Source organism: Pseudomonas sp. P5_152, from assembly GCF_033989915.1.
In the GTDB taxonomy this organism is placed as follows: domain Bacteria; phylum Pseudomonadota; class Gammaproteobacteria; order Pseudomonadales; family Pseudomonadaceae; genus Aquipseudomonas.
In genome coordinates this window covers 2,904,007-2,961,271 of record NZ_JASFAH010000002.1, presented here as the reverse complement: position 1 = coordinate 2,961,271, position 57,265 = coordinate 2,904,007, and the positions used below count along the sequence as shown (strand labels likewise).

Genomic DNA, 57,265 nt, shown 5'->3' with positions numbered 1-57,265 from the left:
TGCCGGCGAGTCGCGACCTGGCGGCAGCGTTGGCGATTTCGCGCAACAGCGTGGTGCGCGCCTACGACCAGTTGTACGCCGAAGGTTTCATCGAGGGTCGGGTCGGCGATGGCACTTACGTCGCACAATTGCCGCAAAACGGGTTGCCGGCAAAAAAACTATCCACAAATCCATCCACAGGGTTATCAACAGGCTTACCCACAGGTTTATCCACAAAACAGGCAGAAACACCTGGAGTTTTATCCAGTAAAGTTATCCACAATGCTGCCTTGGAACGGATGCAAAAGCATCATTTGCCCTCGCCACCGAGTGGCCCGCCGAGGGCTTTTCGGGTCGGCGTGCCAGCGTTCGACCTGTTCCCGTTCGAGGTATGGGCCAAGCTGAATGCGGCTTTCTGGCGCAAGCCGGACTTGCAGCAACTGTGTTACGGCGCCCCTGAGGGTGACGCGCGCTTGCGCGGATTGATCGCCGCCTATCTGCGCAGTTCGCGAGGTATGCAGTGCAGCGCTGAGCAAATTGTGATCACCAGTGGCGCGCAACAGGGGATTAGCCTTTGTGCACAGTTGCTGGTGGAGCCGGGCGATGGGGTCGCGGTCGAGAATCCGGGTTACCGCGCCGCGGGTCATGCGTTCGCGGTGGCAGGTGCGCGTTTGCATGGGGTGGCGGTAGATAGCGAGGGCATCGACTGCGCCGAGCTGGCCAGGGTTACCGATTGCCGTCTGGCCTACGTCACCCCATCACACCAGTACCCCACCGGTGTGGTGATGAGTCTCGCGCGGCGCCTGGAACTACTGGCCTGGGCTGAGCGTACGCAAGGCTGGATTGTCGAGGATGATTACGATGGCGAGTACCGGTATAGCGGAGCACCGCTGGCGCCATTGGCAGCACTCGATCGCGGTGGCCGGGTGTTGTACGTCGGGACTTTCGGCAAAGTGGCATTCCCGGCACTGCGCCTGGGATACCTGGTATTGCCATTGGGGCTGGTTGAAGCCTTTTCCCGGCGGCGTGCCGTGGACGTTCGCCATTCTGAGGTCAGTACCCAGGCAGTGATGGCCGAGTTCATGGCGGCCGGGCATTTCCAGCGGCATATCCGGCGCATGCGCCGTGCGGCGCTGAGCCGGCGCAATACTCTGCTTAGCGGTTGGCCGGCGGATATCCCGGGTGTTGGCGAGTTGCCTGCGATTGCCGCCGGACTGCACATGACCGTGCCTGTCGAGAGTGTGGCGCGTGAGCGTGAACTGATCGAGTTGGCGAGCAGTGTCGACGTCGAGATCAACGGCTTGAGCAGTTATTGGCTACCGACCTGCGCCACCCCGATAGATCAACGTGCGGGGTTGGTGCTGGGGTTTGCGGCAGTACCGGAGACCTCGATCAAGGCGGCGCTGGAACGATTGCGGCCGGTTTGGCGGGTTCGCTGAAGCGGGCGGATTACCCGCCCGCGATCGTGTATCAGGGTTGAGCTTCAAGACTGAAGAACAGCGACGGGTCACTGATGCGCCGCAGCACGTAGTCGATCGGCGCCAGGGTCGTCAGTGCTTTGCGACGTTCGGCAGTGAACTGCTTCAACTTCTCGTCGGAGATCTTCAGGTGCGCCGCGGTGTACTGCTCCAAAGGAGCGTCAGGCGAGTTGTAGTGAAAATGCACAAGCCATAACGGCTGGTCGTTGTCAGTCATGTCGAGCACCTGGTACTCCTGAAAGTAGTCCTGGCGTTTTTTGGTCCTGATTCGGCCTTGTTGGTTACGCACGACCCTTACCTGGTTGTTGTCCAGCAGCCACTGCAAATAGGCCTGCCGGGGCGGGCGCTCCTTGAGCAGGCTGGCGCGGATACTGATGCCTTGTGTGCGTAAACGAGCGGCGGACTCATTGAGCTCTGAGCTCAGGTTAGCCACAGGGAGTCGGGTTCCTCCTGCCTTGTTGATGCGTGCCAGGGCAAGGTCGACATTGATCGCGGCTTGTTCCAGGCGCCGGGCCTGGTGATCGAACAGATCCTCCATGTCTGCGGGAATACGGTTAGGTCTGAAGGCATCCTTGCGGGTTCGATCAATAAAACCCTGCACTTCTTCACTCAAGGTCAGGGCATTGGCAATGATGTCGATATCGTCCAGTTCCGACATCGGTGCAGGACTTTTGCTGGTGGGAACCATTTCCTCGAGCAGTGGCTCGCCGGATGGCGAGGGTCTGGCGGGCACGGGATCCCGTGGTCGGCTCTTGGTGACTTTGCCAGCAGGCCGGGACGGGCCTGCAACTGCGGGTGCCGGTGCGACCGGTACGACGCTCGTCCCGCTCTCGGGCAATAGCGCATTGAGTTGTTCCTGCGCCAGTTGCCTGAACTCGCCGATCAATGTGCTGACCCGTTCAAGCCCAGTCGGCTCGACTTTGTCAGGGTATTCTTCGGGGAAGTCTTTAAGACGCTGATCGGCATCGACGTAAATATCGATCAGCCTGCTCAGGGTGTCGATGCGCTGCGCGCTGGTCGCACCGCTATCCGGCGTTCTGATCAGAGCCGTATGCCGGTGGGTGGCGGTTGCGGCCTCGATAATCACCAGGCCCACCGCTTCACGAGCCGGTTCAGCGTTCTGGGTGGCAGTGTTGCGCATGCACAACTCATGCGACATGCCGACTTCGTTGGACTTCAAATCCCACGCGGTGAACACCGGCAGCAGTTTTCGCAGGCTTTGAGAGGCGATCATGCCGGCGCTACCAACCGCTGCGATTTTTTCCAGCGCCGTTTGGGCAGTTTGCAGACGGGCGATCATTTCCTGACTCAATGCCAACGCTTGTCTGACACTCTCAACGTGTAGCTGCAATGAGGCGTCTGAGTCGATGGCAGTGTCCTGGGCCAGCATGTGGGTGAGTGTTGCATAGTCGTTGCGCTTGATTACGAGCCAAAGGGAGAGGTTCTTTTGCAGCTCGACTGTCATGCGCTGTAAATCTTGGAAATAGCCTTCACTTCCGCCGTTGATGCGCCATTGCTCCAGGTTTTTCAAGGCCTGTTCGTAGTCACCAATCAGTTTTTCCAGGTGAGTGAGGTAGCGCGCTGTCGCCTGTTCGTACGCTTGCCCGGTGGCGCCGATCATCTCTGCCTGGGCCTTTTTTAAAGCGGCATTGTTGGACGCTTCCAGGCGTTTGAAATTCTCCAGCTCGACACCCAGTTGTTTTTTCTGTTGTTCCTTGGCCTTGCGTTGTGCCTTGAGCTGGCTGCGCAGGCTGGTACCACCAGCACCTGCGCGCAACCGCAAACGTGTGTCGACGAACCACTGGCCTTGTTGGGTATGGCTCAACAGAGGTCCGGTTTTCGAGGGTGTTTGTGGATCAACGATCTGGATCTGCTCGTCGTCATTTTCGATAACGCGGTACCAGCGCTCGCCGACCTTTGCATAGGTCTTTGCATCCAGGCGATACAGGCGCGCGGTATCGCGCAGAAGGGTTTCCACGGTTGGGGCGGTGAGATCGGGGGGCGGTACGCTCAAGGCGCTCAGAAAAACCGCCAGAGCCGAGGGCGACCGGTGGGGCACTGAGCCGCTGGCTTCAAGTGAGGAGTAATGGCTGGACGCAAGTTCACCGGTCATGGGAGTGGGAACCAAGGTCACAGTGGGGGCCGCCGGTTTGACCGTCGGCGTGACGCTGGTCTCGGGTAACCTGTCGTGGTCAACCTGCGGTGCCGATGCCGTTCGGGGGTTGGTCTTGCGACGTGTGGCGGCGTGATGTGCCAGGATCATGCCCAGGTTCAGCAGCATATCGGCAACCGCGCTCCATTGCGCATAGGCATCACCACGCTGATGGGCGTCCAGCACCTGTTCGATTTCACTGATGCTTTGCCAGACCCAGACCGCAGCCCCCGCCGGACCGCTGAGAAAATTCGCGGCAACATTGAACACCGCCCAGCCGCTGTCACGCAGCAAGGCCCAACGTCGTTGTGCATTGGATAACGACTGGCGGTCGGAGAGTTCGGCCATGGCCAGGGCATGGGTCTTGAACAGGACCTTGAAGATGTCGCCGCTCAATTGCACTGACCCGAGTTCGACCGGCCCGGTCCAGTCCACGGTTGTCCAGGGCTCGGAGAGCAACTGCGCCGCCAGCCATGGACTGGGCAAGCCGACGGGGAATGTGTACTGGGCGTATTTGAACGCGATATCCGAGTCGGGCAGCCACGCCAGCACCGAATCCCTCAACTCTCCCGGTTGATGCAGGGCATACAGCAGGTTTTGCGCTGAAGGGAACTGCAGCAACGGCTGTTCGAACAATGGGCGGTAGAGCAGGCAAGGCCCGGCTGCCGGCTCGCGCGGGGCGATGATGAACATGTTGGCAACGGTGTCGCCTGTGGTTTGCCCGGACTGGATGAACGTCAGTGGGCGAGTGACCACCGGTTGCGGGCGACCGGGGGTTGGCTTGAGCCATTCGCGCACGTAAAGGCAACCCAATTCATCGATACCACCGATGCGACGGATCTTGCACTCCAGCGCTATCAGCGGCAGCAGGGCACGCATCTGGTCGATGTAAAAATGCTGCTGCAAGGGCGCCTGCAGCGGATCGTCGATCAGCTTGTCCTTGATCAGTTTGGGGTATGCCCCACCGACGTCGACCTTGCTCGCCATTTTCGTCAGGTACGCAACGTTCAGCCAGTCAGGGAGCGGCTGTGTCGGTTTGAATCGCAGGGTGGCCTGATACGGTGCGCTGTTTTGCAAGGCGTACTCGCCGAGTGTTTCGGTGTGCACGTCGAGCGGATTGGGCAGTGTCAGTCCGCCGGATTCGAAACTGTTGGTGACGGTGATCTCGAGGCTGTCCAGCGGCAACCCGGCGGTGGGTTTCTTATCGGCAATGATTGCGTCGCGCAGGCGGTTCTGGGCGTAGGTCGTGAGGGGCAGAATCCGCACCAGTTTTTTGTCAGTCTGTTTGTACAATTTTCCCAGCGCATTGACGGATTGGCTGTACTGATCCAGATCGGCAGCCGAAGCACCAAACAGCCAATCGGGTATTGAGTTATCGAGGCCAATGAGTGCCGTTTTTTCCTGGGCGCTGGCGTGTTCCGCCAGAGCGTTTGAATCGAATTTCTGCTGCGTTTCGGCCGTGAGGCTTTCGTGGCTGATTGCGGCAATGGCATCGAGCTGGGTGGTGATCAGCGCCCAGGCCATATGATCGAAAAAATTACCCTCGGGCTCGAACAGCTGCCACTTCAGGTTGCGCCCGGTCGGTTGCGTCTCCACGCGTTCCGGTAACGAAGCTCCCAACTGTTCCAGGGAGTCGAACGTTTCATAACCATTTTCAACGGTGTACATCATCAGCAGGTCACGCTGTTTATAACGCCCAGTGATCACGCACGCACCGGCCAGTATCAAATGTCGGATATTGCCTTGGGCGTCGACCGAGTCAATGTCGATCAGGCATACCCGGATAGTCGAAAGCGCGGAGTCGTGGGCTTGACGCTGCTTTTTGTCTGGATGGAGCGAGATGGCCCGGGCCACCAGGCACTGCTCGTCATCCCAATCTTTGAGGTGTTGCACCTCGAGGGTCTTGCGCAAGGCATCGGACAGTTGCAGCCAGTGCGGCGCCCGTTGCCCGGCTTCGTTCCAATACGCCAGCTGGTGTTCGCCGAAGGCCACGAAGAGCAAGGGGGCGTAGTCGTTGAGCAACCTGGCAATGGCCTCGATGCCGAGGTCCAGATGCACCACGGGCGAGATTGGCGGGTTCAATGTCAGGAAGTGCTCGCCTTCGAGATAGTTGGCAGTGGCCGAGCTGAAAAATTGCCGGACCAGGGCCTGGGTCAGTGATTCGAACCGGGTAGGCATGGCCACGAGCGTACCGTCGACGGACTGCCATTGAGGCGTGCCGATCAGCGTTTGGTCGGGGTCGATATTGCGTTCCGGATACAGCTCTTCCAGCGCCCGGCGCAGCAGTCGGGCGGCAACCTCATCGACAGTGGGGCCCCGGCTGGTCTGATGAACGACCTGGCTTTTTTCCAGCAGGGCGTGGGTATCGGTGTTCTCAGTATGTTCAGTCATCGTCATTTTCCTTTTTGACGTGGGCTTACGAAAAGAACAGCGAGTGCGCCAGTTGCGGGCTGATTTCGCTGCGATAGATGGCGATCATCTGGGCGCTGGTGGCCGCGTGCGCGTCCAATGCACCGGTCAGGAATCGCTGATCGCGCAATTTCAGGTGGGCGGCGGTAAACGCATTGAGCGGCGCGTCCTGGCTGGGGTAGTGGAAGTGCGCGTACCACAGCGTTTGCCCGCTGTGGCGTTGGCGAATTTCATACTCCTGCAAGTAATCCCGGCGCGGGCCTTTGAGCCGGCGTCGATCACCACCCGAAACTATGTCGATTTCATTCTTGGCGAGTAGCCATTCGACACGGGCGGCTGTGGGCGGTTGTTGTTTGATCATCTCGACCCGTATCCGGTAGCCCTCGGCGTTCAGTCGATCGCGTGCCTGGTTGAGTTCGGCGATTTCGCGAGCAGGCTCGCCGGTGCTGTTGGCACTGACCCAGGCCTGCTCCAGGTTCCTCGCAGCTTCGTCGAGCAGGTCGGCTTTGTGCTGGAACAGTTCTTCGATTTCCACCGGGATACGTCCTGGTTTTTTCGCGCTCGCTTCGGTTTGTCGAATGAAGCTTTCCACGCCATCAAGCAGCGTCCGGCCTTGAGTGATCTGCGCCTGGAGATCGGCTAGTGGTACGGCCGGGCGAGGCCGCCTGGGTTGTAACCGCTCAACCCAGACCCCGGGGGCTTTTTCGTGGAAGGTGGCAATCACGTCGCCGGTCATGGGCGCCTTTACGTCCAGCAATATCGGTTGTCCCGGTGCCGAGGGGCGGACCTCGCCAACGACCGTGCCCCGAAAGCGGGTCTTGATTACCCGTTTGCGCGACACTGGCGCCGGTCTTGAAGGGCCGGGCTGGGGCTCCAGCGGGAGTTGCTCGCGCAGCAACTGCGCCAGGTGAGCCTCGGTGGTCTGCTGGAATTCGCTGATGCGCATCCGTAGATGTTTGAACGGTTGCTCCAGCACCGCGTCCTTGTGGTTGAGGGCGAAGTCTTCGAACCCCTGGTCGACGGCGGCAAACTGCTCCAGCGTCCCGTTGAGGCCCTCGATACGGTCGCCTGCAACCCAGGCAGTTCCTTCCCGCATCAATTCCTGCGAGGTCTGGATCACCAGGTTGGTGGTGTCGAGCAGGCGTTCGAATGAGTGTTGAACTTCGATCAACGCAGCGCTGGTTGCCTCTTTCAGGCAGACCTCGCGGGCCAGCGAGACCTGCAGCGCCTTGAGCTCGTTAAGGCTGAACCTGGGCAATTTTGTCTGATAGGTGCTGGTGACCTCGGCAGCGCTTCGACCCAGTCGACTCAACTCCTGGAAACGCGATTGAGCGAACTCGATTTTTCCGATCATCTCCTCGGTCAGGTCAATCATTTTCCGGTAGGTTGCGCGCTCGGCAGCACTGCCTGTGGTTTCTTCAGCCTCAAGCAACACCAGGGTTTCCCTCAAAGTCTGAGAGAAGGTGGGATTACGCTGATCAAGCCATGTCTGGTTAAAAAACAGCTGGGTGCCGAGCATCTCGACCATGGCAGTTCGGTAGTTGGGCACCGCGTCGAGCAGGTTCAGCGATTTCAGCTGTTCGATAGGGGGGGTGTACTCCTGGGTGCGACGCTCGAGCTTCTCGAGAAACTGCGTTTTCGCCGCTAGCAGGGCGTCACCGCTGAGCGATGTCATCGCTTTGTGCGCATCCGTCAGCTCGACACGTGCCAGTTCGCGTTCGTTATCAAATTCGCCGAGTTGTTTTTTGAGCTCGGTGACGCGCGCTCGGTTTTGCTGTTTCAGTGCCTTGCGCCGACTCGACAAACCGCCGCCACGCAGGCGCAAGCGGATGTCGATGAACCACTCGCCACGCGCATTGTGGATCAACGCAGGACCGCTGCGCACCGGGTTCTGTCGAGAGTCGATTATCGATACCTCACCCTGGCCCTCGATGGCCACTTCGAACCAGCGTTCACTCACAAGTGCGTAGTACGTGTTCTCGTGATGGTAGAGGCCGCGAAGCGCAGCGTTGTCACCGCTGGACAGGGTGAGTTGCGCGGGGCGGGTGATTGCGAAGCGATCCAGGGTACTGGCCAGATTCAGGACGGTGTCGGTCGTAACCGATGTGCGGTGTTGTGCAGGATGTTCGCCGATCACATCAGGCTGTTGAACAATGGCCTTAGGGGTGACTGCGGGTTTTTCCGGGCTCTCGGTTACTTCGGTTATCGGCACCTTTTCCTCGACTCTGCGGGCCGTCGGTTTGCGTGTGCTGGCGTGGTGGGCAAGGACCATGGCCAGGGTCAGCAACAGGTCGGTCATGGCGGTTTTTTGTTGTGCGCGGTCGCCTGTATCAGCGGCGTCCAGGGTTTGTTCGACGTCATCCAGCACCTGCCAGATCCAGGCGGCCGTCCCGACAGTGCGGCCAAGAAAGGGCAGTGCCGCGTTAAGGATCAACCAGGCTGCATGTTTGAAGGTGCCCCAGCGATTTTGCGCATTGGATACCGATTGTCGCTGCGCCAGCTCGACCAGCGCGTTGACGTTGGCCTTGTACAGTGTGGCCAGGGAATCGCTGGCGAGGACCTCAGAACCCAGGGTAAGCGTACCGCCCATCTGCAAGGGGGTCAGAGGATCGGCCAGGAGTTGTGAAAGGGTCCAGACCGAAGGCCGGTCACCGGTGAATACGTAGTTGCGGTAATCGGCGCGCGCCCCGTCCGGCAGCCAGGCGAGCACCGATTGGCGCAATGTCGGGGAATGCTTGATGGCATAAATCAGGTTGGCTGGCGTCGGGTGTTGGCTCAGGGGCCGATCGAGCATGGGGCGGTAAAGCAGGCATGGGCCCTTATCCATCTGCCGAGGACCGATCACGAACATGTTGGCCACTTTGTCGGTCGAGTTGCCAATGCGCCAACCGGGTTTGAAAGCCAGTGGGCGAATGACGATCTCCTGGCCATCGACCCAGCGATTGGCGTCTAGTACCTGGACCACGGCGGCGACGTAGCGGTAACCCAACTCGTCGATACCAGCCTGCGCGCGAATTTTTTGCTGCAAGGCCAGCAGTGGCAGTTCGACGCGAAGGTGACTGGTGAACAGGTTCTGTCGCCGCAAGCTGTCCAGCGGATCGTCAAGCAACTTGCTTTTGATCAGTGCCGGGTAGGTCTTGCCGATGTCGACGCTGACGATCAGTGCCTCCAGGTAACTCACCGTCATCCAGGTGGGTAGTGCTGTGGCGCTGGTGCTACGCACGGATTTGTTGCCCAGCGGCAGGGCAATCAGGTTTTGCAGCGCCAGGTCGACCAGGCTCAGGGTGGTGCGCTCAGGCTCTACCAGCGGGATAAAGCTGCCCCAGACCACCACGCTGTCGACCACGATTTCGATATCAGCCAGGTTCAGTCGCGCGGCATCGGCATGCTCTTTGATCATGGCCTCGCGCAACTGATCCAGGGCGTACTGACGAATCGGCTTGATCCCATCCTGAAATGACTGCCCGAGGTCTTGTTCCTGAATGGTTGCCAGGTCCATCAGGTGACGGCTGTAAGCGGTGAGATCGCTGGAAGAAGCGTTGGCCATCCAGTCCGGCAGCGCTTGCTCGACTCGGTTGAATCGCGAAGGTGCCTGTTTGTCCGTCGGGTCGAGTTCGTTTTGCGTACGGCTGATGTGGGGCGCCAGGTCAGGGTTGTGGGTTGCGGTATCGTTCGCCAACTCGCCAATCGAGTCGGCTTGCAGGGCAATCAGGTTGCACGCCAGATGGTCGAAGTAATTGCCCTCGGGCTCAATCAGTCGCCACTGCAAGGTATTGTCCGCTGTCGACTCATCGGCGTATGCCTGCAAGGACTCGCCTAGCGCCTGCAAGGATTCGTATGTCTTGAAGCCACTGGTGATGGAGTGACTGAGGATTAACGTGCGCGTGCCCACCGTCCCAATGAGTACAGCCATGTCGAGGATGTTGAGGTGGTTCGAGAGACCCTTGTCCAGGTAATCCAGGTCGACCAGACATGCACGCGACCGATAGCGGTCGTGAAGCGTGCGAGCGCTTTTTTGCGGGTAGGTGAACAGGTTGCGGGCCATCGCACAGAGGTCATTGCTCCAGTTCGGGTTGGTATCGATGTTCCAGAGCTCGTGCAGGGATTTGGATAATTCTTGCCAACGCGGGGCCGAGGCGCGGGTGAACTGGTTCCAGTAATCGACCTGCTGTTCCTGAAACGCGACAAACAGCAACGGCACCAGCTCGTTCAGCAACTGCCCGATGGCGTCAATACTGACGGGCAACTGAGCCGGCGTCCGCTCCTGGGGTTGCAAGGTGAGGTAATGCTCGCCATCGAGGTAGACCACCGGCGAACCGGCGACGCCATGGCGTACCAGGGCATCGGTCAGCGATTCGACATGTCGCGGCCCAGGAACGACGGCTTGGTTGTGCAAGGTCCAGGTCGGCGTTACCACCATCGCCAGCCGTGGGTCGATAGACAGTTGCGGGTACAGGGTTTTCAAGGCGGGTTGCAGGGCATGGGTGGCGACTTCCCTGATCGAGGGGCCGGCCACCAATTGGGTGAGCAGGGCATCTTGATCGGGTGGTAGGCCTGGTACAGCAGAGGGGCTGGAAGACTCAGTCATGGTCACGTCCTTGCGGGGGGCAGAAGGCACCGTGGGATGTTGGGTGCGCAATCCGTTGCAAAGTAGTGATGGGCAGGGAGGCATTGGCGGTAAAAAAATATTGTGGGCAAAAAAAACCTGCGCTAGCGCAGGTCTGGTAACGGTGGAGCAAGGCGGCTATCAGATGCCCGACTCTTCAAGCGCTTTCAAAACCTTCTAGAACGTTTACGGCGTTGATGCCGATTTCTTCGACCGCATAACCGCCCTCCATGACGAACAGGGTCGGTACGCCGAGCCTGGCGATGCGTTTGCCCATGGCCAGGTAGTCCGGGCTGTCGAGCTTGAATTGCGAGATCGGGTCGTCCTTGAAGGTGTCGACACCCAGGGATACGACGACGATGTCGGCGCCGTAGCTTTGGATCTCTTTGCACGCCTGTTCCAGCGCTGCGCTCCAGGTGTCCCAGCCGCTGCCGGCCGCTAATGGATAGTTGAAGTTGAAACCTTCGCCCGCACCTTCACCCAGTTCATCTTCGTAGCCAAGAAAGAATGGAAACTCGGCTTCTGGATGGCCGTGGATCGAGGTGAACAGCACGTCGCTGCGTTGGTAGAAAATCGCTTGGGTGCCATTGCCGTGGTGGTAGTCGACGTCGAGGATCGCGACCTTTTGGTGGCCCTGGTCGAGGAACGCCTGGGCGGCGATGGCGGCGTTGTTGAGGTAGCAGTAACCGCCCATCAAGTCGCCAGCGGCGTGGTGTCCCGGTGGCCGGCACAGGGCGAAGGCACTATGAGCGCCGGCCTGGATCGCTGCCTGCGCGGTCAGGGCAACCTGTGCAGCGCTGTAGGCCGCTTGCCAGGTGCCGGCGGTGATCGGTGCGCCGCCGTCGAAGCTGTAGTAGCCGAGTTGGCCGTGCAGGCTGGTGGGCCTGATCGCGCGCAGGGTGCGGGCGGGCCAGGTGTAGGGCAGCAGATCGCCGTCGGTGTTGAACTCGGTCCAGCGCGCCCAGGCGCCTTTGAAGAAGTCCAGGTAGTCGCGGCTGTGGATGCGCGCGATCGGCTCAAGACCGAAGTCCTTGGGCGTCTCGACCGGCCCCAGGTTCTGCTGTTGCACCCGTGCCAGCACATGGTCGGCGCGTGACGGCATCTCAAAGCATGGCTTGAGTTGCCCGTCGATCAGTTCGCAACGGCCGTGGTGCAGGTGGTGATCGTCCGAGTAGATGGTCAGCATGTTGTTGTTCTCCGCAGGGCTGATTCGGTTGAACACAGTCTTGCGGCACGCAGGGTTTCAGAGAACGGCAGGAAAGGCCAAAAGGGGATCGATACGGCCAAAAAAGATGACCGAAATTCGCCCCTTGATCCCTCAGGGCCTGAACTGGCTCGGCGCGACACCGCTCCAGCGCACGAACGCATGGCGAAAGCTGGCGGTTTCGCTGAAGCCCAATGCCTCGGCGATCCGGTAGATCGGTAGCTGGTCTTCGCAGAGCATTTGCTTGGCCTGCTCGAAGCGCAATTCGTCGAGCAATTCCTGATAGCTGCAGCCCAGGTCCTTGAGGTGGCGGCGCAGGGTGCGCGCCGAGCAATTCATCTGCCCAGCCAGGCCTTCGAGCCCTGGCGCGGCGTTCAATTGCGAGCTGAGCAATTGCCGGATACGCCCCAGCCATGCCTGGCGCCCCGTGAATTCCAGGTTCTGCTTGCGGCAGCGTTCGGCCATGGCCTGGTGGGTGATGACATCGGCCAGCGGCAGCACTTGCTGCAACCAGTGCCTGTCGAAGGCAAACGCAGTGTCGCGTGCGCCAAAATGCAGAGGGCAGTTGAAGTGTTCGGCATAGCTCGCCTCATAGTCCGGTGCTGCATGCTCGAAGCGGACCCCGCGCAACGGCAGCGAATGGCCCAGCAGATCATCACAGATGACTTTCAGCGAGACCAGGCAGAACTCGGCATTGAACACCGCCATCGTCGGGCTTTCGCGGTAATCGGCCGCGACGAACCAGACGCGCTCGCCATCGTCCTCCAGGCTCAGCTCGAAGAGTGTTCCCAGAAGCGCCGGGTAGCGTATCGCCAGGCGCAATGCGTCACCTAAGGTGGCACTGGTGAGCAGGGCGTAACCGAGGATGCCGTAGCAGGAAACGTGCATTCGCCGGCCCAGTTCCAGGCCGATGTCACGCTTGAGCGCGACGGCATTGGCGCAGACCTGCATCTCCTGGTTGGTGGTGATGCGCGTGTCGGCCCGGTTCAGGTCCGCGGCACTGATACCGCTGCCGGCCAACAAGGCATCGCTGGAAAGTCCCTCGGCCTTGAAGGTGTTGAGCACCAGCGAGACGGCGTTGAGCGTGGTGAGGTGGGAGTGCAGCATGGGCAATTCCAGCGATGGGGTACTGGAATAGGCAGCAAGTTATGTGCCTGGCGATGAACGTAGTAGACGCTGTCTTGCCAGTGAAAGCGCGGTGTCAGGCAACAACGCTATCGCTGGCAGGACAGTTCTGGGGTGGGCGGTGTGTCAGCTGAGTTCGCCACACAGGTCGAATTCGACCAGCCGCCGGACTTCAGCGGTTTGTAGCCCGGCTCCCAGCAGCGCATGCAACTTGCCGAATGCGGCCTCGCGGGTCATGCCACCACCCGAGAGTACGCCGGCGTCGCGCAAGCGGCTGCCGGCTTCGTACACATCCAGCTCGACACCCCCTTCATGGCACTGCGTGACCGCAACGACCACTACGCCTTTATCGCGCGCCCGTTCCAGGCTGGCAAGAAACCCTGGGTTATCGCTGGGCCCCGTGCCGCTGCCATAGCATTCGAGCACCAGACCCTGGATACCGCTGGCGAGCAGGCCATCGAGGATCTCGGCGCCGATGCCGGGAAACAGTGGCAACACCGCGACGTTAGCCAATTGTCTGGGCTGTTTATAGCCAAGCGCCGTCGGTATGCCAGCAGCCTTTTCGGCGCCACCCTGGCGCTCCAGGCGCTTGAACGGGTGCCGGCCGAAGCTGCGCACTTTCGCGCAGCGGGTCGGGTCCAGTAGTTCGCCGTGGAAGTACAGGTGCACGCCCGGTGCCAGCCCCTGGCCGAGGGCGACCAGGGCACCGCTGAGGTTTTCCCAGGCATCGCTGTCGGTCACGCCGGCCGGCAGCATGGAGCCGGTGAACACCACGCGGGCGTGCAGGCCCAGCAGCTGGAAACTCATGGCCGCTGCGCTGTAGGCCAGGGTGTCGGTACCGTGCAGGATCAGCACGCTGTCACAGCCGTCGATCTCGACCGCCTCGACTACGGCCTCGCGCAGGCGCTGCCAGTAGGCCGGGGTCATGTTGGCGCTGTCGATCAGCGGCGCCATTTCGCGAAACCGCCACTGCGCCAGCACCAGCTCGGGCTGGCTGTGCAGGTAGTCGCGCATCCGTGTTTCAAAGCCGGACGCCGGCGCCAGGCCGTGGGCACTGGCTTGCATGCCAATGGTGCCACCGGTGTAGAGCACCATGACGTGTTGGGCGGCGGGATAGGTAGACGAGTTCATGGTCATTCTCCGAGAACGATGACGGCGTACGACCGAGCATGACCCCGGTCGTACCTTGTGTCACGTCGGGCGCAGGGGATGCGCCCGGTTTTTTACCGATCAGCGTTGCGCTGCGGTCACGCCTTGCAGTTGAGCCTGGGCCTGGGGCGCTGCGGGCGGGTTGGCTGGCCAGGCCTTGAGGTCCAGGTCCAGGTCGGGGAACTTGCTGGAGTCGAACACCGGGGTCTTGATGCCGGCGGCACGCTGGTCATCGTAGTCGCGCAGGATGCGCATACCGACCTTGAACAGCAGGAACAGCGCGATCAGGTTGACGAACGCGAGCATGGTCATGGTGATGTCGGCGAACGCGAACACCGTGCTGAGGTTCTCGATGGCACCCCAGAAGATCAGCACCAGCACCAGGGCGCGATAGCCGATCAGCGCCTTGCGGTTCTCGCCGATCAAGTAGCGCAGGTTGCTCTCGCCCAGGTAGTAGTTGTAGAGGATCGAGGTGAACACGAACAACGCCAGTGCCACGGAGATGAACATCCGACCCCACTCGCCGACGACGGCGGCCAGGGAGTTCTGGGTCAGGGCGATGCCGTCACCTTCGAAGCCCGGGGTGTAGAAGCCCGACAGCAGGATCAGCAACGCGGTGCAGGTGCAGATGATGAAGGTGTCGAGAAATACGCTGAACGCCTGGACCACGCCTTGCGCGACCGGGTGCTCGACCGATGCCACGGCAGCGACGTTGGGCGCACTGCCCAGGCCGGCTTCGTTGGCAAACACTCCGCGTTTCACCCCCATGATGATGGCGCTGCCCACCAGGCCACCGAAGGCCTGGTCCAGGCCGAAGGCGCTCTTGACGATGGTCATCAGCATGCCCGGCACCTGGTCGAACTGCAGCACGATCACGTAGATGGTCACCGCGATGTAGACCAGGGTCTTGACCGGCACCAGCAGGTCGGCGATGGCCGCGATGCGCTTGATCCCGCCGACGAACACCAGGCCCAGCAGTACCGCCAGGCCGAGGCCGGTGTAGGTGGTGTCGAGGCCGAAGGCGTTGTTCAGCGAGTGGGTCACGGCGTGGGCTTGCAGGCCGTTGAAGGCGAAGCCGAAGGTGATCAGCAGCAGGAACGCCATGATCATCCCCAGCCAGCGTTTCTGCAGGCCGTGCTGGATGTAATAGGACGGACCGCCACGGTACTGCCCTTCAGAGTCGCAGCGCTTGTAGAGTTGGCCCAGGGAACATTCGAAGAAGCTGCTGGACATGCCGACCAGCGCGGTCACCCACATCCAGAACACTGCGCCTGGGCCGCCGAGGGTCACGGCAATGCCGACGCCAGCAATGTTGCCCGCACCGACACGGCCGGCGAGGCTGAGCATCAGGGCCTGGAACGAGCTGAGTTGGCCAGCGCTGCTTTTGAGGCTGTCGCGGAACACCGCGAACATGTGGAAGAAGTGCCGCAATTGAACGAAACGCGAGCGGATCGTGAAGTAACCACCGAGCCCGACAATGAGCACGATCAGTACTTTCCCTGAGAGGAAGTCGTTAATGACTTCGAGCATGGAGTATTCCTCGCTGTTTTTTGTGTTGGCAAATGCTGACCAGGCAGACACATTCCGTTACACCCGTTTGTGCACAACACTACAGGCCAAGCGGTATTTGTCCCGGCTTCATATCGCGGGTTTGTTATTAGTTCGGGTTTCGCACGGGTTGGATCTCGCTACCGACGACCGCTCCTGCGAAGAGGGGCGGCACTATACCTATCCATGGAGCACACGTCTGCAACAGCTGATTAAAGGATTCAGCTATAGCCCCCGTACCGAGGGTTTTGCAGGTAAAAAAAAGGGCTTGGAGAATGATCTCCAAGCCCTCAAAAGGTGAGAGGTGTCTAGTCCCTCGACCTGGTGAGCGGTGCTACAGCATCAGGCCTTCAGAGGCACCAGACGCGGGGCAATCATGTTTTCCGGGCGCAGGATGTCGGCGAGCATTTCTTCGTCGAGCAAGCCTTCTTCGCGCACCAGTTCCAGTACGCCGCGGCCGCTTTCCAGAGCGATGCGGGCGATACGGGTGGCGTTTTCATAGCCGATGTACGGGTTCAGCGCGGTGACCAGGCCGATCGAGTGCTCGACCAGTTCGCGGCAGCGGGCTTCGTTGGCGGTGATGCCGACGATGCAGTGCTCGCGCAGCATGTCCATGGCGCGTTGCAGCAGGCGGATCGAGTCGAAGATCTTGAAGGCGATCAGCGGCTCCATCACGTTCAGTTGCAGCTGGCCGCCTTCGGCCGCGATGGTCAGGGCCAGGTCGTTGCCGATGATCTGGAACGCTACCTGGTTGACGGCTTCCGGAATAACCGGGTTGACCTTGCCTGGCATGATCGAGCTGCCTGGCTGACGCGCTGGCAGGTTGATTTCGTTGATGCCGGTGCGTGGGCCGCTGGACAGCAGGCGCAGGTCGTTGCAGATCTTCGACAGCTTGACCGCGGTGCGCTTGAGCATGCCGGAGAACAGCACGAAGGCACCCATGTCGGAGGTCGCTTCGATCAGGTCGGCAGCCGGGACCAGCGGTTGACCGCTGATCAAGGCCAGGCGTTCAACGGCCAGGTGCTGGTAACGCGGGTCGGCGTTGATGCCGGTACCGATCGCGGTGCCGCCCAGGTTGACTTCGGTCAGCAGCTCCGGAGCCAGAGTCTTCAGGCGTGCCAGGTCTTCACCCAGGGTGGTGGCGAAGGCACGGAATTCCTGGCCAAGGGTCATCGGCACGGCGTCTTGCAGTTGGGTACGACCCATCTTCAGGACGTGGCCGAATTCTTCACCTTTGGCGGCGAACGACTGGATCAGGCTGTCGAGGCTGGCGAGCAGGGCGTCGTGACCCAACAGCAGACCCAGGCGGATGGCCGTTGGGTAAGCGTCGTTGGTCGACTGCGCCATGTTCACGTCGTTGTTAGGGTGCAGGTACTGGTATTCGCCTTTCTGGTGGCCCATGGCCTCCAGCGCGATGTTGGCGATCACTTCGTTGGCATTCATGTTGGTCGAAGTGCCAGCGCCGCCTTGAATCATGTCCACCACGAACTCTTCGTGGAAGTCGCCGCGGATCAGGCGAGCACAGGCTTCGCTGATGGCAGCGTGCTTGGCTTCGCTGAGGTGACCCAGCTCGCGGTTGGCGTCAGCAGCGGCCTGCTTGACCATTGCCAGACCCACGACCAGCTTCGGGTAATGCGAAATCGGAACGCCGGAGAGACGGAAGTTGTTCACCGCTCGCAGGGTCTGGATGCCGTAATACGCTTGAGCCGGTACTTCGAGTACGCCAAGCAGGTCTTTTTCGGTGCGGAAAGATGCAGCGGAGGACATGATAGAAATCATCTCGATATGGACCCGGTCTGTGCCGGAACGCTGTGAATGCTAGGCTTGTGGAGAATTTTGGGCCAATGCTGTTAAACACTGGCCTATGCGTATTCGGCATAATGCCGATGTGACGCCGCCCGAGCGGCGAGCGTGTGACCTAAAATGGTGCGTGTCCGGGAGGACCTGATGAATCTGGAAAGCAAATGGCTGGAGGACTTTAGTGCCCTGGCTGCCACCCGCAGCTTCTCCCAGGCGGCTGAGCGACGTTTCGTCACCCAGCCGGCGTTCAGCCGGCGAATCCGCAGCCTGGAGGCCGCACTGGGCCTGCAACTGGTCAATCGCTCGCGCACGCCGATCGAGCTGACGGCGGCCGGCCAGTTGTTCCTGGTAACCGCACGCACCGTGGTCGAACAACTGGGCGAAGTGCTGCGGCATTTGCACCACCTTGAAGGCGGCCAGGGCGAGGTCATGCAGGTGGCGGCCGCGCACTCCCTGGCCCTGGGGTTCTTCCCGCGCTGGATCGCACAATTGCGCAACGAAGGCCTGAACATCGCCACGCGCCTGGTGGCGACCAACGTCGGCGATGCGGTGCATGCGCTGCGCGAGGGCGGTTGTGACCTGATGCTGGCGTTCTACGACCCGGATGCCGCCATGCAAATGGACCCGGAGATCTTTCCTTCGCTGCACTTGGGCCACACCGAAATGCTGCCGGTGTGCGCGGCCGATGCCGATGAAAAACCGCTGTTCGATCTGGAAGGCGAGGGCAGTGTGCCGTTGCTGGCCTACAGCGCCGGTGCGTTTCTCGGCCGTTCGGTGAATATGCTGCTGCGCCAAAGGGCACTGCGTTTCACCACGATCTACGAAACCGCCATGGCTGACAGCCTGAAAAGCATGGCCCTGGAGGGGCTGGGCATCGCCTGGGTGCCGCAGTTGAGCGTGCGTGCCGAGCTGACGCGTGGCGAATTGGTAGTGTGTGGTGGACCGCAATGGCATGTGCCGCTGGAGATCCGTTTGTATCGCTGTGCGCTGGTGCGCAAAGCGAATGTCCGTTTGTTGTGGCGCAAGCTCGAGAGCGGCGTAGCGGGTGCTACTGTTTGAGCGCCAAGAACTCATGGCCACCTCTGTGGCCATGAGTTGCAGCAGCTGTTAATTCAGCGAATGCGTGTTAATAGCGCAAACACGCCATGTGCGGATATCAGGTCGCACGATAGCGAATCGAACTTACGCAAAAGTACTAAGGTATTGGCGAATGTTTTCCCTGTTCTTATCACTGTATCGATAAGCGTTTCCACGTGCGTTGGAGAAGTCGTCCGAGAGCATGATCGTGTCGTGCCACCAGCCGTTATAGATGACTTCGCTGTCTTCATGTGTCGCGCCCAACATGTGGCCTATTTCATGTGCTGGAATTTGTTTGGAGGTGATCGCCGCAATTGCGCAATGACCTTTGATAAGGCCGTATCCGCCTATCCCTCCCAGGAGCCCCCCTGCCTTTGTGTAGATATTGTTTCGGGTCAACAAGAGGACTTTCGTCAGGCCCGGCTCATGTTCTTCGTATTTTAATATCTTTGTATACCAGTCCTGTATCAGGTTTATCCACCCTTGCAGCGCAGCTGAACCATCTTCGTTTCTGTAGTTGTATCCTGACAACTGCGGAACTTCATGATGAGCGTGCATTACAATTCTGACGTCCCGTTCCGAGATTGATTCAAGTTCTGTTTTCAGCCAGGAAAAGTAATCGGTATATAAATCGTTTTTTGAATATTCCTGAAGATCATTGTGAAGAACAACTATTATGGTAATTGATTTTTTCATATTTGTACTCCCTGTTCAATTATGATTTTTTGCCGTTTTATATTTACTTTGTCTGGCCACGTGCGCAATTTTTTAGTGGGTTTAATTGTTTCGAGTAAGCGTTTTAATAAACTAGCGATCTCGAGATCCGAACACATTCAGGCAGTCAATTGACTGACTTGATAGTCAAGAAATACCTATTTTTCGAGCGCGTGACAGATGGTCGCCACAGGGGCTGTTTATCCGCTTCTTTGAGGTATACTGCGCGGCCTTCGGCCGGTTACGACTGGCCATAATTCGTACAAACAAGCCACGCATCCTGCGTGGCTTGTTGTTTTTTGATGCGCCTGCGGGCGCCCAGAGAGAAGAGGCGCGACGATGAGTGCACTGGTTGGCGTGATCATGGGCTCCAAGTCCGATTGGTCCACCCTTAGCCACACCGCCGATATGCTGGAAAAGCTCGGCATCCCTTACGAGGTGAAAGTGGTCTCTGCCCACCGCACCCCGGACCTGCTGTTCCAGTACGCCGAGGAGGCTGAGTCGCGTGGCATCGAGGTGATTATCGCCGGTGCTGGCGGCGCGGCCCACTTGCCTGGCATGTGTGCGGCCAAGACCCACCTGCCGGTCCTGGGCGTGCCGGTGCAGTCGTCGATGCTCTCGGGCGTTGATTCGCTGCTCTCTATAGTGCAGATGCCTGCGGGCATTCCGGTCGCCACCCTGGCCATCGGCAAAGCGGGCGCGATCAACGCAGCCCTGCTGTCGGCGAGTATCCTTGGCGCCAAGCACCCGCAGTTCCACGCGGTGCTCAAAACCTTCCGTGCTGAGCAGACAGACAGCGTCCTGGAAAATCCAGACCCACGCATCGCCTGAGGTTGTTGACGATGAAGATCGGTGTAATCGGTGGCGGCCAGTTGGGCCGCATGCTGGCCCTGGCGGGAACTCCGCTGGGCATGAACTTCGCTTTCCTGGATCCGGCGCCGGATGCTTGTGCCGCCGCGCTGGGTGAGCATCTGCGGGCCGATTACGGCGATCAGGATCACTTGCGTCAACTGGCCGACGAAGTCGACCTGGTGACCTTCGAGTTCGAAAGCGTCCCGGCTGAAACCGTGGCCTTCCTGTCGCAGTTCGTCCCGGTCTACCCGAGCGCCGAAGCGCTGCGCATTGCTCGCGACCGCTGGTTCGAAAAAAGCATGTTCAAGGACCTGGGGATTCCCACCCCGGCGTTCGCTGACATCCAGTCGCAAGCTGACCTGGACGCCGCTGTGGCTGCCATCGGCCTGCCCGCCGTGCTGAAAACCCGCACCCTGGGTTATGACGGCAAGGGCCAGAAAGTCCTGCGCACCGCGCAAGATGTGGAGGGTACCTTCGCCGAGCTGGGCAGCGTGGCCTGCCTGCTGGAAGGCTTCGTGCCGTTCACCGGCGAAGTCTCGCTGATTGCCGTGCGTGCCCGTGATGGGGAGACGAAATTCTACCCACTGGTGCACAACACTCACGACAGCGGCATCCTCAAGTTGTCCGTGGCCAGCACCGAGCACCCGCTGCAAGCCCTGGCCGAGGACTACTCGAGCCGTGTGCTCAAGCAACTGGACTATGTCGGCGTGATGGCGTTCGAGTTCTTTGAAGTCGACGGTGGCCTCAAGGCCAACGAAATCGCTCCGCGGGTCCACAACTCCGGGCACTGGACCACCGAAGGCGCCGAGTGCAGTCAGTTCGAAAACCACCTGCGCGCCGTTGCCGGCCTGCCGCTGGGCTCGACGGCGAAAGTCGGCGAAAGCGCCATGCTCAACTTCATTGGCGTGGTTCCGCCGGTGGATAAGGTCATCGCCATCGACGATTGCCATCTGCACCACTACGGGAAGGCGTTCAAGGTCGGGCGCAAGGTCGGCCACGCCAACCTGCGCTGCGCCGACAAGGTCACGCTCGAGCAGCAGATCCTCAAGGTCCAGGCGCTGATCGCCGAGCAATAAACCCATGGCACGCTGGGAACCTTCGGTGCCCAGTGTTCTCTGATGGCAGGATGCCAAAGTCTGTCTAGGCTTTGGCATAGCTATTTCACTCAGAGGGAAGCGCCATGGGAATTATCGGAACCATCTTCATCGGATTGATCGTGGGCCTGCTGGCTCGTTTCCTGAAACCGGGTGATGACAGCATGGGCTGGATCATGACCATCCTGCTCGGTATCGCCGGCTCACTGGCCGCGACCTACGGCGGCCAGGCACTGGGCATCTACCAGGCCGGTCAAGGCGCGGGCTTCCTCGGTGCCCTGGTGGGCGCGGTGGTGCTGCTGGTGATCTACGGTCTGGTCAAAAAGAACTGATTCAAGCGATCAAGCCCGCTGCGCAGTTCACGCGCAGCGGGCTAGAATGCCCGGCGACCTGACTTCCCTTCTTTGCCGAGCACCTTCATGCGCCGTCTTCTGCTGACTCTTGTATTGCTGGGCACTGGCCTGGCCCATGCTGGCGACCTGCCGGAAACCGACTGGCTCGAACTGATGCCCAAGTCGGATCAGAAGGCGCTGGAAGCCATGCCGGAAATCGACCACAACTCTCCGGAAGCCAATGGCACCTTTACCGACAAGGGTGGCTTGAAGCAGAGCAAGGGCTTGCCGGCGGTGATGTATTCGACCAAGACCGTGGCCGCGATGAACCACAAGCAGGTACGCATCGGCGGTTACCCGGTGCCGCTGGAAACCGACGGCAAGGGCCGCAGCACGCTGTTCTTCCTGGTGCCGTACCCGGGCGCCTGCATTCATGTGCCACCACCACCGCCCAATCAACTGGTGCTGGTGCGCTATCCCAAGGGCTTGAAGCTGGACGACATCTACACGCCCTTGTGGGTCAGCGGCACGTTGAAGATCGAGACGGTCAACAACGACCTGGCCGATGCCGCCTACGCCCTCGATGCCGCCCAGGTGCGGGTGGTACAAGAATCCGATTTGTAGGGCTGCCGCAGGCTCTAAACCGCCAAACTCGCGATGCTCACACCCAGCGTATGACTCTCCCCGGGCGCCAACGTGACCACATCACCCAGCACATTGGCCGTCTCGATGCACAGCATGCGCTGCCAGCCATCGTCGGCCATGTCGCTGAACGCTGCTGCGCGCTCGGTCCAGGGATTCCAGATCACTGCCGAGCGTGAACCGCGGGCGGTCAATTCGATACGTCGCTCCCAGGCCGGGTCGACAATGCTCAGTTTGTCCGGGGTATTGAGGTAAATCCGGTCGGTTTCGCCACTGAACCGCAGATCGCCGTGCTGAGTGACGGTGTTCCAGTTGTCCAGGGTTTCGATGTACTGCAGCCCGTCCACGCCTTCGACGTGCACGTTGCGCACGTCGCTGACCGCGAAGTAGCTGTGCAGCGCCTGGCTGATGGTGACGCTGTCAGTGCCCCGGTTGTGGCTGGTCAGATCGATCTGCAGTTGTTCATCCAGACGAATGTTCAGCTTCAGGTCGACCTGATGGGGCCAGCCGGGCAGGCCGTTTTCCGGGACGGGCAGGGCAAACACTACGTTCAGGCTGTCGCCCTCGGTTTCGATGCCTTCCAGTTCCCAGTCCAGCGCCCGCACCAGACCGTGGGCGCTGGCAGGCTGATCGCTGACGCGCATGGCCTGCACGCTCGGTGGGTTGCGTTCGAAGTTGCCGAACCACGGCCAGCACACGGGCACCCCGGCGCGGATGCTTTTGCCGGTCTGGAACACCGCCTCGTCGTTGAGCCAGATCAGGGGCGGCTGCCCGGCCAGTTGATAGCTGAGGATATGCGCGCCTTGCTGGGCTACCAGCAACTCGGCCTGACCCTGGCGAATCCGCCAGCAGTTCAGTTGATCCAGTTTTACCGCTTCAACATTGGGCGTGTTCATGGGACAGCTCTCGATCGGCAACAGGGGGGATTCAACAGGCTCGCGGGGGTACCGAGCGGGTACGACCGCTGCCGTCGATGGCAACAAACACGAACGCCGCTTCGGTGACCTTACGCCACTCGCTGGACAGCGGATCGTCGCTCCAGACCTCGACCAGCATCTTGATCGACGTACGACCGATTTCCTGGGCCTGGGTATAGAACGAGAGCTGTGCGCCGACGGCGACCGGTACCAGGAAAGCCATGCGATCGATGGCCACGGTGGCAACGCGCCCACCGGCGATCTTGCTGGCCATCGCCGTGCCGGCCAAGTCCATCTGGGACACCAGCCAGCCGCCAAAAATATCGCCAAAGCCGTTGGTCTCGCGAGGAAGCGCGGTGATTTGCAGGGCCAGGTCGCCTTGCGGGATCGGATCGTCTTGTTCGAGTTCTATCATGCCGGGGGTGCCTCTAACCCGTGACTCTCATTGGTACTTCAGGTGAATAGCCGTCTTGAGAAAAACGATTCAGCCCGAACATACTACGTTCGTCGCGTTTTCCATAAGGCGTGCTAAAGGGAAACTCTGCGAAATCGACTGGTCGCACCAGCAGCGTCTTCGCACAGCAACCCTTGCAGCGTGTTGCAGGCTGCGAGTATATCGAGCGGTAGACCGCGCGACGACCGTCCGGTTCTCATTTTGACTGTCAATTACGCGCATCCCTGTGCTTTTTCGAACAATTTGCTATCGTGCCGAACCTGCCCAAGCCCCAGCCAGCGTTGTTGGGGTTGCAGATCTGACTATAAGAGAAGCCCTTGCCATGACCACAGCGCCATCGAGCATAGCGTCACCCGCGCAGCCCGCACGTCCCTTGACCCGCAACGACTACAAGACCCTGTCGCTTTCCGCCCTGGGCGGTGCGCTGGAGTTCTACGACTTCATCATCTTCGTGTTTTTCGCCACGGTGGTCGGCAAGCTGTTCTTCCCGGCGGACATGCCCGAGTGGCTACGCCTGATGCAGACCTTCGGGATCTTTGCTGCCGGGTACCTGGCACGGCCACTGGGCGGCATCGTCATGGCCCACTTCGGTGACCTGCTGGGTCGCAAGAAGATGTTCACCCTGAGCATCTTCATGATGGCGGTGCCGACGTTGATCATGGGCCTGCTGCCGACCTACGCGCAGATCGGCATGTGGGCACCGATCCTGCTGCTGCTGATGCGGGTGATCCAGGGCGCCGCCATTGGCGGGGAAGTGCCGGGGGCATGGGTGTTCGTTTCCGAGCACGTGCCTGGGCGGCACATTGGCTATGCCTGCGGCACGCTGACGTCAGGCCTGACCGCCGGCATCCTCCTGGGCTCGCTGGTGGCCACGGCGATCAACAGTATCTATACCCCTGAGCAAGTCGCCGACTACGCCTGGCGGATCCCGTTCCTGATGGGTGGCGTGTTTGGCCTGTTCTCGGTCTACCTGCGTCGCTGGCTGCACGAAACCCCGGTGTTCGCCGAGTTGCAGCTGCGCAAGGCCCTGGCCGAAGAAGTGCCGCTGCGTGCGGTACTGCGCGACCATCGCGGGGCGATCGCCATCTCGATGCTGCTGACCTGGCTGCTGTCGGCCGGGATCATCGTGGTCATCCTGATGACCCCGACCGTGCTGCAAACCGTCTACCACTTCTCGGCCACCACCGCATTGCAGGCCAACAGCCTGGCGATCGTGTTCCTGAGCCTGGGCTGCGTGGCGTCCGGCGCCCTGGCTGACCGCTTCGGTGCAGGCCGGGTGTTTGTGTTCGGCAGCGGCTTGCTGCTGCTGAGTTCGTGGACCTTCTATCACAGCCTGTTCAATCACCCGGACTGGCTGTTCCCGATGTACTCCCTGACTGGCCTGCTGGTCGGCACCATCGGTGCGGTGCCCTACGTCATGGTCAAGGCCTTCCCGGCCGTGGTGCGCTTCAGCGGCCTGTCGTTCTCCTACAACCTGGCCTACGCCATCTTCGGTGGCCTGACACCGATGGTCGTCACTCTGCTGCTCAAGGAAAGCCCGATGGGGCCGGCCTACTACGTGGCGATCATCTGCGGCGTGGGGATCGTCGTGGGTGGGTATCTGTGGAAGAAGGGGCGCTAGGCCCGACTTCTTGCATCGTTAGTACTGACATCATTGCAAGCAGACGGAGCGCCGCCCGGCTCTGCGTCTGCTGGCGATTGGGGGCACCACGAATCATCGCGTAACAGCCCATGCTGGCCTTTCATCTAATTGTCATATTCAAGTCATAGAGTGTTCACACGGCCTGCCGATACTTGGCCCCGACCTAAAACACCCTATTACCAGGAGTAAGGCATGAAACTGAAGCGTTTGATGGCGGCAATGACTTTTGTCGCTGCTGGCGTTGCGACTGCCAACGCAGTTGCCGCTGTTGACCCTGCTATCCCGAGCTACACCAAGACCACTGGTGTGTCGGGCAACCTGTCCAGCGTCGGCTCCGATACCCTGGCTAACCTCATGACCCTGTGGGCTGAGAACTACAAAAAAGAATACCCGAACGTCAATATCCAGATTCAGGCTGCCGGTTCCTCGACCGCACCACCTGCGCTGACTGAAGGCACCGCTAACCTGGGCCCGATGAGCCGCAAGATGAAGGACAACGAGCTGCAGGCCTTCGAAACCAAGTACGGCTACAAGCCGACCGCCATCCCGGTCGCCGTGGATGCCCTGGCCGTGTTCGTGCACAAAGACAACCCGATCAAGCACCTGACCATGGAACAGGTCGATGCCGTGTTCTCCTCGACTCGCCTGTGCGGCGCCAAGGCCGACGTGAAAACCTGGGGTGACCTGGGTGTGACCGGCGACCTGGCCAACAAGCCGGTACAGCTGTTCGGTCGCAACTCGGTATCCGGCACTTATGGCTACTTCAAGGAAGAAGCCCTGTGCAAAGGCGACTTCAAGCCAAACGTCAACGAACAACCGGGCTCGGCCTCGGTGGTGCAATCGATCAGCTCCTCGCTGAACGGCATCGGTTACTCGGGTATCGGCTACAAGACCGCTAGCGTGAAGACCGTGGCCCTGGCCAAGAAAGGCAGCACTGACTTCATCGAAGACACCGAAGAAAACGCCCTGAACGGCAAGTACCCGCTGTCGCGTTTCCTCTACGTGTACGTCAACAAGGCCCCGAACAAGCCTCTGGCCCCGCTGGAAGCCGAGTTCGTGAAACTGATCCTGTCGAAACAGGGCCAGGAAGTGGTCGTCAAGGACGGTTACATCCCACTGCCAGCCAAAGTAGCCGCCAAGGCACTGGCTGACCTGGGTCTGCACGAAGGTGGCGCTGAAGTCGCAAAAAAGTAAAACCCTGATCCGGGGCTAGCCCCGGATCAATGTAGGAGCGGGCAAGCCTCGCTCCTACACATGCCGGTGTTTACCGGCCCTCAATTTTCTATCCGCTGCCAGTTTCCACAGGCGGCGGATTTGTTGCGTCACTGCATTGTCATCTTTCTGTCATACAGGATCGCTAGGGTGTGCGCATGAATGATCTGGCCAATTCCCCAATGACTACGACTTCCCCTCCCAAGCGCATTGATTTCAATACGCCTGAGCTGCAACGCAAGCGGCGCATTCGTGCGCTCAAGGATCGCCTGACCCGCTGGTACGTGCTGATCGGCGGCCTCGCCGTGCTCGGCGCGATCACCTTGATTTTCTTCTTCCTGGCCTATGTCGTCGCCCCGCTGTTCCAGGGTGCCGAGCTGACCGCCAAAGACTCGATCACGCCTGCCTGGATGCAAGACGCCGGCAAGCCGTTGATGATTTCCCTCGAAGAGCAGAACCAGGTCGCCATGCGGGTTTCCGACAAGGGGCAGGCGCTGTTCTTTGACCTCGACACTGGCGCCGAACTGCGTCGCGTCGACCTGCCGATCCCGGCCGGTACCAGCGTTGCCTCGATCGGTGAAGACCAGCCCGGCAGCCCGCTGGTGATCGTCGGCCTGTCCAACGGTCAGGCCCTGGTGTTCCGTCACACCTATAAAGTCAGCTACCCGGATGGCAAGAAGACCATCTCGCCGGCCATCGAGTACCCCTACGGTGAGGCGCCGATTGCGCTGAACGAGCAGGGCGCCGCGCTGGAGCACGTCAGCCTCAATGCCACCGACACGACCCTGGTAGTTGCCGGTTCCAGCGGTGCGCAGTTGCACGTCCTGGCGCTGACTAAAGAAGAAAACATGATGACCGGTGAAGTCACCAGTGATCAGCAGCGCATCGACTTGCCGCAAATGACCGAGCCGGTGAAGAACATCTTCATCGACCCGCGCCAGCAGTGGCTGTACGTGCTTAACGGCCGTGCCCAGGCCGATGTGTTCAGCCTGCGGGAAAAAAACCTCAACGGTCGCTACAAGCTACTGGAAGATGGCGAAACCCAAGTCACCGCCAGCACCCAGCTGGTGGGCGGTATCTCGCTGATCATCGGTGACTCCAAGGGCGGCCTGGCCCAATGGTTCATGGCCCGTGATCCGGATGGCGAGCAACGCCTGAAGCAGATCCGGACCTTCCAGATGGGCACCGCGCCTATTGTTGAAATCACCGCCGAAGAGCGTCGCAAAGGCTTTGTTGCCCTGGACGCGTCCGGCAAGCTCGGCGTGTTCCACAGCACCGCCCACCGCACCTTGCTGGTGGACCAGGTGGTCGACGGCCAGGGCATCTTCGGCCTGTCGCCGCGTGCCAACCGGGTGATCGTGGAGCAGGGCGGCAAGCTGCAACCGTTGCTGCTCGACAACCCGCACCCGGAAGTTTCCTGGAGCGCACTGTGGAGCAAGGTCTGGTACGAAAACTACGACGAGCCTAAATACGTCTGGCAATCGACCGCGGCCAACACCGACTTCGAGCCCAAGCTGAGCTTGTCGCCGCTGACCTTCGGTACCTTGAAAGCGGCGTTCTACGCCATGCTGCTGGCCGCGCCACTGGCCATTGCAGCGGCGATCTATACCGCCTACTTCATGGCGCCTGGCATGCGCCGCAAGGTCAAGCCGGTGATCGAGCTGATGGAGGCGATGCCGACGGTGATCCTCGGCTTCTTCGCCGGCCTGTTCCTCGCTCCCTATGTGGAAGGGCACTTGCCGGGCATCTTCAGCCTGCTGCTGCTGATGCCAGTCGGCATCCTGGTGGCGGGTTTCACCTTCAGCCGCCTGCCTGAGTCGATCCGCCTGAAAGTGCCGGACGGCTGGGAAAGCGCAATCCTGATCCCGGTGATCATCTTCGTCGGCTGGCTCTCGCTGTACATGAGCCCGTACCTGGAGACCTGGTTCTTCGGTGGCGACATGCGCATGTGGATTTCCCACGACCTGGGCATTACCTACGACCAGCGCAACGCCCTGGTAGTCGGCCTGGCCATGGGTTTTGCGGTGATCCCGAACATCTACTCGATCGCCGAAGACGCCGTGTTCAGTGTGCCGCGCGGCCTGACCCTGGGCTCGCTGGCCCTGGGTGCCACGCCATGGCAGACCATGACGCGGGTGGTGATCCTGACCGCCAGCCCGGGTATTTTCTCGGCCTTGATGATCGGCATGGGGCGCGCAGTCGGCGAAACCATGATCGTGCTGATGGCCACCGGTAACACCCCGGTGATGGAGATGAACCTGTTCGAAGGCCTGCGAACCCTGGCGGCCAACGTCGCGGTGGAAATGCCGGAGTCGGAAGTCGGCGGCAGCCACTACCGCGTGCTGTTCCTCTCGGCCTTGGTGCTGCTGCTGTTCACCTTCGTCATGAATACCCTCGCGGAACTGATTCGTCAGCGTCTGCGCAAGAAATACTCGTCGCTTTAAGAAAGGTAGAAGTCTGTGAAACAGAACTCCCTGAAAGGATGGTTCAAGAGCGGCGCCCCCGGCGTCTGGATCAGCGGTGGCGCGGTGGCCATCGCCGTCATCATGACCATTGGTTTGCTGGCGGTGATTGCCGTGCGCGGCCTGGGCCACTTCTGGCCCGCCGACCTGGTGCATGCCCAGTACGATGTGCCGGGCCAGGCCAACCATGTGGTCATCGGCGAAGTGGTGCAGAAGGAACAAGTGCCACGTGAGCGCCTGAAAAGCGCGGGCCTGCCGGTCCCGGACCAGGGCCCTGAGTTCATGACCCGGGAGCTGATCAAGGTCGGCAACCGTGATCTCAACGGCAACGACTTCACCTGGATCGTCGGTGAATGGCTGACCAACCAGACCACGCCGCCGGAACTGATGGCAATCGAGCGTCGTGAATGGGGCAACTTCTACGGCTACCTGGTCAACGTCAAGCAAGACGGCAAGGTCATCGCTGAAGGCGAGGCCGCCTGGCCTGAGCTGCAAGCGCGGATCGAGCGAGTCAGCAAACTGGCGGCTGAACTCAAGACCCTGGAAAAATCCGACATTGGTGCGATCAACGCCGGCCTGGAGCGTATCCGCCTGCACGGTCGCAAGCTGGAACTGGACGGCAAGTTGGACGCCGCGGCCCAGGCCGACATGGAGTCGGATCGCGCCGAGCTCAATGCCCGCTACCAGGACATTGAAAAGCGCTTGGGCGATCTGCATGCGCAGGTCAATCGCGACAGCCTGACGGCCCGCGATGGCAACGGCAAGGAAGTCGAAATCGAACTGGGCAAGGTGGTTCACGCCTTCCAGCCGAACGCGATGAGCACCTTGACCAAGGTCGGCTTCTACTTCAGCAAGGTCTGGGAATTCCTCAGCGACGACCCACGTGAAGCCAACACCGAAGGCGGGATCTTCCCGGCGATCTTCGGCACCGTGATGATGACCCTGATCATGGCGATGATCGTCACCCCGTTTGGTGTACTGGCGGCGGTTTACCTGCGTGAATATGCACGCCAGGGCACCATGACCCGGTTGATCCGCATCGCGGTGAACAACCTGGCGGGTGTGCCGGCGATTGTCTACGGGGTGTTCGGCCTGGGCTTCTTCGTCTACGTCCTGGGTGGCTCGGTTGACCGCCTGTTCTTCCCGGAAGCTTTGCCGGCACCGACCTTCGGTACGCCAGGACTGCTCTGGGCCTCGCTGACCCTGGCACTGCTGGCGGTGCCGGTGGTGATCGTGGCCACCGAAGAAGGCCTGGCGCGGATTCCCCGCACCGTGCGTGAGGGCTCGTTGGCCCTCGGTGCGACCAAGGCGGAAACCCTGTGGAAGATCGTGCTGCCGATGGCCAGTCCGGCGATGATGACCGGCATGATTCTCGCGGTGGCCCGAGCGGCCGGCGAGGTAGCACCGTTGATGCTGGTGGGCGTGGTGAAACTGGCGCCGTCGTTGCCGCTGGACGGCAACTACCCGTACCTGCACCTGGACCAGAAGATCATGCACCTGGGCTTCCACATTTATGACGTCGGCTTCCAGAGCCCGAACGTCGAGGCCGCACGCCCACTGGTGTACGCCACGGCGCTGCTGCTGGTCATGGTGATCGCCACGCTCAACCTGTCGGCAGTGTGGATCCGTAACCACCTGCGCGAAAAATACAAAGCACTGGATAGCTAATACAAGTCCTGTGGGAGCTGGCTTGCCAGCGATGGCAGCACTGCGGTGTTGCTGCCAGACCGAGTCGTCTGCATCGCTGGCAAGCCAGCTCCCACAAGGATCGACGCAAGCCACAGATTTTGAGTATTTCATTGGCTAGGCCAGTGGCTCATAAAACCGAATTTGTTAGCACAGGGAGCCTCCCATGCAGCACGAAGCACATACCCACGGCATCAACATGTCGGCCCTGGGTCGCGACAAACAGAGCCTGAACCTCGAGCAGGAAACCGTAGCCATCGAAGTGCCGGGCCTGAGCCTGTTCTACGGCGACAAACAAGCGCTGTTCGACGTCAGCATGAACATTCCCAAGCAGCGCGTGACCGCCTTCATCGGCCCGTCCGGCTGTGGCAAGTCGACCCTGCTGCGTACCTTCAACCGGATGAACGACCTGGTCGACGGTTGCCGTGTCGAAGGCGCGATCAACCTGTACGGCAACAACATCTACCGCAAGGGCGAAGACGTGGCCGAGCTGCGTCGCCGGGTCGGCATGGTGTTCCAAAAGCCCAACCCGTTCCCCAAGACCATCTATGAAAACGTGGTCTACGGCCTGCGGATCCAGGGCATCAACAAAAAACGTGTACTCGACGAGGCGGTTGAGTGGGCGTTGAAAGGTGCGGCGCTGTGGGATGAGGTCAAGGACCGCCTGCACGAGTCGGCACTGGGCCTGTCCGGTGGTCAACAGCAGCGTCTGGTGATTGCGCGGACCATCGCCGTGGAGCCGGAAGTGCTGCTGCTCGACGAACCCTGCTCGGCACTCGACCCGATCTCGACGCTGAAGGTTGAAGAGCTGATCTACGAGTTGAAATCCAAGTTCACCATCGTCATCGTGACCCACAACATGCAACAGGCCGCCCGGGTTTCCGACTACACCGCGTTCATGTACATGGGCAAGCTGGTGGAATTCGGCGACACCGACACCCTGTTCACCAATCCGGCGAAAAAGCAGACCGAAGACTACATCACCGGACGGTACGGCTAGTTGAAGCAGCTTCAAGCGGCAAGTTAGAAGCGCAGCGGCATGGATCACCACATAACAGCTTGCAGCTTGTAGCTTGCAGCTCTTGGTTAAACGCTTTTTCGGAGCGAACGCATGATTTCCAAAGAAGGCCTCACGCACCACATTTCCGCGCAGTTCAACGCTGAGCTGGAGGAAGTGCGCAGCCACCTCCTGGCCATGGGCGGGCTGGTCGAGAAGCAGGTCAACGACGCGGTCACGGCGCTGATCGAGGCTGACTCCGGCCTGGCCCAGCAAGTGCGCGAGATCGACGACCAGATCAACCAGATGGAACGCAACATCGACGAAGAATGCCTGCGCATCCTGGCCCGTCGTCAGCCGGCGGCGTCCGACCTGCGTTTGATCATCAGCATCTCCAAGTCGGTGATCGACCTCGAGCGCATCGGCGACGAAGCCACCAAGATTGCCCGCCGGGCCATCCAGTTGTGCGAAGAAGGCGAGGCTCCGCGTGGCTACGTCGAGGTGCGCCACATTGGTGACCAGGTGCGCAACATGGTCCGCGACGCGCTGGATGCCTTCGCCCGCTTCGATGCCGACCTGGCGCTGTCCGTGGCCCAGTACGACAAGATCATCGACCGTGAGTACAAGACCGCGCTGCGCGAGCTGGCCACCTACATGATGGAAGACCCGCGCTCGATCTCGCGCGTGCTGAGCATCATCTGGGTCCTGCGTTCGCTGGAGCGAATTGGCGACCACGCCCGCAACATCTCCGAGCTGGTGATCTACCTGGTGCGCGGCACGGACGTGCGTCACCTGGGTCTCAAGCGCATGAAGGAAGAAGTTGAAGGCACCAGTGGCGAAACCGCTAATGTTCCGGGTAAATCTGACGATAAGTAAGATTGCCCAAGTAAAAACGCCCGGCCATTGGCCGGGCGTTTTTGTTGGTCGGGACAATAACGAGGGGTGGTCGATGAGTAAGGTCAGTGTGTTGGTCGTGGACGATGCTGCGTTCATTCGTGATCTGATGAAGAAGTGCCTGCGCAACTACTTCCCGGGCATGCGCATCGAAGACGCGGTCAACGGCCGCAAGGCGCAAAGCCTGCTGACCCGCGAAACCTTCGACCTGGTGCTGTGCGACTGGGAGATGCCGGAAATGTCCGGCCTGGAGTTGCTGACCTGGTGCCGCGAGCAGGACGCCCTCAAGACCATGCCGTTCATCATGGTCACCAGCCGTGGCGACAAGGAAAACGTCGTCCAGGCGATCCAGGCCGGTGTTTCGGGTTATGTGAGCAAGCCCTTCACCAACGAGCAATTGCTGAGCAAGGTCAAACAGGCCCTGAATAAAATCGGCAAGCTCGATGCCTTGCTGAATCAGGCCCCGGCCAAGCTGGCACCGGCATTCGCCAATGACTCGCTGAATGCCCTGACCGCCGGCAAGGCGCCAGTGGCTGCGGCGCCAGCGCCCAACGCCTATCTGCAAAACCGCCCGGCGGAGCCCGCCAAGGGTTTGCTCAGCAGCCCGCCGATCAAGGCCCCGATGCCGTCGCCCGCCGGTGGCCGTGGCCAGGGCCAGTTGCGCCTGCCCAGCGGCATCCAGGCCTGCGTGATCAAGGCCCTGAGCATCAAGGAAGCGCTGCTGGTGGTCAAACGCAGTGAGACGCTACCGCAAGTGCTCGACAGCGCCGTGCTCGACCTGGAGCAGGGTGACAACGCCGAAATCGCCCGCCTCAACGGCTACCTGCATGCCATCGTCGCCCACGAGCCGAAACCCGACAGCGAGTGGCTGCAACTGACCTTCCGCTTCGTCGACCAGGATGCCCAGAAGCTCGATTACATTTCCCGGCTGATCGCCCGGGGCACGGCGCAGAAGCACTTTGTACCGGGTGCGTAATCAGCTTTTGAAACAGCTGGCGCCAGCCTGGGGCCATTCTGACTGCTAGGCTCACCTCAAGCCTGCCCCGACAGAATGCTGCCCATGCTCGCGCGATTGCTGATTTGCTGTGGCCTGCTCATGGCCTCGAGCCTGGCCGTGGCCACGACCATCTACAAGACCCAGCACGCCAATGGCGTGGTGTCCTATAGCGATCGGCCGTCCCGTGGGTCCCAGGTGTTTGTATTCCGCGACCGGATGGACGAGCGCCTCGACCGCCAGGTGCACCTGCAGATCAAGAAGCAGGCGGGCAGCCACAGCGTGTATGTGCGCAACGACCTGTATGCGCCGGTCGAGATCGAGTTGAGTTTTCACCAGGTGAAAAACCTCAGTGGCGTGCCCGCCCAGGCCATCCGACGGGTCCTGCCAGCGCGTAGCAACACCCGTCTGGCGCTGCTCAAGGCGTCCCGCGCCGGCAAGCCGCTGATCTATACCCCCAGGCTCAAATACGCCTTGGGCGACCCCTCAGGCGCCACGCTGAGCTATCGTTACCCACTGCCCTGGCGCGGTGGTCCGTTTCGCCTGAGTCAGGGTGCCAACGGCCAGTACAGCCATTACGGACCGAAGAATCGCTACGCCATGGACATCGCCATGCCTGAAGGCACGCCGATCATCGCGGCACGGGCCGGGGTGGTGGTGAAAACCGAGAACCGCCAGAGCGGTCGCGGCACGGATCCGGCGGGCAACTTTGTGCGGGTGCTGCACAACGACGGGACCATGGGCGTGTACCTGCACCTCAAGCAGGGTTCGGTACGGGTCAGTGAAGGGCAGCGGGTGGCGGTGGGCAGCGCCCTGGCGTTGTCCGGCAATACGGGCAACAGCAGCGGTCCGCACCTGCACTTCGTGGTGCAGCGCAATACCGGGTTGGGGCTGGTGTCGATCCCCTATCAGTTCAGCCAGCCGGTGGGCAGCCTGCCGAACTTCGCGTTGGGGAGATAGGTGGGCCTTCAGGTAAAAGATCGCAGCCTGCAGGCTGCGATCTTTCCCGGGTTCAATCGAGCATCAATACCTTGGCCAGGACGATTTTCGGGCCTTTCATCTTTTTGATGATGATCCGCAAACCTTCGACTTCCAGCACTTCTTCCTCTTCCGGTACCCGCTTGAGGCTGTCGTAGACCAGCCCGGCCAGGGTTTCGGCTTCGACGTGGTCCAGATCCACGCCCAGCAGGCGCTCGACCTTGAACAGCGGGGTGTCACCGCGGACCAGCAGCTTGCCCGGCTGGTAGGCCAGGATGCCGCGCTCGGCCTTGCGGTGTTCGTCCTGGATGTCGCCGACCAGCACTTCCAGCACGTCCTCCATGGTCAGGTAGCCGATGATGTTGCCGTCGGCTTCCTCCACCACGGCGAAGTGCGAGCCGCCTTTGCGGAACTGCTCCAGCAACTGCGACAGCGGCATGTGCCGCGACACGCGCTCCAGCGGGCGGGTCAGCTCGGCCAGGTTGAACGACTCGGGAATGTGGTCCAGCGCGGCCAGTTCCAGCAACAGGTCCTTGATGTGCAGCAGGCCGACGAACTCTTGGCGCTCGCTGTCGTACACCGGGTACCGGCTGAACTTGTGGCGGCGGAACATCGCCAGGATTTCCTTGAGTGGCGCGTTGAACTCCAGCGTCACCAGGTCTTCCCGGGAGTTGGCCCAGTCGACCACTTCCAGCTCGCCCATTTCCACGGCCGAGGCCAGCACGCGCATGCCTTGGTCGCTCGGGTCCTGGCCACGGCTGGAGTGCAGGATCAGTTTCAGTTCTTCACGGCTGTAGTGGTGCTCGTGATGCGGGCCGGGCTCACCCTGGCCGGCAATGCGCAGGATCGCATTGGCACTGGCGTTGAGCAGGTAGATGGCCGGGTACATGGCCCAGTAGAACAGGTACAGCGGCACGGCTGTCCACAGCGACAGCAGCTCGGGCTTGCGGATCGCCCAGGATTTCGGAGCCAGCTCACCGACCACGATGTGCAGGTAGGAAATGATGAAGAAGGCGGTAAAGAACGACACGCCCTTGATCACTTCTGGCGATTCGACGCCCACGGCGCCCAGCAGCGGCTCGAGAATGTGCGCAAACGCCGGTTCACCCACCCAGCCCAGGCCGAGGGAGGCGAGGGTGATACCCAGTTGGCAGGCCGACAGGTAGGCGTCGAGCTGACTGTGCACGGTGCGCAGGATGTGGCCGCGCCAGCCGTTCTTGTCGGCAATCGCCTCGACCCGGGTCGAGCGCAGTTTGACCATGGCAAATTCCGCCGCAACGAAGAAGCCGTTGAGCAAAACCAGGATCAGTGCAAAAAGAATCATGCCGAAATCGGCGAAGAGTGTAGCGAGGGACAAGCCAGGGGAAGGGTCCATGATGGAGTTTTGCGGGTTCCGTATATTCGAATAAAGGGGGTGCAGACGAGCCTGAAAGGCAGGCCCAAGTCAGCCAATGTAGCGGCTGACAGGGCAATTGCCTAGGGGGAAGTAGCGCGGGGGGCTAGTCGGTCAGGCTGCTGGTGCGTGATTTGCTCACCTGCACCGGCACAAAATGGCAGGTGAAGGTGCTGCCATGGCCTGGCACGCTGCTGATTTCCATCCGGGCGCGGTGGCGCAGCAGCACGTGCTTGACGATCGCCAGGCCCAGGCCGGTGCCGCCGGTGTTGGAGTTGCGGCTCGAATCGACGCGGTAGAAGCGTTCGGTCAGGCGTGGCAGGTGCTTATTGTCGATGCCGATCCCCGAGTCCTGCACGCTCAGGTGCGCGCCTTGCTCATCGCCCCACCAGCGGATGCGGATATGGCCCTCGGCCGGGGTGTATTTCACCGCATTGAACACCAGGTTGGAGAACGCGCTGCGCAACTCGGCCTCGCTGCCCTTGAGCTGAATCGAGGGGTCGGCTTCCAGGGTGATTTGCTGGTTGCGTTGCCCGGACAGCGCCAGGGCGTCGCCCTTGATCGACTGCAACAGGCTGTCGATCGCCACTGGCTGGTTGTCCGAGGGGTAGTCGGTGGCCTCGAGCTTGGCCAGTAGCAGCAAGTCATTGAGCAAGGTCTGCATGCGACCGCCTTGCTGCTGCATCTGCTGCAGCGCGCGGGTCCAGCGCGGGTTCACGTCTTCGACGTTGTCCAGCAGGGTTTCCAGGTAGCCGCTGATTACCGTCAGTGGCGTGCGCAGTTCATGGGAGACGTTGGCGATGAAATCCTTGCGCATCTGTTCCAGCTGATGGATGCGCGTCACGTCGCGCACCAGCATCAGGTGCTCGTTGTTGCCATAACGGGTGATGTACAGCTGGATGCGCATCCGGTCGTTGGTCGGCGAGGGGATTTCCAGCGGCTCGGCGTAGCTGTCTTGCTCGAAGTACTCCTTGAAGCGCGGGTGGCGCACCAGGTTGGTCACCGGTTGGCCGCTGTCCTGGGGCGTCTTGAGTCCCAGCAGGGTTTCGGCGGCGCGGTTCCACCATTCCAGGTTGCCATCGCTGTCGAGCATCACCACCGCGTCCTTGAGTGCCGCTGTGGACTCCTGGACCCGGTCGATCACCGCTTGCAGGCGCCCGCGCACCCGTTGATCGCGGCGTTGCAGGTGGTAGATGCTGTCGAATACTTCGCCCCACAGGCCGTAGCCATCGGGCGGTGCTTCATCGGGTTTGTGCAGGCGCAGCCACTCGTGCAGGCGCAGCAATTGCTTGAGGGTCCAGCCCAGGTAAAGACCCAGGCCCACGGCCAGGCTCCAGCCGTAATAGCCGGTGATCAGGCCGATCACCAGGCAGCCGGTGACCAGCAGCAGCATGTGGCGGATCAGGGTGCCATGCCAGTTTTGATTCACTTGAACATGCGTCCTTGTCAGCGTTTGGAGCGGGTCGGGGTGTAATCAGGCCTTGGTCGAAAAACGATAGCCGGTGCCGCGCACGGTTTGTACCAGACTTTCGTAAGCATCACCCAGGGCTTTGCGTAGGCGACGGATGTGCACGTCCACCGTGCGCTCCTCGACATACACATTGCCGCCCCAGACCTGGTCCAGCAACTGGCCACGGGTGTAGGCGCGTTCCTGGTGGGTCATGAAAAACTGCAGCAGGCGGTATTCGGTGGGGCCCATCTCGGCCGGTTTGCCGTCGATGGTTACCCGGTGGCTGATCGGGTCCAGCAGCAGGCCGCCCACTTCAATCGGGGCTTCACCTTCGGTAGGGCCGGTGCGGCGCAGCACGGCCTTGAGGCGAGCGACCAGTTCGCGGGGGGAAAACGGCTTGGTGATGTAGTCATCCGCGCCCACTTCCAGGCCCTGGATCTTGTTGTCTTCTTCGCCCTTGGCGGTGAGCATGATGATCGGGATATCACCGGTCAGTTCGTCACGCTTGAGGCGGCGGGCCAGTTCGATCCCCGAGGTGCCAGGCAGCATCCAGTCGAGCAGGATCAGGTCCGGTTTGCGGTCGACGATAATGGCGTGCGCCTGTTGGGCGTTCTCCGCCTCCAGGCAGTCATAGCCGGCCATTTCCAACGCAACGGCGATCATTTCGCGAATGGGCGCTTCGTCGTCGACGATCAGAATGCTCCTGCCAACCATGGGTTTAATCCTCTTGTCATTTAACTGTCTTGCGCCGCATTAGATAACGGAATTATTGCAGTCGTGTTACAGCATTCCAGTGTCTCTGCGAGGCGCGTGATCCTGGGCTAAGCTCTAAGTCCGAATCCTGACTACCACAAAAGAAGGTTTCCATGACTGACTATGCTCACTCCTTCAAGGCCTTGGTACTCGCTGCTGCCCTGGCCTTGCCGGCAATCGCCATGGCTGCCGAGCCGGCAATGATGAAAGGCGGCATGATGGTCGATCCCCAGGGCATGACGTTGTACACGTTCGACAAGGACAGTGGTGGAAAGTCGATGTGTAACGATGATTGCGCAAAAAACTGGCCACCGCTGACGGCGCCGGCGGATGCCAAGGCCGACGGCAAATGGACAGCGATCAAGCGTGACGACGGCAAGATGCAATGGGCGTATGACGGCAAGCCGCTGTACACCTTCGTCAAGGACGAAAAGCCCGGTGAAATGAAGGGCGATAAGATGAAAGACATCTGGCACGTGGTCCATGAGTCGCAGAAATAACCCGTTGTTGTAGCAGCTGGCGAAGGCTGCGTCCGGCTGCGCCAGCTGCTACAAAATCTCCACCGCCCCGTCAGCGCAACGCGTAATCCAGCACGATCCCGACAAAAATCGCCAATCCTGCCCAGTGATTGTGCAGGAACGCCCGGAAGCACTTCAGTCGGTCCCGGTCGCGGGTGTACCAGAACTCCCAGGCGAAACAGCCGGCAGCCGCCAGCAAGCCGAGGTGGAACCAGCCGCCCAGGGCGAACTTCGAGCCGGCCAGCCACAGGCAGCCCAGCGCCAGCCCCTGCAGCGTGAGAATGATTGCCCGGTCGGCATCGCCAAACAGGATCGCCGTGGATTTCACGCCGATCTTCAGATCATCATCGCGGTCGGTCATGGCGTAGTAGGTGTCGTAGCCAACCGTCCACAGCAAGTTGGCGATCCACAGCAGCCAGGCGATGGCCGGCAGCTCGCCGGTCTCGGCGGTGAACGCCATCGGCATGCCCCAGGAGAACGCGGCGCCCAGCACCACTTGCGGGTAATAGGTGTAGCGCTTCATGAAGGGGTAGCTGGCCGCCAGTGCCAGGCCACCGAATGACAACCAGATCGTCGCCGCGTTGGTGCACAGCACCAGCAGGAAGCTCAGGCCCATCAGCAGCGCAAAGAACACCAGCGCCTCCCGGGAGCTGATTCTGCCGGCAGCCAGTGGGCGTTGGGCGGTACGCTTTACATGGCCGTCGACCTTGCGGTCGGCCCAATCGTTGATCACGCAGCCGCCGGCGCGGGTCAGTATCACGCCGAGGATAAAAATCACGATGTTGGCCAGGGACGGCGAGCCTTCACCGGCGATCCACAGTGCCCACAGGGTCGGCCATAGCAGCAGGTAGATGCCGATGGGTTTGTCCATGCGCGTCAACTGGACGAAGTCCCAGGCGCGCGGGTTCAAGCGATTCAGCGATTTGAGCAGGTTCTGGCACATCAGCCATTCTCCGCAGGCGCGCCAATCGCCCGCCACAGGGCCGGCAAGAAGATTTCTGCGACCAGCACGCTCAAGCCACCGCGGTCGAAACGCGAACGGCGGCCCCACAAGGCCGGGGCCTGAACCTCAGGGGGCAGCCAATCAACGGGGTAGTGGCAGACCTCGATGGCGCGGCGCTGGAACGCCTGGTCGCAGAACAGCAACTCCCCCAGGGAGCGGCTGCCCAGTTCATCCATGTTCAACCCGCCATCGCGCAACGCACTGCGCGCCGCCACGCTGCGGGCAAATACCCAGGCCTGGCCGTGGCCGCGCAAATACACCTCGCGCACCCAACCTTCACTGTCCGGTGGCAAGTCGAGGGCGGCGCACTCATCGGCGCGCAACGGCTGCCAACCTTCGTACAGCGGCGTGACGCTGAAACCGTCATTTGACAAGCGCGTCAGGCGTCGGGTGAGCGAGCCTTGATCGAACAGCCAGTCGAGGGTTTGCGCATCGGGAAGGGGTGTCAGCTGGCTTTGCGGTAGCCAGAGCGGAGTCGGGGCGAGGGCGTTTGAGTGCGGCACAGTGAGTCATTATTGGCAGCAAATGAGGCGGCGAGCTTAACATGTTGGTCGGCGATATTGAGTGATCGGACCGGCCTGTGGCGTCGAACACGCTTGCATCTGTCGAGTGCGATCAGTACAAAACGCCCTGAGCCGGACGGCGGACCCTTGGCGGGCGACTGTCCGCGCCAGATAAAGCCTGTGAATCCGAGGAAACAAGCAATGAAGAAGTGGCAATGCGTAGTCTGTGGGCTGATCTACAACGAAGCCGACGGCTGGCCGGATGACGGCATCGCACCGGGCACCCTGTGGCAGGACGTGCCGGAAGACTGGCTATGCCCGGACTGCGGCGTGGGCAAGATGGATTTCGAAATGATTGAAATCAACTAACCGATTCGAGGAGTAAGGAATGAACGCACCTGTCGTGATCGTCGGCACTGGGCTGGCTGGCTACAACCTGGCCCGGGAGTTTCGCAAACTCGATGGCGAAACTCCGCTGTTGCTGATTACCGCAGATGACGGGCGCTCCTACTCCAAGCCGATGCTCTCCACCGGCTTTGGCAAGAACAAGGACGCCGACGGCCTGAGCATGGCCGAGCCTGGCGCCATGGCCGAGCAGCTCAAGGCCGAGGTGCGCACCCATACGCGCATCAGCGGCATCGACCCGGGCCACAAGCGCCTGTGGATCGGCGAAGAGGCGGTAGCCTATCGCGACCTGATCCTGGCCTGGGGCGCAGAAACCGTGCGTGTGCCGGTGCAGGGGGACGCGCCCGAGGCGATCTTCCCGATCAATGACCTGGAAGACTATGCCCGTTTTCGCGCAGCCGCCGCCGGCAAGCGCCGGGTGCTGTTGCTGGGGGCCGGGCTGATCGGCTGTGAGTTTGCCAATGACCTGATCCTCGGTGGTTATGAGGTGCAACTCGTAGCGCCGTGCGAGCAGGTCATGCCGACGTTGCTGCACCCGGCCGCCGCGGCTGCGGTGCAAGCCGGGCTGGAAAGCCTGGGGGCGCAATTCCACCTGGGGCCGGTGCTCAACCGTTTGCAGCGCACCGCTGACGGCCTGGAAGGGCATTTGTCCGACGGCCAGGTGCTGCCTTGTGACGTGGTGGTCTCGGCCATTGGCCTGCGCCCGCGAATTGATCTGGCGGCGGCCGCCGGTTTGCAGACCAATCGTGGGGTGATGGTGGACCGGCACCTGAAAACCTCCCACGCCAATATCTATGCCCTGGGTGACTGTGCCGAGGTCGATGGGCTGAATCTGCTGTACGTGATGCCGCTCATGAGTTGTGCGCGGGCGCTGGCACAAACCCTGGCCGGCAACCCGACCGCGGTGAGCTATGGAGCAATGCCGATCACCGTGAAAACCCCGGTGTGCCCGCTGGTGGTCTCCCCGCCGCCACGGGGCTCTGAGGGCGTCTGGACGGTGGAGGGGCAGGGCGCCGACATCAAGGCGCTGTGCCGCGACAGCAGCGGCAAGCTCCTGGGTTACGCCCTTACGGGGGCGGCGGTGATGGACAAATTGGCTCTAAACAAGGAGCTTCCGGCGCTTCTGGCATAAATACAGGTCGTTCTGTCGGAATCACCCCGCTTTAACCCCTACAAAGGTCGCGTCGAGACTGGCGTAGCCCGTATCCGCGTGCCATCCTCACACCCGTCTGCCGCAGAGTAGAGCCTGCGGCGCCTTGGGCGCTGTTCCGGAAGAACAGCACGGACATAACAACAAAAAACCGTCAAAGAGGCTTCACTCATGCGTAAACCAGAACTCGCCGCCGCAATCGCCGAAAAAGCTGATCTCACCAAAGAGCAGGCCAACCGCGTTCTCAACGCCGTTCTTGAAGAGATCACCGGCGCACTGCACCGCAAGGACAGCGTCACCCTGGTAGGGTTCGGCACTTTCCTGCAGCGCCACCGTGGTGCCCGCACCGGCAAAAACCCGCAGACCGGTGAGCCAGTGAAAATCAAGGCCAGTAACACCGTTGCGTTCAAGCCAGGCAAATCGTTGAAAGACAGCGTTAATCCGTAACCCCCGACCACCCTCCCGTATAACGGGTGAGCTGGATCGAAAAATGGGCACGCCAATCAGGTTGGGTGCCCATTTTTTGTGGCCGCTGACTTGGGCTGGCTGCGGGCAAAAACTGGCCAGCGGAAGTCTTTGGTTTGAATCGTTGACGGTGACTTGGTAGTCATCTTACGTAAAAAGCAGCTCATCTCCCGACAACGATAGGTAACAGTGGCGTTCCAGTTTGAACTCGTTAAACTGCCCCGGCGTTCACTTTTTTCTTCTGGGGCTTGAGCATGAAATTTCGTTTTCTCCTGTGGATGCTGGGCTTGCTGATGCGCAAGGCCAGCCGGACCAACCCGGCTTTTCAGCAGCAGTTGGCCGACAAGGACCTGGTGTTCCAGTTGCAGACGCAGGACGGCAAGGTGGCACGGCATTTCGTGGTCAAAGACCAGCGCATCACCAGCAAGTCCGGGCTGTATGCCGAGCCGGCCTTCGCCATCGCTTTCAAGGACGCAGCCTACGGTTTCGCCACGATGCAGGCGAAGAACAAGCAACTGGCATTCATGACCGGGATCCAGGACAAGTCGATCCAGATCAAGGGCAACCCGGCGCTGGTGATGTGGTTCCAGGGGCTGACCAAGTATCTGAAACCGCGCAAGGCCAAGCCTAAGGCGTGAGGCCGACGCTGGCGCCGGGCAGCGTAGTGCCTAGGTGTGGGAGAACTGCGACGCCAGTTCGCGCAACAGCACTTCGGCATCCAGCACCTTGCTGACCGCTTCCTCGGCTTTGTCGCGGGTCAGGCCCAGGCGCTCGAGCAGGGCGTCGGGGATGTTGGTGTCCGGGCCGGAACCGACGCCTCGGCTACGTAGCAGGCGTACGGCCAGGCACACCAGGTTGGCATACTCGGCGAATTCGCCGTCGTAGCTTGGGTCGTGCTGGAAGCGCAGGGCGGTGGCCAGTTCGTCGGGCATGTCCCAGTGGCGCATCAGCCAGGCGCCGATCTGTTCCCGGCTGATCCCCAGCAAATGCTGCTCGATATAGGTGTGGCACAGGTGCGGGTTGACCTCCAGGTGACGGCAGATCAGCGAGAAGTGTGGCGGGAAGACATGGGCCAACAGCAGGTAGCCAAAGTTGTGCAGCAGGCCCGCCAGGTAGGTCAGGCCGGCTTCCGGGCGTTGGGCCCGCGGCATGGCCCGGGTCAGGCCTTCGATGACGGCGGCGGTGTAGATCGACTGCTGCCAGTACGGCGTGGCCTGTTGTGGGTGATCCTTGGGCAGGCTCAGGGTTTTCCCCAGGGCCAGGCCCAGCGCCAGGTTGATCACCAGGTCAAAGCCCAGTACGCGGACAATTGCGTCTTCCACCGAGCGGATCTTGCCCGGTGACGCGTAGTACGGCGATGCCGCCCAGCTCACGACCTGGGCGGCGAGTGCCGGATCGGTTTCGACGACGCCGGTGATGTCGTCGATGGTGGCATTGGGGTCGACCCGCAGCTTGATGATTTTCTGTGCGGAACCGGCCAGGGGTGGAATCTCGATGGTCGCTTCCAGGCGTTGCTGGATGCGGCGCGCGGTGAAGGCCTGGACGGCCTGGGTGATTTCCTCGCGGTCATCTCCCGGGCGGTCGAGGTTCGGCCGGATGCGGCTCAGCGGCTCGCCAAAATTTGCGGCGCTGGCCTGGGTGAGCATGCTCTTGAAGTCTTCGCCGCGGATTTCCAGGAGCATGCCTGGCTCGCCGGAATTGATCAGCAGCAGTGGCTGGTCGAGCAGGCTTTGTTCGTACAGGCACGGAGAGCTGGTGAGGGCCGGCAGGCCGGGCAGCAGGCTCAGGTTGTGCTTGCCAAGCATGCGCTCCAGGCGGTCCTGCGGCACTGCGGTGAGGCGGCGACCGGTGAGTTCGGCCAGGCGATTGAGGTCCAGCAACTGGCTCTGCGGGAACAGCACCATGAGCGCACCGATGGCGTCGTCGAGCAGCACTGCCTGGACCTTGCGCTCGGCATTCAGGCCTGGGTGTTCAAGCACTTCGGTGTAGCCGATGCCTAGCTTGCCGAGCAATAGCCGGATAACCGACGGCGTGTGCGGGGTTTCGCCAGCGAGAGCAACTTCAGTCATGGTCTGGATCCGATCCCTACAATTTCGAGAGTATAACCAGCTTGCGGGTGCCCTTGCTGGCCAAGCCAGGCGACACGTTACACCTGGCCGTATTGTTGACCATGGCGTAGCCAGCGATCCAGCAACGGGCTGACATGGTGCGGCCAACGTTCCAGCAGCGCCTGGGCCGCGTCGCGCACCGCGGGTAACAGGTCGGCGTCGCGCATCAGGTCGGCGACCTTGAATTGCAGCAGGCCGGTCTGGCGAGTGCCAAGCATTTCGCCGGGGCCACGCAGCTCAAGGTCCTTTTCGGCGATCACAAATCCGTCGTTGGTTTCGCGCATGATGCCTAGGCGTTGCCGGCCGATCTGCGACAGCGGTGGGTGGTAGAGCAGCACACAGTGGCTGGCGGCGCTGCCTCGGCCCACCCGGCCACGCAGTTGGTGCAATTGCGCCAGGCCCAGGCGCTCCGGGTTTTCGATGATCATCAAGCTGGCATTGGGCACGTCGACCCCGACTTCGATCACCGTGGTGGCCACCAGCAGTTGCAGGGCCCCGGCCTTGAACTCGGCCATCACCGCGGCCTTTTCCGCAGGCTTCATGCGGCCGTGGATCAGCCCCACCTTCAATTCGCCGAGGGCGGCGGTGAGGTCGGCAAAGGTGGTCTCGGCGGCCTGGCAGGTGAGTTCTTCCGATTCCTCGATCAGGGTGCACACCCAATACGCCTGGCGCCCTTCGGCACAAGCCCCGCGCACGCGCTCGATGACTTCGACGCGGCGCGTGTCGGTGACCAGCACGGTATTGACCGGGGTGCGCCCGGGCGGCAGTTCATCGAGGATCGAGGTGTCGAGGTCGGCGTAGGCGCTCATGGCCAGGGTGCGTGGAATCGGCGTGGCGGTCATGATCAACTGGTGTGGACACATCCGCCCGCCCACGCCTTTCTGGCGCAGCGCCAGGCGTTGCTGGACGCCGAAGCGGTGTTGTTCGTCGATGATCACCAGCGCCAGGTTCTTGAACTGCACTTCATCCTGAAACAGTGCGTGGGTGCCGACCACCATTGGCGTGCCGCTGGCGATCTGTTCGAGGGCGGCGACACGGTTCTTGCCCTTGAGCTTGCCGGCCAGCCAGGCGACTTCCAGGCCCAGGGGCTCGAGCCAGCGCTTGAAGGTGATGAAGTGTTGTTCGGCGAGAATCTCGGTGGGCGCCATCAGTGCCACCTGGTAGCCAGCCTCCAGCGCTTGCAGGGCGGCGAGGGCGGCGACTACGGTCTTGCCGGCGCCGACATCGCCCTGGATCAGCCGCAGCATGGGCTCGTGCTGGCTCATGTCGTAGGCGATTTCATTGCCCACCCGTTGCTGCGCGCCGGTCGGCGGGAAGCCCAGGTTGGCCAGGTACTGGGCCGGCAATCGGCTGGCTTTGGGCATGGCCGGCGCGCGTAGCGAACGCATGCTTTCGCGCAGGCGTTGTTGCGACAACTGATGGGTCAGCAACTCTTCGAATGCCAGGCGATGTTGCGCCCAGTGGTGGCCCAGGGCGAGTTCGTCGACATCGGCATCGGCGGGTGGGTGATGCAGGTAGCGGATCGCGTCGTCCAGCGGCGCCAGTTGGTAGTCACGCGCCAGTTCGCTGGGCAACCAGTCCGGCAGGCTGCTGGGGCCGAGCAGGGTCAGGGTTTGCTGGCACAGTTGGCGCAAACGCTGTTGGGTCAGGCCTTCGGTGAGCGGGTAGACCGGGGTCAGGGTTTCATCTACCGGCGGCGGTTCGTCGCCGGTGATGGCGCGGTACTCCGGGTGGTAGATCTCCAGGCCCGATGCGCCGGGCCGCGCTTCGCCGTAGCAGCGCACGCGGGTACCGCGTTTCAGGCCTTCCTTTTGCGCGTTGCTGAAATGGTAGAAACGCAGGCTCAAGCCGCCGGTGCCGTCCTGCAGGCGTACTACCAGGCTGCGGCGCCGGCCCATGACCACGTCGGCGCCGCTGACGGTGCCTTCGATCACAGCATCCTGCCCGGGCCGCAAATGACCGATGGGCACCACCCGGGTGCGGTCTTGATAGCGCAGCGGCAGGTGGAACAGTACGTCCTGGAGGTTCTCCAGGCCGACCTTGGCGAGTTTTTCGGCCATGGCTTCGCCGACACCCTTGAGTGCCGTGACCGACACTTGCGACAGCTCCGTCATGGCGAACGCTTAACCCGCAGCCGTGGCCGGCTTGGCCACCGAGCAGAGGCGGATCGAGTCGGCGAGGATTTCGATCGCTTTGGGCCGCGGGAAGCTGGCGCGCCAGGCGATGGCCACGGTGCGGAACGGCACCGGTGGGGTCAGCGGACGTACTTCGATCACGCCGGGGGCGTAGTGGTGACTGTCGACGGCCGACAGCGGCAGGATCGAGATGCCCAAGCCCGAGGCCACCATGTGGCGGATGGTTTCCAGCGAGCTGGATTCGACCGTGGTGTGCTTGGCACCGTCGTTGCCCTTGGCCAGGGTCGGGCAGGCTTCGAGGACCTGGTCGCGGAAGCAGTGACCTTCACCGAGCAGCAACAGGCTCTTGTCGTTGAGCAGGCTGGCGTCGATGGTGTCTTTCTGGGTCCAGGGGTGCTGGGCCGGCATCAGGACGTAGAACGGCTCGTCGTAGAGTTGCAGGGTCAGCACGTCGGCTTCGTTGAACGGCAGGGCGATGATGATCGCGTCCAGCTCGCCGTTGCGCAGTTTGTCACGCAGCACGTGGGTGAAGTTCTCTTCGATGTACAACGGCATCTGCGGGGCGACCCGGTGCAGTTGTGGAATCAGGTGCGGGAACAGGTACGGGCCGACGGTGTAGATCGCGCCGACCTTGAGCGGCGCGGTCAGTTGGTTCTTGCCGGCCTGGGCCAGTTCACGGATGCCTTGGGCCTGCTCCAGGACCTTCTGGGCCTGGGCGACGATGCCTTCGCCGACCGGAGTCAGGCGCACCGCGCTTTTGCTGCGCTCGAAAATCAGCACACCGAGTTCGTCTTCAAGCTTTTTCACGCCCACCGACAGGGTCGGCTGACTGACGTGGCAGCGTTCAGCCGCGTGGCCGAAATGCTGTTCTTGGGCGAGGGTAACGATGTAGCGTAATTCTGTGAGGGTCATAGCGGGCGTCCGTGAAGTTGCGGGCCAAGCATACCGGCTGCAATCGATAGACGCACGTTATCAGACTGAGTGTGTGGAGTGACACTGGGCAATGCATCTTTGCCGTTGCCGGATATGCAGAAGGCACCTTTCGGTGCCTTCCTTGTAGGGCATTGTGTTGCTTAACGACGCTTCTTCTCCAGCGAGTACACAAACGGTGCGACGATTTCGATCGAGCCGTTGTTGAGCATATCGGCCGGTGGCTTGGGCAGGGGCTGGGCGCGGCGGATCATTTCCAGGGTGGCCCGGTCCAGATCGGCGTTGCCGGAGCGTCCAACCAGCTCATAGGACAACACCTTGCCTTCGGCATCGACCACAAACCGCAAGCGGTTCAGGCCTTCCTTGCCGCGTGCCTGGGCGCCCGGCGGGTACTTCTTGTACTTCTGCAGGTGCGCCAGCAGTGTGCCTTGCCAACTGGCCTTGGCGGCATTTTGTGCTGCCGTTGGGCCGGGGATGGGCTGTGCCGATTTGGCGGGCGGTACGTTGCTTGGCTGGGCCTCGGACGGTGGCGTTTCCGAAGGTTTTTCCTTCACCGGCTCAGGCTTTTTCTCTACCGGTTTAGGCGGCTGAGGCTTGGGCTTGGGTTTTGGCTTGGGCACCGAGATCGTCGGTTTTGGCGCTTCGGCCAGTTTCGGCAGCGGCAGTTCTTCTACCGGTGTCGGCGGTTGGGGTGGCGTTACGACCTTGGGCGGTGCCGGTTGCGGTGGCGCCGGAACCGGCGCCAACTCGACCAGCATCGCCATGGGCGGCAGCGGGACGGGGGGCGAGGACTTCCAGTTGAGCGCGAGGATTACCGCGACCGCGTGGACGCCGAGCACCACCGCCAGGCTAGCGCTGTAACGCGTCAGCTTTTGGCGCGTCGTGATCATTTTTTGGCTGCCGTCTCAAGTCCGACCAGGCCGACCTTCAGGTAACCGGCTGCCCGCAGGGCATCCATTACGTGCATCAGGTCGCCATAGTCCACGCCTTTGTCGGCCTGGAAGAAGATGGTGGTGTCCTTCTTGCCCTGGGTGCGAGCATCAAGGGTCGCGCCGAGGGTCTCGGTCTTGACTTCGTCTTCGCCCAGGTACAGCCGTTGGTCGGCCTTGACGCTGAGGAACACCGGTTTCTCCGGTCGCGGCGCCGGCTTGGCGCTGGAGGCGGGCAGGTCAACCTTGATGTCCACGGTGGCCAGCGGGGCCGCCACCATGAAGATGATCAACAGCACCAGCATTACGTCGATGAACGGCGTAACGTTGATTTCGTGGTTCTCGGCGAGGTCGTCGCTCGCGCCTTCCTTCAAATGCAAGCCCATGGCTGATTACCCTACTTTGACCATATGCGGCTGCGAGGAGCGCTCGCTTGGCAGGTGATCGAGGTCGCGGCTGACCAGCAGCAGGACTTCAGCGGAGGCGTCGGAGACCTGAGCCTTGTAGCCGGCGATGGAGCGGGCGAAGACGTTGTAGATGACCACGGCAGGAATCGCCGCCACCAGGCCCAGCGCGGTTGCCAGCAGGGCTTCGGCGATGCCGGGGGCGACCACGGCGAGGTTGGTGGTCTGGGTCTTGGCGATGCCAATGAAGCTGTTCATGATGCCCCACACGGTGCCGAACAGGCCGACGAAGGGAGCGGTGGAGCCGATGGTGGCCAGCACGCCGGTGCCATTGCTCATGTTGCGACCGCAGGCCGCGACCAGGCGCTCCAGGCGGAAGCTGACACGTTCCTTGATGCCTTCCTTTTCACGGCTGTTGGCCGACAGGCGCATCTCTTCCAGGGCGTCATGGACCAGCAGGTTGGCCAGGGTCCCGGCCTTGGTGGCGGTAGCGCTGGCTTCCTTGAGGGTGGTGGCCTTTTTCAGGTGAGTGATTTCACTGCGCAGGCGACGCTTGGCAGCCATCAGCTCGAAGCCCTTGGCGATCCAGATGGTCCAGGTGATGACCGAGGCGATGGCCAGGCCGACCATCACGATCTTCACGATAATGTCGGCGTTCTGGTACATGCCCCACGGCGACAGGTCATGGGCCATGCCCAAGGTGTTGTCGGCTTCCAGGACTTCAGGCTCGTCAGCGGTAGGTGCGTCGCTAGCCAGTGCCGGGTCGGTAGCGACCGGCGTCACGGTTGGCGCTGCGTGGTCGGCGTCAGCGGCCGGTGCAGGTGCTACTGCTGCGGCTGGCGCGGTGGCGGAGGTTGGCTCATCGGCGAACGCTGCGGTGGGGGCCAGCAGGAGACTGAACACCAGTGCGGCTACGGCGCTCAAGGCGCGCAACGGGCGGACGGGTGTGGTTGGCGAAGCGGAGAGTGGATTGCGTGTCATGCTGGCCGGACCTGAGAGAAAAAGAGGGTTAATGTCCTTCCAGGCCTCGTGGGGCCGAGAACAAAGTGGCGGGCATTATTGCAATTAATTCTTGTTAACAGAAGTAATAGCGTCTCTTTTTTTCTTCTATTACTAGCCGCTCGTCCATTGTCGAGGCTAGTCTGTGCCTTTATCAGGGGAGTGAATTGATGTCCGCGCCTAGTGTATTGATCGCCGGTTGTGGTGATGTCGGCGGCCGTCTGGCTGAGCAAATGCTGGCAAAAGGCTGGCAGGTCTATGGGTTGCGTCGCACCATTGCCAACTTGCCGGCTGGGGTGATCGGGGTCGCCGGTGATCTGTTCAACGAAGATTGCCCAGAGACCTGGCCTGTCGGAGCTGTGGACTACCTGGTGTATTGCGCGGCAGCCACCGATCACGACGAGGCGGGCTATCGCGCGGCCTATGTGCAGGGCCTGCAGCATGTGCTGGGCTGGCTGGACGACTACGGCCAGGTGCCCGAGCGTTTGCTGTTTGTCTCCAGCAGCAGTGTCTACGAGCAGCAGGACGGTGGTTGGGTCGATGAAGCCGCTCCGGCCAAGGCTTCGGCGTATTCCGGGCGGGTGATGCTGGAGGCCGAGCAGATAGCACTGGGCAGCGGCATCCCGGCCAGCGTGGTGCGCTTGACCGGAATTTACGGTCCGGGCCGCGAGTGGCTGTTGACCCAGGTGCGTCGTGGCTATCGTGTGGCCGTGGACCCGCCGTTGTATGGCAACCGGATTCACGCCGACGATGCGGCCGGGTTGCTGGCGTTCCTGCTCGATGCCAACCATCAGGGTGTGGCGCTGGACGATTGCTACATTGGCGTCGACGATGCACCCGCCCCGCTGGCCGAGGTGGTGATGTGGCTGCGCGAATACCTGGGAGTGACGGAGTGGGCCGAAGACGCCAGCGTGCGGCGTACCGGCAGCAAGCGTTGCAGTAATGCGCGGGCGAAGGCGTTGGGCTGGAAGCCCCGGTATCCGACTTATCGCGAGGGCTATGCAGCGATTCTGGCGGGCAAGGCCTGAGGCCGGAGCGAGCCGGGCGGGATTGCGGCTGCGCGCGATGCACGTCATCGACTACGCGCGCTGCCTGAGTCCATGCGTTAGCCCTGAGTTCATCGCGAGCAGGCTCGCTCCCACCGTTTCCTGGCGGCTTACTGCTTTTCCAGGGTCCACTGGCGGGTGCCAGGGGAGAACGACGGTTTTTCATCGGCCTGTGCGCCGTTGACCGCCTGGAAAATCTCCATGTCATCGCCCTTGCGGGTAAAGATCCATGGGTTGCCCTGCTCGTTGAGTTGCAGCCAGATGGTGTCATTGCCACCGCTCATCGACGCGCAATCACCGGCCAGGCACAAGGCGTAGCGATCGGCACCCGGCAAACCCTGCACTGAGCCGTCGGCCTGGAACTGCACAGTATTGCCTTCTCCAGGGCCGTTGACGATCTTCCAGCCACCGCCCAGGTAGGCCGAATAAAGTGCGCGCTCAAAGCTGGCACCCAGCGGGGCGCCTACGGGAACGGCTTCCTTGGGCAGGTCAAACGTCTGCTCCGGCTCATTGTCGTTGGCCGCTTGTTGCAGTTGTTTGCCATCGCGTTTCAACTCGCTGCCGGAGCTGCCGTACACCTCGATCTTCCAGGTGCCGGATTGTTCGCCGAGGATCTTGCCTTCGATGTTTTCAAAGCCATTGGTGTAGCGCGCCTGGCTGGCCTTGGTGTTGACGTCCCATTCCAGGTTCGGGCCATTGGCTTGCAGGGCTTCACGCAGCGGAACGCCCTTGGCTGCGGCATCGATAGCCGCCTGGTTGATCCAGGTGCCGCTGATGTCGCGGTCGGCAGGGTCACTGGCACAGCCGCCGAGCAGCACCGCAAGCAACGAGAGAGCTAGCGCTTTGCGCATGAGGAAATCCTTTGGGAGCGGGGTCGGCGTTACCTGTCAGGTAACGCCGCGCGTGTTACTCGATTACCAGAATGGCGTCCATTTCAACCTGGGAGCCCTTTGGCAGGGCAGCCACGCCGATGGCGGCGCGGGCAGGGTAAGGCTGGTCGAAGTACTTGCCCATGATCTCGTTGACCTTGGCGAAGTGGCTCAGGTCGGTGAGGAAGATGTTCAGCTTGACGATGTCCTTGAAGGAACCGCCGGCAGCTTCTGCTACGGCCTTCAGGTTCTCGAACACCTGGACGGTCTGGGCTTCGAAGCCTTCAACCAGTTCCATGGTTTTTGGGTCGAGCGGGATCTGGCCGGACATGTAGACGGTGTTGCCGGCCTTGATCGCCTGGGAATAAGTGCCGATAGCGGCTGGGGCCTTGTCGCTGGTGATAACTGTCTTGGTCATTGATGACTCCTTGTAATGGCTTGGCTACGTTAGCGAGCTATGCACGCATGCGGGTGATGCGGATCACCCCGGTCAGGGCGCGCAGTTTCTTGATCACGCGGGCCAGGTGCACGCGGTCGTGTACGCTGACCACCAGTTGAACCACGCTGATGCGACCATCGCGTTCGTCCATGCTGATTTTCTCGATGTTGCCGTCGGCGGCATTGACGCTGCTGGCCAACAGGGCGATCAGGCCGCGCTGGTGTTCCAGTTCGACGCGCAGCTCGACGTTGAATTCGCCGGTGACATCCTTGGCCCAAGACAACTGGATGCATTTTTCCGGGTTGTGGCGGATTTCGCTGATGTTGCGGCAGTTGTCCAGGTGCACGACCATGCCTTTGCCCGCGGACAGGTGGCCGACGATCGGGTCGCCCGGAATCGGCGTGCAGCACTTGGCGTAGCTGAGCACCAGGCCTTCGGTGCCGCGGATCGCCAGCGGACCTTCCGGGCTGGGCAGTTGTTCGCCTTCGCCCAGCAGGCGGCGGGCCACGACATAGGCCATGCGATTGCCCAGGCCGATGTCTTCGAGCAGGTCTTCGATCAGTTCGAGGCGGTACTCGGCGAGCATGGCCTTGACCCGCTCGGCCGGGATTTTTTCCAGCGAGCTGTCAAAGCCGTTGAGCACCTTGTTCAGCAGGCGTTCGCCGAGACTGATGGATTCGGAACGGCGTTGCAGTTTCAGGGCATGGCGGATGTGGGTGCGTGCCTTGCCGGTGACTACAAAGTTGAGCCACGCCGGATTCGGTCGAGCGCCCGGGGCGCTGACGATCTCGACCGTGGAGCCGCTTTGCAGGGGCTCGGACAGCGGTGCCAGGCGGCGGTTGATCCGGCAGGCGATGCAGCTGTTGCCGACGTCGGTGTGCACCGCGTAGGCGAAGTCGACCGCCGTGGAGCCTTTGGGCAGCTCCATGATCCGGCCTTTGGGCGTGAATACGTAGACCTCGTCCGGGAACAGGTCGATCTTCACGCTTTCAATGAATTCCAGCGAGTTGCCGGCGCGTTGCTGCATTTCCAGCACGCCCTTGACCCACTGGCGGGCGCGGGCATGGGTGCCTTTTGGCTGCTCGTCGCCACTGGACTTGTACAGCCAGTGCGCGGCGATGCCATTGTTGGCCATCTCTTCCATTTCACGGGTACGGATCTGGATCTCGATCGGTACGCCGTGCATGCCGAACAGCGTGGTGTGCAGCGACTGGTAGCCGTTGGCCTTGGGGATTGCGATGTAATCCTTGAAGCGCCCCGGCAGTGGTTTGTACAAATTATGTACAGCACCTAGCACGCGGTAGCAGGTATCGACCTTGTCGACGATGATCCGGAACGCGTAGACGTCCATGATCTCGTTGAAGGCCCGACGTTTGCCGCGCATTTTTTTGTAGATGCCGTAGAGGTGTTTCTGCCGGCCGCTGACTTCGCCCTGGATTTCATCGATGGCCAGGCAGTGGCTCAAGGACTCTTCGATCTTGTTGACGATTTCCTTGCGGTTGCCCCGGGCGCGTTTAACGGCCTGGTTGATCCGCGCGGAACGCATTGGGTGCATGGCCTTGAAGCCGAGGTCTTCGAACTCTATGCGGATGGCGTGCATGCCCAGCCGGTTGGCGATGGGGGCATAGATTTCCAGGGTTTCCTTGGCGATGCGCCGGCGTTTTTCACCGGACAGCACTTCCAGCGTACGCATGTTGTGCAGGCGGTCGGCCAGCTTGACCAGGATCACGCGAATGTCGCGCGCCATGGCCATGGCCATTTTCTGGAAGTTTTCCGCTTGGGCCTCAGCCTTGGTCTCGAAATTCATCTGGGTCAGTTTGCTGACCCCATCGACCAATTCGGCCACGGTTTCGCCGAACTGCGCTTGCAGCGCTTCCTTGGCAATACCGGTGTCTTCGATCACGTCATGCAGCATTGCCGCCATCAGGCTCTGATGGTCCATGTGCATGTCGGCAAGAATATTGGCCACGGCAAGAGGATGCGTGACATACGCCTCGCCACTGCGGCGGCGTTGGCCGTCGTGGGCTTGTTCGGCGTAGAAATACGCTCGGCGGACCAGGTTGACCTGGTCATTGCCGAGGTAGGTCGATAAGCGATCGGCGAGGGCGTCTATGCTCGGCATGATGACTCCTGCCGATGGCTGTGATCCCGCGCCGTGCTACGTCGACCAGGCATAGGCTTAGACGGCCTCGTTGGACTCGTCCTCGAACGCTGCGAACAGCGGTTCGTCTTCGACGATTTCAGCATTGGCGATGAACTCGTAGCTCATCAGGCCTTCGGCGATTTCACGCAGGGCGACAACGGTAGGCTTGTCGTTTTCCCACTGGACCAGTGGCTCTTTGCCGCCGGTGGCCAGTTGACGGGCACGCTTGGTAGAGAGCATGACCAGCTCAAAGCGGTTTTCCACGTGTTCTAGGCAGTCTTCAACGGTTACGCGGGCCATGGTATTCCTCGGAGCGAATGCAATATGCGCGCTGCCCGGTTGGGCGAGCGGACTCAACAGTTTAAAAAATCACCAGCGATTAGGGAAGCGCTGATTTTTTAACCAAGCTCTTCAACGCGCTGCAAGTGCCAATGTAAAGCCCTTGCAGCGGTTTTGGGAAGTGCTGTTTAACCGAGCAATTCGGCCAGAAGTTTGCCGTGAAGCTGCTGCTGGCGCTTCTGATGCAGCTGATTGGCGCGAAAGATCGCCTGCAAATCGTGCAAGGCGTGGGCGAAATCGTCGTTGATGATCAGGTAGTCATAGTCGACGTAGTGGCTCATTTCGCTGACGGCTTCGCGCATCCGGCCGTCAATGATCTCGTCGCTGTCCTGGCCGCGATTGGTCAGGCGCTGGTGCAATGCCTGCAGGGACGGCGGCAGGATGAAGATCGAGCGGGCCTGCGGCATCAATTTGCGCACTTGCTCGGCGCCTTGCCAGTCGATTTCCAGGATCAGGTCATGGCCTTCGTCCAGGGTCTGCTGCAGGTGGCTTTGCGAGGTGCCGTAGAGGTTGCCGAACACCTCGGCGCGCTCGAGGAAATCGCCGTGCTCGATCATCTTCACGAACTCGCTGCGCTCGACGAAGTGATAGTTCACCCCGTTCTCTTCACCGGGGCGCATGGCGCGGGTGGTGTGGGAGACCGAGACGCGGATCCGCTGGTCGGCGTCCGTCAGGGCCTTGACCAGGCTGCTCTTGCCTGCGCCCGAGGGGGCGGAAATGATGTACAGGGTGCCGGTGCTGTGGGTCATGTCGGGGTTGCCTTACTCAATGTTCTGCACTTGTTCGCGCATTTGCTCGATCAACACTTTGAGGTTGACCGCAGCCTGGGTGCTGCGCGGGTCGAAAGCTTTGGAGCCCAGGGTGTTGGCTTCACGGTTGAGCTCCTGCATCAGGAAGTCCAGGCGCCGGCCGGCGGCGCCGCCGGACTTGAGGACGCGGCGAACTTCAATGATGTGGGTGCTCAGGCGGTCCAGTTCCTCGGCGACGTCGCTTTTTTGCGCGAGCATGACCATTTCCTGCTCCAGGCGCTGCGGGTCGAGTTCGGCCTGCATGTCGACAAAGCGGTCGAGGACTTTCTGGCGTTGGGTGGCGAGCATCTGCGGGACCAGTTCGCGCAGGGTCACGACGTCTTCTTCAATGGCGCTCAGGCGCTCGCTGATCAGTCGCGCCAACTCCGCGCCTTCGCGCTCGCGGCCAGCCTTGAGCTCCTTGAGGCCCTGGTTGAACAGCGCCAGCGCCTCGGCATTCAGCGCTTGCGGGTCGCTGGCATCGGCCACCAGGACTCCCGGCCAGGCCAGCACTTCCAGCGGGTTGAGTGCCGCGGGATTGCTGATCAGGCTGGCAATGGTTTCGGCGGCGGCGATCAGTTGCGCGGCGCGCTCGCGGTCAACCTGCAGCGCCTTGCCGGCGGTTTCTTCGGTAAAACGCAGGGTGCATTCGAGCTTGCCTCGCGACAGGCCCTGGCGCAGAGCCTCGCGCACGTTGCCTTCGAGGTCGCGGAAGGACTCTGGCAGGCGCAGGTGCGGTTCCAGATAGCGGCTGTTGACCGAGCGCAACTCCCAGCTCAGGGTGCCCTGGCTGCCGGCTTTTTCGACGCGGGCAAAGGCGGTCATGCTGTGCACCATGGCGGTACCTCGCGATGCAGGTCGCTAGCGAACCCCGGGGTTCGGCGGACCTGCTTGAATGAATTAAAGCCCACAGGCAACAAAGGCGCGCGATTGTAGCGCAGTGCAGCGGGAGCTCCCAAACGAGGCGTGCGACAAAGCGCTGCAGCTCGTCGCAGCGTGCGCTGCAGAGCCCTCGCTCGTCGCCGGTTTTTTTTAGAAGTGCCCAGGCGTGCCCGGCCGCCCTATAATGCTCGGCAGATTTCCGTCCTTCGTACAGGTATCCCCTATGAAACGTCCAAGTGGTCGCGCTGCCGATCAGCTTCGCTCGATCCGCATCACCCGCAACTACACCAAACATGCCGAGGGATCTGTACTGGTCGAGTTCGGTGATACCAAGGTGATCTGCACCGTCAGCGTCGAGAACGGCGTACCGCGCTTCCTCAAGGGCCAGGGCCAGGGCTGGTTGACCGCCGAGTACGGCATGCTGCCGCGCGCCACCGGTGAACGTAACCAGCGTGAAGCGAGCCGTGGCAAGCAAGGCGGCCGCACCCTGGAAATCCAGCGCCTGATCGGCCGTTCGCTGCGCGCTGCGCTGGATATGTCCAAGCTCGGCGATGTGACCCTGTACGTCGATTGCGACGTGATCCAGGCCGACGGCGGTACTCGTACTGCCTCGATCACCGGCGCCATGGTGGCCTTGGTCGATGCCTTGAAAGTGATCAAGAAGCGTGGCGGCCTGAAAGGCGGCGACCCGCTCAAGCAAATGATCGCAGCCGTGTCGGTGGGCATGTACCAGGGCGAGCCAGTGCTGGACCTGGACTACCTGGAAGATTCGGCCGCCGAGACCGACCTGAACGTGGTGATGACCAGCACCGGTGGTTTCATCGAAGTGCAGGGCACCGCCGAAGGCGCGCCGTTCCAGCCTGAAGAGCTGACCGCGATGCTGGAACTGGCGAAAAAAGGCATGGCCGAGATTTTCGACCTGCAACAGGCTGCGCTGGCTGACTGATTGTTCCGGTCGCCAGCAAGGAGAGCGTCATGAGTGATGAGCAACTGCCGCTGCCCGTGCCGAGCCGTGAGGTTCGCCAGTGGGCGATGTTCTGTCATCTCTCGGCCTTGCTGGGGATCTGGGTGCCCTTCGGCTCGCTGATCGGCCCGCTGATTCTGTGGCAGATGAAGCGTGAGATGGACCCGTTCATCGACGACCAGGGCAAGGAGGCGCTGAATTTCCAGATCAGCGTGGCCATTGCCTCGGCAATCTGCCTGCTGTTGATGGTGGT

At 61.4% G+C, this 57,265-nt stretch carries 50 protein-coding genes (2 of these 50 running past the window's edge); 23 read left to right on the top strand and 27 right to left on the bottom strand.

Annotated elements, in window-relative coordinates; translation table 11 throughout:
* Window positions 1-1,418, top strand: partial view of a PLP-dependent aminotransferase family protein gene (locus QMK50_RS13605; RefSeq protein ID WP_320333292.1) — the 3' portion only. 136 nt of this gene lie to the left of the window's left edge; only the last 1,418 of its 1,554 coding nucleotides appear in the window; its start codon lies beyond the left edge, outside the window; its stop codon occupies window positions 1,416-1,418.
* Between the two features lie 31 nt (window positions 1,419-1,449).
* On the opposite strand, the gene QMK50_RS13600 is transcribed toward QMK50_RS13605, so the two are convergent.
* From QMK50_RS13600 to QMK50_RS13575, 6 genes are all read right to left on the bottom strand, one after another.
* Window positions 1,450-6,000: a dermonecrotic toxin domain-containing protein gene (locus tag QMK50_RS13600; protein ID WP_320333291.1), complete on the bottom strand. Its 4,551-nt coding sequence runs from the start codon at window positions 5,998-6,000 to the stop codon at window positions 1,450-1,452.
* A 25-nt stretch (window positions 6,001-6,025) separates the two neighbouring features.
* Window positions 6,026-10,606, bottom strand: coding sequence for a DUF6543 domain-containing protein (locus QMK50_RS13595; RefSeq protein ID WP_320333290.1), 4,581 nt, complete (start codon window positions 10,604-10,606; stop codon window positions 6,026-6,028).
* 175 nt (window positions 10,607-10,781) lie between these two features.
* Complete coding sequence (locus tag QMK50_RS13590) at window positions 10,782-11,810, bottom strand: histone deacetylase family protein (protein ID WP_320333289.1); 1,029 nt, start codon at window positions 11,808-11,810, stop codon at window positions 10,782-10,784.
* A gap of 132 nt (window positions 11,811-11,942) precedes the next feature.
* Window positions 11,943-12,935: an AraC family transcriptional regulator gene (locus QMK50_RS13585; RefSeq protein ID WP_095164958.1), complete on the bottom strand. Its 993-nt coding sequence runs from the start codon at window positions 12,933-12,935 to the stop codon at window positions 11,943-11,945.
* A gap of 144 nt (window positions 12,936-13,079) precedes the next feature.
* Entirely contained in the window at window positions 13,080-14,084 is a 1,005-nt protein-coding gene (locus QMK50_RS13580) for an asparaginase (protein WP_320333288.1), read from the bottom strand.
* Window positions 14,085-14,183: 99 nt separating this feature from the next.
* The gene (locus tag QMK50_RS13575; RefSeq protein WP_320333287.1) at window positions 14,184-15,632 is read right to left on the bottom strand and encodes an alanine/glycine:cation symporter family protein; all 1,449 of its coding nucleotides are present in this window, start codon (window positions 15,630-15,632) and stop codon (window positions 14,184-14,186) included.
* Between QMK50_RS13575 and QMK50_RS13570 the strand changes: the two genes are divergently transcribed.
* Window positions 15,631-15,951 carry a hypothetical protein gene (locus tag QMK50_RS13570; protein ID WP_320333286.1) on the top strand — a complete coding sequence of 107 codons (321 nt, stop codon included), beginning with the start codon at window positions 15,631-15,633 and terminating at the stop codon, window positions 15,949-15,951. The genes QMK50_RS13575 and QMK50_RS13570 overlap by 2 nt on opposite strands.
* A 41-nt stretch (window positions 15,952-15,992) precedes the next feature.
* On the opposite strand, the gene aspA is transcribed toward QMK50_RS13570, so the two are convergent.
* Window positions 15,993-17,417, bottom strand: a complete 1,425-nt coding sequence (gene aspA / locus QMK50_RS13565) for an aspartate ammonia-lyase (protein WP_095164950.1) — start codon at window positions 17,415-17,417, stop codon at window positions 15,993-15,995.
* Window positions 17,418-17,597: 180 nt separating this feature from the next.
* Here aspA and QMK50_RS13560 point away from each other — a divergent pair, with 180 nt between their 5' ends.
* Complete coding sequence (locus QMK50_RS13560) at window positions 17,598-18,509, top strand: LysR substrate-binding domain-containing protein (RefSeq protein ID WP_320333285.1); 912 nt, start codon at window positions 17,598-17,600, stop codon at window positions 18,507-18,509.
* Window positions 18,510-18,632: 123 nt separating this feature from the next.
* Here the strand turns inward: QMK50_RS13560 and QMK50_RS13555 are convergent, their stop codons facing one another.
* Window positions 18,633-19,223 (bottom strand): reprolysin-like metallopeptidase, encoded by a 591-nt coding sequence (locus QMK50_RS13555; protein ID WP_320333284.1) that lies wholly within the window; start codon window positions 19,221-19,223, stop codon window positions 18,633-18,635.
* 357 nt (window positions 19,224-19,580) lie between these two features.
* Here QMK50_RS13555 and purE point away from each other — a divergent pair, with 357 nt between their 5' ends.
* From purE to QMK50_RS13535, 4 genes are all read left to right on the top strand, one after another.
* Window positions 19,581-20,072 (top strand): 5-(carboxyamino)imidazole ribonucleotide mutase, encoded by a 492-nt coding sequence (gene purE / locus QMK50_RS13550; RefSeq protein WP_095164944.1) that lies wholly within the window; start codon window positions 19,581-19,583, stop codon window positions 20,070-20,072.
* 11 nt (window positions 20,073-20,083) lie between these two features.
* A complete protein-coding gene (locus tag QMK50_RS13545) occupies window positions 20,084-21,169 on the top strand; it encodes a 5-(carboxyamino)imidazole ribonucleotide synthase (protein WP_095164942.1) in 1,086 nt (361 codons plus the stop codon).
* Between the two features lie 104 nt (window positions 21,170-21,273).
* Window positions 21,274-21,519, top strand: coding sequence for a GlsB/YeaQ/YmgE family stress response membrane protein (locus QMK50_RS13540; protein ID WP_095164940.1), 246 nt, complete (start codon window positions 21,274-21,276; stop codon window positions 21,517-21,519).
* 87 nt (window positions 21,520-21,606) lie between these two features.
* Window positions 21,607-22,143, top strand: a complete 537-nt coding sequence (locus tag QMK50_RS13535) for a DUF3299 domain-containing protein (RefSeq protein WP_095165198.1) — start codon at window positions 21,607-21,609, stop codon at window positions 22,141-22,143.
* 14 nt (window positions 22,144-22,157) lie between these two features.
* On the opposite strand, the gene QMK50_RS13530 is transcribed toward QMK50_RS13535, so the two are convergent.
* Window positions 22,158-23,057 (bottom strand): D-hexose-6-phosphate mutarotase, encoded by a 900-nt coding sequence (locus tag QMK50_RS13530; protein WP_320333283.1) that lies wholly within the window; start codon window positions 23,055-23,057, stop codon window positions 22,158-22,160.
* Between the two features lie 31 nt (window positions 23,058-23,088).
* Window positions 23,089-23,493 carry an acyl-CoA thioesterase gene (locus tag QMK50_RS13525; RefSeq protein WP_095164936.1) on the bottom strand — a complete coding sequence of 135 codons (405 nt, stop codon included), beginning with the start codon at window positions 23,491-23,493 and terminating at the stop codon, window positions 23,089-23,091.
* Between the two features lie 361 nt (window positions 23,494-23,854).
* Here QMK50_RS13525 and QMK50_RS13520 point away from each other — a divergent pair, with 361 nt between their 5' ends.
* The 8 genes from QMK50_RS13520 to QMK50_RS13485 all read left to right on the top strand — a co-directional run bounded on the left by QMK50_RS13520 (window position 23,855) and on the right by QMK50_RS13485 (window position 34,379).
* Window positions 23,855-25,153, top strand: coding sequence for an MFS transporter (locus tag QMK50_RS13520; RefSeq protein ID WP_320333282.1), 1,299 nt, complete (start codon window positions 23,855-23,857; stop codon window positions 25,151-25,153).
* Between the two features lie 213 nt (window positions 25,154-25,366).
* On the top strand, window positions 25,367-26,368 hold the full coding sequence (locus QMK50_RS13515; RefSeq protein ID WP_095164933.1) for a phosphate ABC transporter substrate-binding protein PstS: 1,002 nt from the start codon (window positions 25,367-25,369) through the stop codon (window positions 26,366-26,368).
* A gap of 428 nt (window positions 26,369-26,796) precedes the next feature.
* Entirely contained in the window at window positions 26,797-28,830 is a 2,034-nt protein-coding gene (locus tag QMK50_RS13510) for an ABC transporter permease subunit (protein WP_320334517.1), read from the top strand.
* Between the two features lie 15 nt (window positions 28,831-28,845).
* Window positions 28,846-30,516 (top strand): phosphate ABC transporter permease PstA, encoded by a 1,671-nt coding sequence (gene pstA / locus QMK50_RS13505; RefSeq protein WP_095164929.1) that lies wholly within the window; start codon window positions 28,846-28,848, stop codon window positions 30,514-30,516.
* A gap of 184 nt (window positions 30,517-30,700) precedes the next feature.
* Window positions 30,701-31,534, top strand: a complete 834-nt coding sequence (gene pstB / locus QMK50_RS13500) for a phosphate ABC transporter ATP-binding protein PstB (RefSeq protein ID WP_033042681.1) — start codon at window positions 30,701-30,703, stop codon at window positions 31,532-31,534.
* Between the two features lie 111 nt (window positions 31,535-31,645).
* Window positions 31,646-32,407 (top strand): phosphate signaling complex protein PhoU, encoded by a 762-nt coding sequence (gene phoU, locus QMK50_RS13495; protein ID WP_008064514.1) that lies wholly within the window; start codon window positions 31,646-31,648, stop codon window positions 32,405-32,407.
* 73 nt (window positions 32,408-32,480) lie between these two features.
* Window positions 32,481-33,401: a response regulator gene (locus QMK50_RS13490; protein WP_320333281.1), complete on the top strand. Its 921-nt coding sequence runs from the start codon at window positions 32,481-32,483 to the stop codon at window positions 33,399-33,401.
* 84 nt (window positions 33,402-33,485) lie between these two features.
* Window positions 33,486-34,379 carry a M23 family metallopeptidase gene (locus tag QMK50_RS13485; RefSeq protein WP_320333280.1) on the top strand — a complete coding sequence of 298 codons (894 nt, stop codon included), beginning with the start codon at window positions 33,486-33,488 and terminating at the stop codon, window positions 34,377-34,379.
* 52 nt (window positions 34,380-34,431) lie between these two features.
* Here QMK50_RS13485 and QMK50_RS13480 read toward each other — a convergent pair whose 3' ends face one another.
* From QMK50_RS13480 to phoB, 3 genes are all read right to left on the bottom strand, one after another.
* Window positions 34,432-35,772, bottom strand: a complete 1,341-nt coding sequence (locus QMK50_RS13480; protein WP_095164922.1) for a hemolysin family protein — start codon at window positions 35,770-35,772, stop codon at window positions 34,432-34,434.
* Between the two features lie 124 nt (window positions 35,773-35,896).
* On the bottom strand, window positions 35,897-37,183 hold the full coding sequence (gene phoR, locus QMK50_RS13475) for a phosphate regulon sensor histidine kinase PhoR (protein WP_256585382.1): 1,287 nt from the start codon (window positions 37,181-37,183) through the stop codon (window positions 35,897-35,899).
* 81 nt (window positions 37,184-37,264) lie between these two features.
* Window positions 37,265-37,954, bottom strand: a complete 690-nt coding sequence (phoB, locus tag QMK50_RS13470) for a phosphate regulon transcriptional regulator PhoB (protein ID WP_095164918.1) — start codon at window positions 37,952-37,954, stop codon at window positions 37,265-37,267.
* Between the two features lie 152 nt (window positions 37,955-38,106).
* Between phoB and QMK50_RS13465 the strand changes: the two genes are divergently transcribed.
* A complete protein-coding gene (locus tag QMK50_RS13465; protein ID WP_320333279.1) occupies window positions 38,107-38,493 on the top strand; it encodes a hypothetical protein in 387 nt (128 codons plus the stop codon).
* A gap of 70 nt (window positions 38,494-38,563) precedes the next feature.
* On the opposite strand, the gene ubiA is transcribed toward QMK50_RS13465, so the two are convergent.
* On the bottom strand, window positions 38,564-39,454 hold the full coding sequence (gene ubiA / locus QMK50_RS13460; RefSeq protein ID WP_320333278.1) for a 4-hydroxybenzoate octaprenyltransferase: 891 nt from the start codon (window positions 39,452-39,454) through the stop codon (window positions 38,564-38,566).
* A complete protein-coding gene (locus QMK50_RS13455) occupies window positions 39,454-40,017 on the bottom strand; it encodes a chorismate--pyruvate lyase family protein (RefSeq protein ID WP_320333277.1) in 564 nt (187 codons plus the stop codon). Before QMK50_RS13455 ends, ubiA begins: the two co-directional genes overlap by 1 nt.
* Before the next feature lie 201 nt (window positions 40,018-40,218).
* On the opposite strand from QMK50_RS13455, the gene QMK50_RS13450 reads away from it, so the two are divergent.
* From QMK50_RS13450 to QMK50_RS13435, 4 genes are all read left to right on the top strand, one after another.
* Window positions 40,219-40,386: a rubredoxin gene (locus tag QMK50_RS13450; RefSeq protein ID WP_007954349.1), complete on the top strand. Its 168-nt coding sequence runs from the start codon at window positions 40,219-40,221 to the stop codon at window positions 40,384-40,386.
* Window positions 40,387-40,405: 19 nt separating this feature from the next.
* Window positions 40,406-41,554, top strand: coding sequence for an NAD(P)/FAD-dependent oxidoreductase (locus QMK50_RS13445; protein ID WP_320333276.1), 1,149 nt, complete (start codon window positions 40,406-40,408; stop codon window positions 41,552-41,554).
* Window positions 41,555-41,743: 189 nt separating this feature from the next.
* On the top strand, window positions 41,744-42,019 hold the full coding sequence (locus QMK50_RS13440; protein WP_003213368.1) for an HU family DNA-binding protein: 276 nt from the start codon (window positions 41,744-41,746) through the stop codon (window positions 42,017-42,019).
* A gap of 272 nt (window positions 42,020-42,291) precedes the next feature.
* The gene (locus tag QMK50_RS13435; RefSeq protein ID WP_095164909.1) at window positions 42,292-42,675 is read left to right on the top strand and encodes an SCP2 sterol-binding domain-containing protein; all 384 of its coding nucleotides are present in this window, start codon (window positions 42,292-42,294) and stop codon (window positions 42,673-42,675) included.
* A gap of 30 nt (window positions 42,676-42,705) precedes the next feature.
* Here QMK50_RS13435 and QMK50_RS13430 read toward each other — a convergent pair whose 3' ends face one another.
* From QMK50_RS13430 to exbB, 6 genes are all read right to left on the bottom strand, one after another.
* Window positions 42,706-44,106, bottom strand: coding sequence for an aminoacyl-tRNA deacylase and HDOD domain-containing protein (locus tag QMK50_RS13430; RefSeq protein WP_095164907.1), 1,401 nt, complete (start codon window positions 44,104-44,106; stop codon window positions 42,706-42,708).
* Between the two features lie 77 nt (window positions 44,107-44,183).
* Window positions 44,184-46,259 (bottom strand): ATP-dependent DNA helicase RecG, encoded by a 2,076-nt coding sequence (recG, locus tag QMK50_RS13425; protein ID WP_095164905.1) that lies wholly within the window; start codon window positions 46,257-46,259, stop codon window positions 44,184-44,186.
* Between the two features lie 9 nt (window positions 46,260-46,268).
* Entirely contained in the window at window positions 46,269-47,192 is a 924-nt protein-coding gene (locus QMK50_RS13420) for a hydrogen peroxide-inducible genes activator (RefSeq protein ID WP_095164903.1), read from the bottom strand.
* 161 nt (window positions 47,193-47,353) lie between these two features.
* Window positions 47,354-48,100, bottom strand: coding sequence for an energy transducer TonB (locus tag QMK50_RS13415; protein WP_320333275.1), 747 nt, complete (start codon window positions 48,098-48,100; stop codon window positions 47,354-47,356).
* Window positions 48,097-48,525 carry a TonB system transport protein ExbD gene (gene exbD / locus QMK50_RS13410; RefSeq protein ID WP_095164900.1) on the bottom strand — a complete coding sequence of 143 codons (429 nt, stop codon included), beginning with the start codon at window positions 48,523-48,525 and terminating at the stop codon, window positions 48,097-48,099. Before exbD ends, QMK50_RS13415 begins: the two co-directional genes overlap by 4 nt.
* 6 nt (window positions 48,526-48,531) lie before the next feature.
* Entirely contained in the window at window positions 48,532-49,524 is a 993-nt protein-coding gene (gene exbB / locus QMK50_RS13405; protein ID WP_320333274.1) for a tonB-system energizer ExbB, read from the bottom strand.
* A 188-nt stretch (window positions 49,525-49,712) separates the two neighbouring features.
* On the opposite strand from exbB, the gene QMK50_RS13400 reads away from it, so the two are divergent.
* A complete protein-coding gene (locus QMK50_RS13400) occupies window positions 49,713-50,570 on the top strand; it encodes an SDR family oxidoreductase (protein WP_320333273.1) in 858 nt (285 codons plus the stop codon).
* A gap of 128 nt (window positions 50,571-50,698) precedes the next feature.
* Here QMK50_RS13400 and QMK50_RS13395 read toward each other — a convergent pair whose 3' ends face one another.
* The 6 genes from QMK50_RS13395 to QMK50_RS13370 form a co-directional block, all read right to left on the bottom strand.
* Window positions 50,699-51,439: a hypothetical protein gene (locus QMK50_RS13395; RefSeq protein WP_095164894.1), complete on the bottom strand. Its 741-nt coding sequence runs from the start codon at window positions 51,437-51,439 to the stop codon at window positions 50,699-50,701.
* A 55-nt stretch (window positions 51,440-51,494) separates the two neighbouring features.
* Window positions 51,495-51,875 (bottom strand): RidA family protein, encoded by a 381-nt coding sequence (locus tag QMK50_RS13390; protein WP_003229509.1) that lies wholly within the window; start codon window positions 51,873-51,875, stop codon window positions 51,495-51,497.
* A 37-nt stretch (window positions 51,876-51,912) separates the two neighbouring features.
* Window positions 51,913-54,018, bottom strand: a complete 2,106-nt coding sequence (spoT, locus tag QMK50_RS13385; RefSeq protein WP_095164892.1) for a bifunctional GTP diphosphokinase/guanosine-3',5'-bis pyrophosphate 3'-pyrophosphohydrolase — start codon at window positions 54,016-54,018, stop codon at window positions 51,913-51,915.
* A gap of 57 nt (window positions 54,019-54,075) precedes the next feature.
* Entirely contained in the window at window positions 54,076-54,339 is a 264-nt protein-coding gene (gene rpoZ / locus QMK50_RS13380; RefSeq protein WP_003177259.1) for a DNA-directed RNA polymerase subunit omega, read from the bottom strand.
* Window positions 54,340-54,506: 167 nt separating this feature from the next.
* Window positions 54,507-55,127 (bottom strand): guanylate kinase, encoded by a 621-nt coding sequence (gene gmk, locus QMK50_RS13375; RefSeq protein WP_095164889.1) that lies wholly within the window; start codon window positions 55,125-55,127, stop codon window positions 54,507-54,509.
* A gap of 12 nt (window positions 55,128-55,139) precedes the next feature.
* Window positions 55,140-56,003: a YicC/YloC family endoribonuclease gene (locus tag QMK50_RS13370; protein ID WP_320333272.1), complete on the bottom strand. Its 864-nt coding sequence runs from the start codon at window positions 56,001-56,003 to the stop codon at window positions 55,140-55,142.
* Between the two features lie 268 nt (window positions 56,004-56,271).
* On the opposite strand from QMK50_RS13370, the gene rph reads away from it, so the two are divergent.
* On the top strand, window positions 56,272-56,994 hold the full coding sequence (rph, locus tag QMK50_RS13365; protein ID WP_095164885.1) for a ribonuclease PH: 723 nt from the start codon (window positions 56,272-56,274) through the stop codon (window positions 56,992-56,994).
* A gap of 29 nt (window positions 56,995-57,023) precedes the next feature.
* Window positions 57,024-57,265 carry the 5' portion of a DUF4870 domain-containing protein gene (locus QMK50_RS13360; RefSeq protein ID WP_095164884.1) on the top strand. 127 nt of this gene lie beyond the right edge of the window, so only the first 242 of its 369 coding nucleotides appear in the window; it begins with the start codon at window positions 57,024-57,026; its stop codon lies beyond the right edge, outside the window.

Coding starts and splice junctions, on each gene's coding strand:
- QMK50_RS13575 (WP_320333287.1), bottom strand. CDS start 15,632: ATGCTCGAAGTCATTAACGACTTCCTCTCAGGGAAAGTACTGATCGTG.
- QMK50_RS13600 (WP_320333291.1), bottom strand. CDS start 6,000: ATGACTGAACATACTGAGAACACCGATACCCACGCCCTGCTGGAAAAA.
- QMK50_RS13450 (WP_007954349.1), top strand. CDS start 40,219: ATGAAGAAGTGGCAATGCGTAGTCTGTGGGCTGATCTACAACGAAGCC.
- QMK50_RS13535 (WP_095165198.1), top strand. CDS start 21,607: ATGCGCCGTCTTCTGCTGACTCTTGTATTGCTGGGCACTGGCCTGGCC.
- QMK50_RS13445 (WP_320333276.1), top strand. CDS start 40,406: ATGAACGCACCTGTCGTGATCGTCGGCACTGGGCTGGCTGGCTACAAC.
- QMK50_RS13440 (WP_003213368.1), top strand. CDS start 41,744: ATGCGTAAACCAGAACTCGCCGCCGCAATCGCCGAAAAAGCTGATCTC.
- QMK50_RS13465 (WP_320333279.1), top strand. CDS start 38,107: ATGACTGACTATGCTCACTCCTTCAAGGCCTTGGTACTCGCTGCTGCC.
- QMK50_RS13560 (WP_320333285.1), top strand. CDS start 17,598: ATGAATCTGGAAAGCAAATGGCTGGAGGACTTTAGTGCCCTGGCTGCC.
- QMK50_RS13545 (WP_095164942.1), top strand. CDS start 20,084: ATGAAGATCGGTGTAATCGGTGGCGGCCAGTTGGGCCGCATGCTGGCC.
- phoR (WP_256585382.1), bottom strand. CDS start 37,183: ATGCTGCTGCTGGTCACCGGCTGCCTGGTGATCGGCCTGATCACCGGC.
- rpoZ (WP_003177259.1), bottom strand. CDS start 54,339: ATGGCCCGCGTAACCGTTGAAGACTGCCTAGAACACGTGGAAAACCGC.
- QMK50_RS13515 (WP_095164933.1), top strand. CDS start 25,367: ATGAAACTGAAGCGTTTGATGGCGGCAATGACTTTTGTCGCTGCTGGC.
- exbD (WP_095164900.1), bottom strand. CDS start 48,525: ATGGGCTTGCATTTGAAGGAAGGCGCGAGCGACGACCTCGCCGAGAAC.
- phoB (WP_095164918.1), bottom strand. CDS start 37,954: ATGGTTGGCAGGAGCATTCTGATCGTCGACGACGAAGCGCCCATTCGC.
- QMK50_RS13520 (WP_320333282.1), top strand. CDS start 23,855: ATGACCACAGCGCCATCGAGCATAGCGTCACCCGCGCAGCCCGCACGT.
- QMK50_RS13420 (WP_095164903.1), bottom strand. CDS start 47,192: ATGACCCTCACAGAATTACGCTACATCGTTACCCTCGCCCAAGAACAG.
- QMK50_RS13395 (WP_095164894.1), bottom strand. CDS start 51,439: ATGCGCAAAGCGCTAGCTCTCTCGTTGCTTGCGGTGCTGCTCGGCGGC.
- recG (WP_095164905.1), bottom strand. CDS start 46,259: ATGACGGAGCTGTCGCAAGTGTCGGTCACGGCACTCAAGGGTGTCGGC.
- QMK50_RS13415 (WP_320333275.1), bottom strand. CDS start 48,100: ATGATCACGACGCGCCAAAAGCTGACGCGTTACAGCGCTAGCCTGGCG.
- QMK50_RS13390 (WP_003229509.1), bottom strand. CDS start 51,875: ATGACCAAGACAGTTATCACCAGCGACAAGGCCCCAGCCGCTATCGGC.
- QMK50_RS13580 (WP_320333288.1), bottom strand. CDS start 14,084: ATGAACTCGTCTACCTATCCCGCCGCCCAACACGTCATGGTGCTCTAC.
- QMK50_RS13370 (WP_320333272.1), bottom strand. CDS start 56,003: ATGGTGCACAGCATGACCGCCTTTGCCCGCGTCGAAAAAGCCGGCAGC.
- spoT (WP_095164892.1), bottom strand. CDS start 54,018: ATGCCGAGCATAGACGCCCTCGCCGATCGCTTATCGACCTACCTCGGC.
- QMK50_RS13430 (WP_095164907.1), bottom strand. CDS start 44,106: ATGACTGAAGTTGCTCTCGCTGGCGAAACCCCGCACACGCCGTCGGTT.
- QMK50_RS13480 (WP_095164922.1), bottom strand. CDS start 35,772: ATGGACCCTTCCCCTGGCTTGTCCCTCGCTACACTCTTCGCCGATTTC.
- QMK50_RS13490 (WP_320333281.1), top strand. CDS start 32,481: ATGAGTAAGGTCAGTGTGTTGGTCGTGGACGATGCTGCGTTCATTCGT.
- QMK50_RS13400 (WP_320333273.1), top strand. CDS start 49,713: ATGTCCGCGCCTAGTGTATTGATCGCCGGTTGTGGTGATGTCGGCGGC.
- purE (WP_095164944.1), top strand. CDS start 19,581: ATGAGTGCACTGGTTGGCGTGATCATGGGCTCCAAGTCCGATTGGTCC.
- QMK50_RS13525 (WP_095164936.1), bottom strand. CDS start 23,493: ATGATAGAACTCGAACAAGACGATCCGATCCCGCAAGGCGACCTGGCC.
- rph (WP_095164885.1), top strand. CDS start 56,272: ATGAAACGTCCAAGTGGTCGCGCTGCCGATCAGCTTCGCTCGATCCGC.
- QMK50_RS13595 (WP_320333290.1), bottom strand. CDS start 10,606: ATGACTGAGTCTTCCAGCCCCTCTGCTGTACCAGGCCTACCACCCGAT.
- aspA (WP_095164950.1), bottom strand. CDS start 17,417: ATGTCCTCCGCTGCATCTTTCCGCACCGAAAAAGACCTGCTTGGCGTA.
- QMK50_RS13590 (WP_320333289.1), bottom strand. CDS start 11,810: ATGCTGACCATCTACTCGGACGATCACCACCTGCACCACGGCCGTTGC.
- exbB (WP_320333274.1), bottom strand. CDS start 49,524: ATGACACGCAATCCACTCTCCGCTTCGCCAACCACACCCGTCCGCCCG.
- QMK50_RS13485 (WP_320333280.1), top strand. CDS start 33,486: ATGCTCGCGCGATTGCTGATTTGCTGTGGCCTGCTCATGGCCTCGAGC.
- QMK50_RS13555 (WP_320333284.1), bottom strand. CDS start 19,223: ATGAAAAAATCAATTACCATAATAGTTGTTCTTCACAATGATCTTCAG.
- QMK50_RS13570 (WP_320333286.1), top strand. CDS start 15,631: ATGGAGTATTCCTCGCTGTTTTTTGTGTTGGCAAATGCTGACCAGGCA.
- QMK50_RS13530 (WP_320333283.1), bottom strand. CDS start 23,057: ATGAACACGCCCAATGTTGAAGCGGTAAAACTGGATCAACTGAACTGC.
- QMK50_RS13510 (WP_320334517.1), top strand. CDS start 26,797: ATGCAAGACGCCGGCAAGCCGTTGATGATTTCCCTCGAAGAGCAGAAC.
- pstB (WP_033042681.1), top strand. CDS start 30,701: ATGCAGCACGAAGCACATACCCACGGCATCAACATGTCGGCCCTGGGT.
- QMK50_RS13435 (WP_095164909.1), top strand. CDS start 42,292: ATGAAATTTCGTTTTCTCCTGTGGATGCTGGGCTTGCTGATGCGCAAG.
- phoU (WP_008064514.1), top strand. CDS start 31,646: ATGATTTCCAAAGAAGGCCTCACGCACCACATTTCCGCGCAGTTCAAC.
- gmk (WP_095164889.1), bottom strand. CDS start 55,127: ATGACCCACAGCACCGGCACCCTGTACATCATTTCCGCCCCCTCGGGC.
- ubiA (WP_320333278.1), bottom strand. CDS start 39,454: ATGTGCCAGAACCTGCTCAAATCGCTGAATCGCTTGAACCCGCGCGCC.
- QMK50_RS13585 (WP_095164958.1), bottom strand. CDS start 12,935: ATGCTGCACTCCCACCTCACCACGCTCAACGCCGTCTCGCTGGTGCTC.
- QMK50_RS13540 (WP_095164940.1), top strand. CDS start 21,274: ATGGGAATTATCGGAACCATCTTCATCGGATTGATCGTGGGCCTGCTG.